Genomic DNA, 52801 nt, shown 5'->3' with positions numbered 1-52801 from the left:
TACGGCGAGCAGGAAATTCTCAAGGGTATTTCGCTGACCGCTCGCGACGGTGACGTGATCTCCATCCTGGGGTCGTCCGGCTCCGGCAAGTCCACCCTGCTGCGCTGCATCAACCTGCTCGAGAACCCGCACCAGGGCGAAATACTGGTGGCCGGCGAAGCCCTCAAGCTCAAGGCCGCCAAGAACGGCGACCTGATCGCAGCCGACAACCGCCAGATCAACCGCCTGCGCAGCGAAATCGGCTTTGTCTTCCAGAACTTCAACCTGTGGCCGCACATGTCGATCCTCGACAACATCATCGAGGCGCCACGCCGCGTGCTCGGCCAAAGCAAGGCCGAGGCCATCGAAGCCGCCGAAGCGCTGCTGAACAAGGTTGGCATCTACGACAAACGCCACAGCTACCCCGCCCAGCTTTCCGGTGGCCAGCAACAGCGCGCCGCCATTGCCCGTACCCTGGCCATGAAGCCCAAGGTCATCCTGTTCGACGAGCCAACCTCGGCACTCGATCCGGAAATGGTCCAGGAAGTGCTTAACGTTATCCGCGCACTGGCCGAAGAAGGCCGTACCATGCTGCTGGTAACGCACGAGATGAGCTTTGCCCGCCATGTGTCCAGTGAAGTCGTCTTCCTGCACCAGGGCCTGGTAGAAGAGCAGGGATCGCCGCAACAGGTCTTCGAAAACCCGACCTCGGCGCGTTGCAAGCAATTCATGTCCAGCCACCGCTAACGGAGCAATACATGCACACTTACAAGAAGTTCCTCCTGGCAGCTGCTGCCACGCTGGTGATGTCGGCAAACGCCATGGCCGCAGAAAAACTGCGCATGGGCATCGAAGCCGCCTACCCACCGTTCAACAACAAGGACGCCAGCGGTAACGTGGTCGGCTTCGACAAAGACATCGGCGACGCCCTGTGCGCCAAGATGAAAGTCGAGTGCTCGGTCGTCACCTCCGACTGGGACGGCATCATCCCGGCCCTGAACGCCAAGAAGTTCGACTTCCTGGTGTCGTCGCTGTCGATCACCGACGAGCGCAAACAGGCCGTCGACTTCACCGAGCCGTACTACTCCAACAAGCTGCAGTTCATTGCGCCGAAAAACGTCGACTTCAAGACTGACAAAGAGTCGTTGAAGGGCAAGGTCATCGGCACCCAGCGCGCCACCCTGGCCGGTACCTACTTGGAAGACAACTTCAAAGGCGTCGACATCAAACTGTACGACACCCAGGAAAACGCCTACCTGGACCTGGTGTCCGGTCGCATCGACGGCATCCTGGCCGACAAGTACGTGCAGTACGAGTGGCTGAAGAGCAAAGACGGCTCGAACTTCGAGTTCAAGGGCGAGCCGGTGATGGACAGCGACAAGATCGGCATTGCCGTGCGCAAAGGTGACACCAAGCTGCGCGACGACCTGAACAAAGCCCTGGCCGAAATCAAGGCCGACGGCACGTACAAGAAGATCAACGACAAGTACTTCCCGTTCAGCATCGAATGACCCGCCCTGACCGGCGCGCCCCGTGGCGCGCCAGTCCCTAATATGACCTGCCCATGAATATCGACCTGCACGGATTCGGTCCGGCCATGATGGCCGGCACCCTGATGACCGTAAAACTGGCGCTTTGCGCCTTGCTGCTGGGGCTGGTGCTGGGCCTGCTCGGCGCCCTGGCCAAAACCTCTTCGATCAAGCCGTTGCAATGGCTTGGCGGTTTCTACTCGACCCTGGTTCGCGGCGTGCCCGAACTGCTGTGGGTTCTGCTTATTTATTTCGGCACCGTCGGGTTGATGAACGCCCTCGGCGAGGCCCTGAACATGCCAGGCCTTGAGCTCAGTGCCTTTGCCGCAGGCGTGATCGCCCTGGGCCTGTGCTTCGGCGCCTACGCCACCGAAGTGTTCCGTGGTGCCATCCTGGCGATTCCCAAGGGCCACCGTGAAGCTGGCCTGGCACTGGGACTGTCCAAGGGCCGCATCCTGTCGCGGATCATCCTGCCGCAGATGTGGCGCATCGCCCTGCCGGGCCTTGGCAACCTGTTCATGATTTTGATGAAGGACACCGCGCTGGTGTCGGTGATCGGCCTGGAAGAAATCATGCGCCACGCGCAAATCGGCGTGACCGTGACCAAGGAGCCGTTCACCTTCTACATGGTCGCGGCCTGCATCTACCTGAGCCTGACCGTCATTGCCATGATCGGTATGCACTTCATGGAAAAACGCGCCGCTCGCGGCTTTGCGAGGGCTGAATAATGAATTGGGAAGTCATCTTCAAATGGCTGCCACGCCTGGCCGAGGGCGCGGTCCTGACCCTGGAGCTGGTGGCCATTGCGGTGGTTGCCGGGTTGATCCTGGCCATCCCGCTGGGCATCGCCCGCTCCTCGCGCCACTGGTACGTGCGCGCCGTGCCGTTCAGCTACATCTTCTTCTTCCGCGGCACGCCGCTGCTGGTGCAGCTGTTCCTGGTCTACTACGGCCTGGCGCAGTTCGATGCCGTGCGCTCCAGCTCGCTGTGGCCGTACCTGCGCGATCCGTTCTGGTGCACGGTGCTGACCATGACCCTGCACACCGCCGCCTACATCGCCGAGATCCTGCGCGGCGCGCTGCAATCGATCCCCAAAGGTGAGATCGAGGCGGCACGGGCGCTGGGCATGTCGCGTGGCAAGGCGCTGTTCTACATCATGCTGCCGCGTGCTGCGCGCATCGGTCTGCCGGCGTACAGCAACGAAGTGATCCTGATGCTCAAGGCCAGCGCCCTGGCCAGTACCGTGACCCTGCTGGAACTGACCGGCATGGCCCGCACCATCATTGCCCGTACTTACCTGCCGGTGGAGATCTTCTTTGCTGCGGGTGTGTTCTACCTGGTGATCTCGTTCCTGCTGGTGCAAGGCTTCAAGCTGCTGGAGCGCTGGTTGCGCGTGGATGCCTGCCAGGGTCGCTGAGACCTCACTGACTGCTTCGCGGGCAAGCCCGCTCCCATAGGTAAATCACTGGCCTTTCGAGCTGTGATATACCTGTGGGAGCGGGCTTGCCCGCGAAGAGGCCCTGAAAACCAACATACATCTACCCATGCCCAGCCACCTCCACAGCCACCACCTAAGCACCCGCTTCCAGGCCCTCGACGAGTTCCTGATCGAGCACCAGCAGCTGTGGAAACCCCGCCCCTTCACCACCCTAAGCCTGGACTGGGAAACCACCCACCCCGAGCTTGCCAACCACCTGCGCCACTGCTCACTGGCCGACGCCGAAACCGAATGCCCCGCTGACGCCTTGCCGGCCCCGTTCCCGCATCTGGCCCAACAAGCCCAACAGCTCGCCGCCCTCGGCCACCTCCCGGCAACCGACCTGCCCCCCGCCGCCCACCGCCTGGACGTCGCCGTCCCCGGCCGCAAATGGCAGCAGATCGAAGCCTTCGCCAGCCACCTGGCCTTCCACGACCAGCCCCGCCACTGGCTGGACTGGTGCTCCGGCAAAGGCCACCTCGGCCGCCGCCTGTTGCAACCCGGCCAGCAGCTGACCTGCCTGGAATACGATGCCGATCTGGTCGCAGCCGGCCAGGGCCTGAGCACCCATCATCACTTACCCGCACAGCACGTACATCAAGATGTGATGGCCAGCGACAGCGCCCGCCACCTGGCTGGCGACAAAAGCGTGGTTGCCCTGCACGCCTGTGGCGACCTGCATGTACGCCTGATGCAGCTGGCCAGCCAGCAAGGTTGCCGGCAATTGGCCGTAGCCCCCTGCTGCTACAACCGCATTGCAGTGCAGCAATACCAGCCGTTATCCACAGCCGCGCTAGCGTCCGGCCTGCAGCTGTCGCTGGACGATCTGGGCCTGCCCCTGAGCGAAACCGTTACTGCTGGCGCCCGGGTGCGACGCCAACGCGATACCTCGATGGCCCGGCGCCTGGGCTTCGACCTGCTGCAACGCCAGCAGCGCCAGCGCGATGACTACCTGCCAACACCGTCGCTGCCGGTAGCCTGGCTGGAAAAGCCCTTCGAGCAGTACTGCCGCGACTTGGCCGAACTCAAGCAGCTGCCATTGAATGGCAACCCGGACTGGGCCGCTCTGGAAGCCGCCGGCTGGCAACGCCTGGCCGAAGTACGCAACCTGGAGCGCGTGCGCAACCTGTTCCGTCGGCCATTGGAGTTGTGGCTGGTGCTCGATCGCGCCCTGTTCCTCGAAGAACAAGGCTTTGAGGTGCGCCTCGGCTTGTTCTGCGACTACCTGCTGACCCCGCGCAACCTGCTCATCCTTGCCGAACGCGACCGATAGCCGCAGCACAACCTGTGGATAACTCTGTGAACAAGCTTGTGATTACCTGTTGGATCCCAACGCTATTTCAAGCGCTCGGCTTATTCCTGCTTGTGCGTCAAGCCCAGTAAAAACAGGCGTTTGCGCAAAGACCGGCGGCGCAGCAATCCGGCATGCCTTTCGCGCAAGCTGTCAATGCCACTTGTGCATAAACATTTCTTGTGGTTTGCGCAAGAGGCGTCTGCGGGGTCATTTGTGGGAGCGGCCTTGCGTCGCGAAAGGGCCGCCAAGCGGCCCCGGCGATCTCACATTTTCAATGCGATTTATTCTTGGCAATCTCGATATCGTTCATCAGCGCTTTGGCCATATCGCACAAGTAATCAGCCGCCCCCAGGAATTTATGGTCATCCTCCATATCCCCCTCACGTACCAGGTGCTTGATGTAGCCCATCAGAATCGAAACATGCTCATAGGCCGCATCGACCGGGACGCCGGGCTCTACGCGTAGCAGGTTGAGGGAGGGGTTGCCGGCTGCGAGGAAGGTTTCCACGCCAGCAGTGGTGATTGGCTTGGGGCTGCCGGAATCAGTATCAATCATTTTCAATTTTCAAACTCCCTAGTTCAGAGGAGTTGCCGTGTTCATTCTTTCTCACGGAACAAAGGCGGCAACCGTGCACGAGGTGAGAAACCGAGTGAACATAGGAAGCCCGGCCAGACCATGGTCTGCCCGCGCACGGTCGCCATTACGCAGCCGATACGTTCAAAATCGGGTTCTCACACCCGGTCGCCAGGGCGACCCGAAAACGGTATCCGTGAGCCACTTCCCCGACAACAGCGATACTTCGGCGGCGCGCGTAGGATAGTTCCGAAGCAACCAAACCCTGAAGCCATTAGCTCCCAAGTTCAGAATTTTCGTACAGCTGATGGCCCTTTCGCGGGTTCACCCGAGGCAACAAAAAGCTAAAGCCCCTCCGCTGACCCCGCCCAACGGTGTATCATCCGCCCCCCAATCATTAGAAAGTGACGTCGCGCGCTGCCCGCCAGCCCCGCGACCTTCTGGCGTTGCGCCAGTACCGACAGTGGACCAACGGACCTGACCATCGTGACCCAAGCCAAACCTCTCGCCCTGCTGACCCTCGCCCTGGCCCTGACCGGCTGCGCCAGCGGCACCGCGCCCCACGCCAACAGCAACCTGGGCTGGAACCACCCCGGCATGCAACTGGGCGGCGACAACGGCCTGCCCCTGCGTACCGAAAGCCCTTGCCGCAAGCGCGGCTGCGACAACGACAAGCTGTTCTTCAACCCGGGCAAAAGCGAGCCAAGCGTTACCACGATCCACCGTGGCTGGTAGGAAAATTCTCCTTTTGGGCCGGTGACTTAGGTCTTTTGCGAACATTCGCAACGAAGTGGTTTACAGGCGCCAAACGATCGTTATAATGACGCCCCATTGCCGGTATAGCTCAGATGGTAGAGCAACTGACTTGTAATCAGTAGGTCCCGGGTTCGATTCCTGGTGCCGGCACCATATAAATCAAGGGCTTGCAGCAATGCAGGCCCTTTTTTTTTGCCACGCACGTACCAGTGCACGTACCAAGAGGTAGTTTGAAAATGCTTCAGCACGACCATCTACCCCTTGAGCGCTGCCCCCACTGCAACGTGGCAAAGCCGAATCTCCAACGTCGAAGCAGTCTCGACTCCAAAGCCAGCAATGGAAAAAACCCGAGAGTTTGGGTCTTTTATACGTGCAAAACCTGCGGTGGATGTGTGATGACCGCCGCAGTGTTTCATCCCGGCAAGGAGTACCACATCACTGAGATGTGGCCGTCATCGCAAGACGTTGACGAAGCAGTACCGTTGCGAGCACGACAATTCTTGCAGCAAGCGTTGAACTGCCTGCAGGCGCCAGCGGGTGCCGTGTTGTTAGCAGCGTCCTCAGTAGACGCGATGCTCAAAGAAATCGGCCTGACAGAAGGCACCCTGAACAAAAGAATCCTAGAAGCCCATAAGCAAAATTTGATCACGGCTGAGATGGCGGCCTGGGCGCACGAAGTGCGTCTGGATGCGAATGACCAGCGGCACGCCGATGAAGAAGCAGACATGCCTGATGAAGCAGACGCTCGCAGATCCATCGACTTTGTCCTGGCACTGGCGCAGTTCCTGTTTGTGCTTCCTAGCCGAGTAGCTGACGGCCGACGTAAGTAACGCGTACGCCCGCACCCACGTCTGGACCGGAACTTTTAAGGTACAGGGGGGTGTGGAAAAAAGAGTAACATCAGTAATCTTGACCGTTTTCTGCCTCGTAGGCCTTGAAGTACGCGGGTTCAGCGATTTTTCAAAAAGTGATTTTTTAGTAACCAATGAGTAATCAGGTTACCTATTATTGAAGTGATTTTTTGGATAGATAAAATCCTTTAAAAACAATCGCTTAGCGAAAAATTACCTTTTCAATTACCTTTCTATTACCTGTATCTGTAACCAGCTGAGCCCAGACAATACGCGGCCTCCAGCATGCCTCTTCCCGCCTAGTTACCTTGATTACTCTTTTTTCGCACCTACCCCCTATCCTTGGACAAAAAATCACCAACACCGCGCTGGGCAGCCCATCGTTGTCCTGTCGTGCCGCCGAATCCCCCTAGCAGTGCAGGGATCCGCAGGAAAACTCCCCACCCTTGACCGGCCCCGTCGGCCAGTGATAGCGCCAGTAAAGCCCTTGCGCAGGCGCGCAGAAATTCCGACACGTTTAGCCCGCAGGCGTGGCGGGGGGACGATTGCGCGCGCCGGGTTCAGCTCCACCGACCATCACCTGGGCTCGCCCGGCCGGCTCCCCACTGGTACTGTATGCACATACAGTATTCAGATGGACAGCACCATGGACATTGACACTGAAGGGTTTGAGCTCGGATCTCCCGGCATGGCAGAGATGATTGCGCACCAGGTGGTACTGCTCACCCATGAGGCGGAGCAAGCCTGGAGCGAGGTGACTAAGGCGAAAGCAGATGTGGAGAAATTGGTAGCCATTAATGCGGAGCTGAATAGCCAAGTCATGGCCTTGCAGCGCCAGGTATTCGAGTTGCGTCATCACCTGTGTATGGAGAGGAACATGCATGGGCGCATGTTCTCCACTTGGGGGGGCGAATCGGCGTCACTCATCAAGAGCAAGCAGGTTTCGATATACCCTCTGCTCTGACTGACTTTTTCAGGCCGAAAAAAAGCCGCCCATTTCGGGCGGCTCTTTGGCGCATCTTGCTACCAGTTGAAGTAGATCAGCTCGTTGGCCGCTTTGCCTCCCTGGCCACCCACGGTATGGCGGAAAGGCACGACCTTCAGCCGAAGATCAGCAAACACATCCCGGATCTGTGGATGGTCATTGATGGATATGACCATGCGGCCCTTTATGGTCCGGGCCAATTCGGCCATCGCTTCGTACTGCTCGAACGGGAACTGCCCCGGGCTATAGCCGGCGGTTTCCCAGTAGGGTGGGTCCAGGTAGAAGAGGGTGTGCTCACGGTCGTAGCGCCGGATGCACTCCTTCCAGTCCAGATGTTCGACTGTCGTCCTGGCCAAGCGCAGGTGCGCCTCGCTAAGTTTCTCTTCGATACGCAGCAGATTGAGTTTCGGCGGCGTCGTGGTGGCGGTACCGAACGTGCGGCTCGTAGGCTTGGCCCCGAAACACAGCTGCTGCAGATAGAAAAAGCGTGCGGCGCGCTGAATGTCCGTCAGCGTCTGCACCGCCTGCATATTTGCCCATTCGAACATCTTCCTGCTCACCAGCGACCACCGGAACTGACGCACCAGCTCCTCGAGGTGGTTGGCTACCACCCGGTAGAGGTTGACCACCTCACCGTCATAATCGTTGATCACCTCGACCCGACTTGGCTCTTTCATAAAGAAGATGGCAGCGCCTCCGCAGAATGGCTCTACATAGCATTCATGCTCTGGCAGTTCGGGGAGAATGTGCTTGGCCATACGACGTTTCCCGCCCATCCAAGGGAAAATTGGTTGCGACATTACGTGATCCTTGTCTCTTCAGTAGGTTTCGCTTAGGCTTCGCGTCCCCTGCGCAGAGGGGCGAGGCCTTGGTTGGATCACTCGCCTAGCTCGAGTGTTTCGACGTCGAGCTGGTGTTCCACCACCAGCTGGTCGCCTCGTTCACTGCGCAGGGGGTTTCACCCCCGCGCCGGTATCTCAAAGGGTGCGAATCGCACCACCTCCTCACCTAACCAGTCATTGATCTGGGCCAGACGTGTCTGGACCGGCTCAAGTTCGTTCATCGCCCAGATCTCCGTCGCTTCCTTGATCGACCCGAACCCGCCCGCGTTCTGGGGTACGATGCCCATCAGTTGCGGCGGAATACGCAAAGCCGCGAGCAGGTCGTCCCGGCTGATGTTCTTGATCGCCCCGAAGTCATCTTTGGCCGCCACCTCGCTGATCGGCAGCAGCTGAATGCCGTCCTTCTTTCCGTTCGGCGCGTACATGAACAAGTTGCGGAAGTTGCCCGGTCCTTTGCTGTTCTTCATGGCATCCCGCAGGTCGTCGACAAACTTCTCGCTGTGGGCGGGATCGGTCATGTAAAGGATGAAGCCGGCGTGACTACCGTTCTGGTAGTACCTGCGCCGGAACAGGGTGGCGCTCTCATTCAACAGGGCATTCTGCAGAGCTGGCAGCCACTCGGGCAGCCCGTATATCTCCTGGTTGATGTCGGCCTCGCGAAGGTGGCAGATGCTGCGGGTCTTGAAGGCGTGCTCATCCTTCCAGCCTCGCACCTGGTAGTAGGTCTCCAGGTCGGTCCCGCGGCGCATGTATTTGGCCAGGCAGGGCTGCAGCCCCATGGCCTGGCCAAGCATGTTGTCGCGTTTCTCCAGGTACAGGTTCCCGCACCACCCCCAGTCCATTACGATCTGCTCGAACGCCGGCCGGCTCAGCAGTCGGTGGGGGATAAAGCTGCGCATCAGCATGTTGCGCTTGAATGTCAGTCCCGACTGCAGGTACACGCTGGCCTTTGTCGATCTTGCAAGCCCGTCCAGATTGACCGGCGGTTCAAACCACCGGCCGTTGGACCAGCACTCCAGGTAATCGAGAATTTCGCGGCCATCCAGCACCGGAACCGGCTCGCCGAACGTAAACGCCATTGATTCCCCGCCGGCCCCTTTGACCAGCAACTCGCCCTCGCGGGCTGGCTGCTCCAGCGCGCCGCCGCGCTGGCGGCGCTTGTTCGGCTTGCTCATGAGTAGATCTCCATGAAGCCGGTGTTGGCCGTGGTCTGGCCCTCCAGCGGCTCGTTTTGCAGTGCGTGAAAGAGCGCCCACGCCAGGTCGGCATGGCCGGTGGTCTCGTTGCGGCCGGCGGTGTAGGTGAACTGCCGCCCGCCAGCGGTGATGGTCTTGCGGATAGCCATGAGCGACTGGGCGACGTCCGTCCAGCCGGCGTCGAACTCCAATCTGCCCTTGCTGATAACGTCCACGGCCTTCATCACCAGGCGAGTCTTGACCTCGGGGCTGTAGGAGAACGTCCGTAGGCCCGGGAAGAACTGGCGCACCAGCTGGGCCACGGCCGCGCCCATGCCTGTGGTATCGATGCCGATGTAGGTCACCCAGTAGCGCTGGGTCACCTTGCGGATGGTCTCGGCCTGGGCGTTGAAGTCCATCCCACGGAACTGGTGGCGTTCGAGGATGCGGAACTTGCCGCCCGGCACCAGCGGTGGCGCCACCACGACCAGGCCTGCGCTGTCGGTGGTCTCAGCCGGGTCGTACCCGACCCAGACCTGCCGGTCGGCGAACGGCCTGGCCGCAAAGGGCTTGTAGTCATCCCACACCGTCCAGCTGTCCACCATGCACGGCTGTAGCATGGCCAATGGGAAAATGCTCGCGCCGTCGTCGACGAACTCACACATCAACAGGTTCTGGAACGCCGCGGCGTCGTACTCGATGCGCAGGTCGTCCAGGTCGAACAGGTCACAGCCCCGCGCTTCAGCGTCGAGGATCGTCACGATCTGGCGCCAGATCTTGTCCTCGCACAGCCGCCCCTGCTGCAGCGTCTCATGGCTCACATCCAGCTTGACGTGCTGGGCGGTCGGTTTGCCCTTGTTCAGGCGTTCGCCCGTCCACCAGGTGTACGCCGGGTGCGCCATGCTGCTGGGCGTGGAAAAGTAGGTCTTGCGCCATTTCTTGTGCAGGGCCATGCCCGAGGCGACCTTGTTGATCTCCTTGAAGCCATGCACCCAGAAAAATTCGTCAAAGTAGAAGTTGCCGGAGCGCCCCTGCGCCGTGCGGAAGTTGGTCCCCAGGAAGTGCAGCTCGGCGTTGTTCCACAGCACGATTGGGTCACCGGTCAGCTTCACGCCCAGGACTTCGTTGAGGAAGGCCTGCATGTAGGTTTTGAACTGGTGCGCCTGGGCCTTGCTCGCCGACAAGAAGATCTGGTTGCGGCCGGTGGTGATCGCGTCGATCAGGGCCTCGCGGGCAAAGTAGAACGTCGCGCCGATCTGCCGGCTCTTGAGCACCATGCGGGTGCGCTGATTGCCGGCCCGGTACCAGTCCAGCTGGTAATCGAAGCAGCTGTCGCGGAACGCCTCGACCAGAGTCTCGATCTGCTGCTCATCCAGCTCGTTGCGCACCGCCTGTTTTTTCGGCCCCTCATTGCGCTTGGCGATGTTGGGGTTGAGGTCGGTTTCGGTGCCGCCGCCCTGGTACCGCTGAATCCGCGCTTGGCGCTCCAGTTGCCGGTGCAGCAGGTCGATCTCCTTGAAGTCCCCGCCGGTCTTGCCCTCCTTCAGGATCAGCTGCACCAAGCGCGCCTCCAGCGCACCGCCGATGCGCTCGACGTTGTCCGCCCGGTCCCACTCGTCGCGGGCCTTCCAGCTGTGGACGGTTTTCTCCTTCTCGCCGAGGAAATCGGCGATATCGGTGATGCGCCACCCGGTCCAGTACAGGAACTTGGCTTGGCGGCGTGCGTCGGTGGTTGGTTGGGCGATAGCGTTCATGGCGCAGATGCTGCCGATCGCGCGCGCGAACCCCTACTGGCATCGCCTGTAACCGCCGGGCTTACAACCCCAGTGCATTGCTGCCAACCGGCGCGCTGCGGACCATGCCCTCATCGCAAGGCACACCGCCACCGCAACGAGGATTCCCGGCATGGCCGAAAAGACCGACACCCCAGCAAAAAAACTTCGCTCCAAGTGGTTCCGGGTCGCCGTAGAAGGCGGCACCACCGATGGCCGGACCATTGAACGCTCATGGATCGAGGAGATGGCCGCGCAATACAGCCCGAACACCTATGGTGCGCGCATCAACTGCGAACACATCAAGTGGGCTTGGCCGGGCGGGGAATTCGGCGCTTATGGCGATGTGCTGGCCTGTAAGGCGGAAGAGGTCGAAATCAATGGCGAGACCAAACTGGCGCTGTTCGCTCAGTTGCAGCCCAACGATGCGTTACTCGCGCTGAACGCCAAGAACCAGAAAATCTACACGTCGGTCGAGATCGATCCCAAGTTCGCCAAGACCGGTAAGGCGTACCTGGTTGGCCTGGCGATCACTGATACCCCGGCCAGTCTGGGTACCCAGGCCCTGGAGTTCAGCGCGCAGCACGGCACCCTCACCAGTCGCAAGCAGAACAAAGACAACCTGTTCACCGCGGCCGAAGAGGTGCAACTCGAATTTGAGGAGGTGACGGACGGCCCCAGTATGTTCGCGGCACTGCGCGACAAGGTCGGTGGCCTCCTCAGCAAGAGCAAGGAAAAGGAAGGCAGGGATGCCACTAACTTCGCTGCCTTGGGCGAGCTGATCGAGCAGTTGGCTACCCACGGCGCCGAACAAGCCGAAGCGATGACCAAAAGCCAGGCCGCTTTCGCCGAGCTGGAAGTCAAGTTCGCCAAGCTCAGCAATGACCATGAAGCCCTGGTCACCCGCCTGGGTACCACCCAGGACCACACCCAGAAGGATCGCCCATCGGTTCCCGGTGGCAGCGGTCGCGACCTCACCGACTGCTGATCGAAAACGGATCAAGGACCCCCGGAGACCACCATGCGCAACGATACTCGCCTGCTTTTCAACGAATACCTGGCCCAGCTCGCCAAGCTCCACGGCGTGCCTGACGTCACCACCAAATTCGCCGCCAACCCGGCCGTGGCCCAAAAACTCGAAACCCGTATCCAGGAGTCCAGTCAGTTCTTGGGCATGATCAACAGCTACGGCGTCACCGAGCAGATGGGTGAAAAGATCGGCCTGGGCGTGACCGGCAACATCGCCGGCACCACCGACACGGACGTCAAAGCCCGCGAAACCCGCGACCCGACCGGCCTCGACGACCGCGGCTACGTCTGTACCCAGACCAACTACGACACCCACCTCAAGTACCAGAAGCTCGACGCCTGGGCCAAGTTCCCGGACTTCCAGGCCCGCATTCGTGACGCGATCATCAAGCTGATGGCGCTGAACCGCATCTGCATTGGCTGGAACGGCACCAGCCGCGCGGCCACCTCCAACCCCGCGACCAACCCGCTGCTGCAGGACGTGAACATCGGCTGGCTGGAGAAAATGCGCCGTGAGAACGCCGCGCGCGTGATGAAAGAGGTGGTTGATGGCAGCGGCAAGATCTCCATCGGCGCCGGTAAGGACTTCGAGAACATCGACGCCCTGGTGTTCGCCATGGTCAACGAGCTGATCGAGCCCTGGTACCAGGAGGACACCGAGCTGGTGGTCGTCTGCGGTCGCAAGATCCTCGCCGACAAGTACTTCCCGATCATCAACAAGGCCAATGCCCCGACCGAGATGCTCGCGGCCGACATCGTTACCAGCCAGAAGCGCATCGGCAACCTGCCGGCCGTGCGTGTACCGCACTTCCCGGCCAACGGCCTGTTCGTGACCCGCCTGGATAACCTGTCGTACTACTGGCAGGAAGGAAGCCGCCGCAAGACCGTCGTCGACAACGCTGCCCGAGACCGTATCGAGAACTTTGAATCGGTCAACGAGGCCTACGTCATCGAGGACCTGGGCTGCGCCGCGTTCGCCGAAAACATCGAGATCGCGTGAGGGGTATCGCCATGACCAATCCCTGCCGGCGCCACTTCCAGCGCGTCACCGCGGCCCAGGCCGCGGCGGCCACCGCACCTGAGCAGACCATGGAGGGAGCCACTCAGTACGAGCTGCAGCTCGCTCAGCTTCACCAGGACCGTCAGCGCCTGTCCGCCATCCAGTCGCGGGAAGGAAAAGGCAAGCTAAAGGCCGAGCTTCTGCCTGCCTACGAGCCCTATGTAGCGGGCGTGCTGGAGGCCGGCAAGGGTGCCCAAGACGAGGTGCTGACCACCGTAATGATCTGGCGCTTCGACGCCGGCGAATGGATCGGCGGCCTCGATGTGGCGGCCTACGTACTGCAGCATGGCCTGAAGATGCCCGACCGCTTCGAGCGTTCCACTGGCTGCATCGTGGCCGAAGAGATCGCCGAAGCCGCGCTCAAGGCCCAGAAAACCGGCGAAACCTTCCCTCTCGACATCCTGACCCGCACCGCCGAGCTGACCGCTGAAGAGGACATGCCTGATGAGGCCCGCGCGAAGCTGATGCTGGCCCTTGGAAAGGCCACCCTAACCGGACTGGACGACGCTAATCCCGGACAGCCAGGCCAGATTCAGGCTGGTGTTGACCTGCTGCGCCGCGCCATCGAGCTGCACGATAACTGCGGCGGCAAGAAAGACCTGGAGCGCGCCGAGCGCCTCCTCAAGAAACTCGCTGGCCCTGCCAGCTAACCGAGCGTCCCACGCAACCCGGCGGCTCGGGGCGGATCAGCGGCTTTCTCCTTGGCCCAGCTGTGAAGCCCCGACCACCGCCGACCTATTCAGAGCACCGCGATCATGAGTGGATTCATTCCTGGCGGCCTGGCGCCCAGTCCTTCCGTACCCGGCGTGCACATCAACAGCGAGGCCTTTTGGCCCTCGATCGATCTGGACAAGCTGCGCGAGACCCTGCGCATCGATTCCAGCGTCACCGCTGCCCGGCTTGAGACCGCCGTGATTGCCGCTGTCATCAGCGTAAATCGCGAGCTGTCGGCATGGCGTGAGGCCAAACAGGCGGCGGGCTACGCCTCGCTTGAGGCAGTCCCAAGCGAGAGGGTGAAGGACCAATCCCAGCTGGTTTACCTGTATCAACGTGCGGTCGAGTGCGCGGCCGGTGCCGAGGTTTGTGAGCGGTACCGCAGCTACGACACCACTCGCAGCGGTGCCGAAGAGGCCGACAGAACCGAGCCGACGATCGACGACTACCGCCGCGATCAGCGCTGGGCTATTCGAGACATCCTTGGGACCTCCCGCACCACCGTGGAGCTGCTGTGATGTCCACTCAACTCCGCACCCAGCAAAACGATACCGTCGACGCGCTGTGCTGGCGTCACTACGGCCGAACTGCGGGTGTCGTTGAGACTGTCCTCGACGCCAATCCTGGCCTGGCCGCCCTCGGCCCGGTGCTCAAGGCCGGCGTGCTGGTCGACCTACCCGATATCCAAACCTCTGCGCCTGAGCGCCAGATGGTGAACCTGTGGGAGTGACTGCCCATGACCAAACCAATCCGAAACCATGGAAGGACTCCCATGCCTGACCGTCCTGAAACCTGGGCCTTTCTCGCAACATGGCTCGAAAACAACTGGCCCGGGCTGTATGCCGGCCTGCTGGCGGCCCTGATTGCCGCCCTGCGGGTTGTCTATGGCGGCGGGAAACTCCGCCAACTGGTCATCGAGGCACCGCTGTGCGGATTCGTTGCCCTATCGGCCAGCCATGGGCTGTCGTTGATCGGCATCCCACTGACCGCCGCACCTTTCTTCGGGGGCCTGATCGGCCTGCTGGGCATCGAGTTCGTTCGGGCGGCAGCGAAGAAAACTTTCACTCGCAAGGAGGGGACACTATGACTCTTCGCCATGGCGACCGCTCCCAGGCGGTGCGTGACCTGCAGCGCAAGCTCATTGCCCGCGGCGCCAAGATAAGCGCCGATGGCGTGTATGGTGACGCCACCGAGGCCGCTGTCCGTGCCTACCAGCACCAGGCGGACCTGGTTGCGGACGGTATCGCCGGCCCTAAAACGCTGGCCAGCCTGCAGGGGGCCGACTGCGCTTACCTGCTGAAAAATGCCGACATGGTGCGAGCTGCCGACCGCCTGGGTGTACCTCTGGCGGCCGTGTACGCGCTCAACGAGGTCGAGTCCAAAGGGCGCGGCTTCCTGGATAACGGCAAACCGGTGATCCTTTACGAGCGACACATCATGTACGTCCGCTTGCAGAAGATCCGCCGGCCCGGCGACGACCAGGACGAGCTGGAGCAGCTGACGGATCAACTTCGCCAGCGTTCCGACGAGCTGGCCAAGCAGTTCCCGGCCCTGGTCAATCCGAAGTTCGGCGGCTATGTCGGCGGTACCGCAGAACACCAGCGCCTGGCCCAGGCCCGGATGATCGACGAGCAGGCCGCCCTGGAATCCTGCAGCTGGGGCGCCTTCCAGGTGATGGGCTTCCACTGGGAGCGACTGGGCTATCCCAGCGTCCAGGCCTTCGTCGATGCTATGAGCCGCAGCGAGTCGGACCAGCTGGAGGCCTTCGTCCGCTACATCGAGGCCGACCCTACCCTGCTCAAGGCCCTCAAGTCGCTCAAATGGGCCAAGGTGGCCGAGCTGTACAACGGCCCGGACTACAGGCGGAACCTGTACGACGTGAAGCTGCAACGCGCCTTTGAGCGGCACCAGGACTGCGGCTGCGGACAGGAGGCGGCCTGATGGACCTGCGCGACGGGGTGCTGGCCGGTGCTCTGTTCGCCGCGGTGTCGGCCGGGCTATGGGGTTGGGGTCAACAGCTCCTGCTCGGGACTGAGAAGGCCAAGACCAAGGGGCTGGAAGGCCAGCTCACAACCGCCCAGGCCGATGCCCGCCGCAACCTGGCCACCGCCACCGAGCTGAAATCCACCCTGGAGCGCGAGCGCGACGGCCAGGCCCAACTCCTGAAGACCCAGGGCGAACTGCGCCAGGGCTTGGCCACCCGCCAACGCACAATCGAGGCACTCAAGCATGAAAATGACCAACTCCGGGACTGGGCTCGCCAGCTTCTGCCTGATGCTGCTCGCCGGCTGCGGGAGCGTCCCGCCCTCACCGGCGCCGACGCTTACCGTCAATGGCTGTCCGGTGGTGGTCCCGTGCGTCCTGCCGGCGACGGCGCCGACGGCCAACGGGGACCTTCTCAATGACCAGGACATTGTTGAACAGGCCTGGGCCGAATGTGCCGCCCAAGTCGACCGTGTCTATCAGCACCAGGTGAACCCATGAACAAGCCCAATAGCCTCCGCGATCATCTGCTCGCGGCCGTCCCTGGCCTCAAGCCAAACCCCGATGCGCTGCTGATGTTCATCGACGCCGGTAAGGTCCGCTGCACTGCGGCTCCAACCCTGTCGTTCGAATACAGCTACACGCTGCAAATCATCCTGACCGACTTCGCGGGTCACCCCGACAGCGTGATGCTGCCGATTCTGGGCTGGCTCCGGGTCAACCAGTCGGAACTGTTGGTCAACCTCGAAAAGGCCGCCAACAGCGTCAAGTTCGAGGTCGACCTTATCGACCGGAGCAAGGTGGACATGAGCATTACCCTGCCGCTGACCGAACGTGTCGTGGTCAAGCGCCAGGCGGACGGGACCTATGACGTCACCCACCCCGGCGAACCGCAGTACGAGCCATACCAGGACTATGGCGAGGTGACCATCTTCGCGGATGGCCAGCCGCTGGCCTCTTGGCTGCCGCCGTCGGCGCCGGAAGGCATGGCGTTGTCGGTACCGCATCCAAGGCGACCAGACCATGGCTGAACTTGAAGCCCTGGAGGACTGGGTAAGTCCGCTCCTACAGCGCATCGAGCCGGCGGAGCGCTCCAAGCTGGCCCGCTCGATAGCCCAACAACTCAGGCGCAGCCAGCAGCGGCGCATCACAGCGCAACAGAACCCAGACGGCTCGGCGTATGTGCCCCGCAAACCACGACAACTGCGCGGCAAAAAAGGGCGAATCCGGGCCAAAGTGAAAATGTTCCAGAAGCTGCGCACCGCGACCTTCATGAAAGCCCGTGGTGACGGCAACGCGGCTACAGTGGGTTTCACCGGGAGGATCGCCAGGATTGCGCGGGTGCACCAGGAAGGCCTCCGGGATCGTGCAGCCCGCAATGCACCCGCAGTCCAATACGATCAGCGGGAACTCCTCGGCCTCACGGACACCGAACTCGACCAGGTTCGCGACACCTTGCTCGCTCACCTAACCCTGTAACAGCCCTATCTACAAGGCCCTGGTGATGCGCGCACGCGTAGGCGGCGCGACTATCACCAGCATGAACAGCCTCGCCGAACTTGCCCGCCTCATAGAAAACCTTGTCCGCTTTGGCACCATTGCCGAGGTGCAGCACAAGCCGCCTCGCGTGCGGGTGCGAACTGGCGAGTTGCTGACCACCTGGTTACCGTGGCTCGCCCTCCGCACCGGCGCCGACCGAGAGTGGGATCCACCCACCGTCAACGAGCAGGTCATCCTTCTTTCACCAAGCGGCCAACTCGCCAACGGCGTGGCAATCACCGGGCTCTTCAGCGATCTCATTCCAGCGAATGGTGACCGCCCAGGCCTGCACCGCCGCACCTATGCAGACGGCGCCGTCATCGAATACGACAGCGAAGCTCACCACCTGAGCGCTGCACTTCCGTCGGGTGGCACTACCGAGCTCATAAGTGACGGCGGAATTCGCATTGTCGGCGACATAGTCCATCAAGGGGACTACACCCAAAAAGGCAACCAGAACGTCACCGGTACGGTGATCGTCTCGGAAGACGTCGTGGCCCAGGAAGTCAGCCTAGTCAACCACCTGCACGGCGGCGTCATGAGCGGCCCAGGCAAAACAGGGGTCCCCGTGAGATGAACCGACACACCGGAGAAGCCATCGGGGAAGAAGACCACATCATTCAATCGATTGTGGACATCCTCACCACCCGCATCGGGACCAGAGTAATGCGCCGCGACTATGGCAGCCTGATCCCCGAACTGATCGACCAACCCCAGAATTCAGCAACTCGGCTGCGCCTTTACGCCGCCTCGGCCATGGCCATCATGCAGTGGGAGCCACGGATCACTCTCAGTAAGGTTCGCCTCGATGTCGATTCCATGACGGGCGCTGCCACCCTTGAAATCGAAGCCATACAGACCGACACCAATGCACCGCTGAGCATCCGCACGCCACTACAGCTGGGGGCAGCCCGATGAGCGCAACCCGCATGATCGATCTGAGCTTGCTGCCGGCGCCCGACATCATCGAGATGCTCGATTTCGAGACCATTCTCGACGCACGCAAGGCGCGTTTCGTCAGCCTTTATCCGATCGAGGAGCAGCCAGCCGTCGCGGCGCGGCTAGCGCTCGAGTCGGACCCCGTGGCCAAGATGCTGGAGGAGAACGCCTATCGTGAGCTCATCCTCCGCCAACGGGTCAACGACGCGGCCAAGGCAAGCTTGCTGGCCTATGCCAAAGGCGCCGACCTGGACAATCGTGCGGCCGATTACGGTGTGCAGCGGCTGACCATTCGGGCGGCTGATCCAGACGCGGTGCCGCCTGTGGCAGCAGTGATGGAAAGCGACGAGGCGCTGCGCTACCGCACGCGGCTATCGCTGGAAGCGTTGTCCGTCGCAGGCAGTAGCGGCGCATATGAGTATCACGCGATGAGTTCGTCGGCCGAGCTGGTGCATGTCTCGGTCGATTCGCCCCGGTTTTCCGGGGCGGCGGTGCCAGCTGCGGTGAAAGCGCAGCTACCGGCCGGGGCCATTGTTGTGGTCTGCGACTACGACGCAGGCTTGGCCAATCCGCTACCTGGCGACGTATCGCTGGCTGTCCTGCCCAGGCCAAACAGCACCGTGCCAGAGGTGCAGCTGGTGTCGACTGTCCTAAAGGCGCTGTCGGCAGAGGATGTGCGCCCGGTAACGGACCGGCCACGCGCGCAGGTTGGTATCCCGACCGACTTCAAGGTCGAGGCAGTGCTCTGGGTTGAGGACGGGCCAGATCCTGATGTTGTCCTCGCCGCCGCAAGGGCCAGCTTGGATGCCACCATTGCCGCCGCGCGCCGGCTGGAGGGGAAGTTGCCCGTATCGGCAATCTACGCAGCATTGCACGTAACAGGGATCAGCCGGGTTGACCTGGTCAAGCCGGTCGAAGGGGTGGTGTGTGACAAGCGGCATTACCCACGCGCCACCTCCATTGACCTGACCAGCAGGGTGGTCCCATGAGCCTGCTACCCCGCAACGCGACCCTGCTGGAGCGCTCGCTGGAGCGCGCCGGCGAGATGGGTGTAGACCCAGAAATCATTCGGGGCGTGGCCGACTCGGCGCGCTGCCCACCTAACTTCCTGCCCTGGTTGGGATGGGCGCTCAAGGTTGAAGGCTGGGAAGCGGCCTACACCGACGAGCAGCGCCGCGCACTGATTCGCGAAGCGATTCCGGTCCACAGGACCAAGGGCACCGTCGGAGCAGTCCGGCGAGTACTCAAGGCAGTGCGGGTCAACGCGGAGTTCAAGGAGTGGCACCAGATACCGAACGCCGCCCCCTACACATTCCAGGTCACGGCCTGGGCCAACGAAAACCGGGCGGGTGAGGGTTCGATTATCTCGCCCGAACTGGGCGCGCGTTTGCGTGCCCTGGTCGACGCGGCGAAGAACGAGCGCAGCCACTACGAGTTTCGGCTGGGCGCCCGCTTCGACGGCGGTCTGGTGCTCGGTAACGCCTTCCAGGCGCGGGCCGTGCAGCACCGCTCCATGGATGCGCAGGCGGTGCCGTTCGATCCCATGGCGCAGACGGTGCTGTTTGCCAATGCGCTCAACGCGTCCAGCGTATCCCGGCGATTTGCCGAGGCGCAGGGCGTACCCATTCAAGCAGAAGGTGCCCCGCTGGTGGCCAACGCGGCGCATGTGCGCACGGTCGTGCGGGGCTACATGGAGGCTGTTCTATGAGTACAGGCTTGCAACCTGTCATCACCAAGGCCGGCCTGGCGGCGATCCTGACGGCAACGAAAACCGGCCTCGCGGCCGAGATTGGCTATATCGCCCTGGGCAGCGTGGCCTACACCCCGACCGCCGATCAAAAGACCCTGCGCAACGAGATTGCGCGGTTTCCGATTTCCAGCGGCGAGAAGCTGAGCAGCACCCTGTTGCACCTGACCGCTGTCGCGGATGGCACGATCGGCTACTGGGTGCGCGAGATTGGCATTTTCCTCAAGGACGGCACCCTGTTGGCGGTCTGGTCGCACCTGACCGAGGCCTTGGCCTACAAGGCCCCCAACATCGACCTGCTGCTGGCTTACGACCTGTCACTGGCGGCGCTGCCAGCGGACAGCGTGACCATCACCAGCACGGCCGCCGGCCTCAACCTGACGCTAGCCGAACCCTTGGCCGTGCAGGCCACGGCGCTCATTGCCGAGCAGCTGCGCACCCTGCAGCAGAACGACCGGCTGGTTGCCCAGGAGCGCCTGCAGGCGATTTCTGAGGAACAAATCAGCGGTCTGTTGGCCCGCATGACTACCGCCGAGAAATCGGCCTCTGAAACGCGCGACGTTCTGTTGAGCGCGACGGTTGCCAGTGCCACCGGCCTGATGGCCCTTCAATACACCGTTCTTCAACACATCCACGGATCTTAACCATGAGCCTTGAAACTGAAATCGCCGCGCTGGTCGCGGCCAACAACAAGCTGATCGACTATTTCAGCGGCAAGAAGACCGCGATTGATGCCGCCGTGTCGGCCGCCATTGCTGCGGCGCCGTCCATGGTTCGCGCCTACTGGGTCGACCAGCAGCTGGGAGACGACGCCAACGGCCTCGGCACCGAGGCCAGTCCGTTCAAGACCCTGCAGCAGGCCATCAACGCCACCCCGGACGGTGGCCGAGTGCAGGCATGGCTGTCCAAGGACTATGTCCTGGACAAGCACATCAACCTGGCCGGCCGGCGCTTGGTCGTTGCCGGGGTGGCAGGTTCGGGTCGTCGCCTGACCATCAACGAATTCATGCCAGAAGGTGAAACCCTGCTGCGCATGGGGTCTTTCTGGGCATCGAACGATTCCACTGTGCAGCTGGTGAACGTGACGGTGAGTCTCCCGGCTTCCAGCGCCGGCGATCTGAGCGCGTATTACGGGCTGGTATTTGCCAGTGGCTCGTCGGCGCCGATCATGCTGCAGCTACGCATGTACAACTGTGCGTTTGAGCTGCGCGGCACGTTCCGGGGCAAGCTGTTCGGCCCTGGCTCGGTACTGTTCGCGCTGTCGATGATCGGCACCGCTGTGCCTTCGGCGCTCAACGGCTCGCTGATCCCTGGCGTTGCTGCTGGCACCCTTTCCAAAGACGTGGGCCACGTCATCACCAACCTGTCGAGCCTGTGAGGCGATCATGCAAAAGACTTTCTTGAACGTCGTCTATGGCGACAACACCTACAACGGCTTTGACTTCGACGCGCTGCCCATTGGGGCCGCGTTGCTGGTGGCCCAGCAGCAGATTGAGCAGGCAGCCGACCAGGCGCGTTCTGCGGTGCTGGGTGATCCGCTGCGTGCCATCGAGAACCAGCTGGCCGAGGACGAGGCCAAGGCCTTCAAGCAGGCCGGTTACGCCGGCGACGTGCCGCTGACTGTCCAGGCGCTGGTCGATGCCCAGGGCGTTGAGCCCATGGAGGCGGCCGAGGCGATCCTGCAGGAGGCACAAGCCTCGCATACGGCGGTGTGCTCGATCCGTGCGGCCCGCCTTAAAGGCAAGGTCGAGGTGCTCAAGGCAACCACCCATGCGCAGGCCGAGGCCTATGCCGACACGGCAATCAATGCCATTCGCGCTGCAGTCGGTAGCGTTTAAACACCTTGTAGCTACCTGGACTACAAGCCCTGTCAATCGCATCTCATCGTCGCGCGCGTCAGCCTGTGCAGTGTCTTCCAACCACTGCACAGGCACTCAACCATGGCCGACGAATACCATCACGGCGTCCGGGTCCTCGAAATCAGCGAGGGCACCCGCCCAATCCGAACCGTTTCTACCGCCGTCGTCGGCTTGGTCTGCACAGCAGACGACGCCGACGCCTCGGTTTTCCCGCTCAATACTCCCGTCCTGGTGACCAACGTCCAGACCGCGATCGGCAAAGCCGGCACCAAGGGTACGCTGGCCGCCAGCCTGCAGGCGATCGCAGACCAAACCAAGCCCGCGACCGTCGTCGTGCGGGTGGCAACCGGTGCGACCCCGGCGGAAACCACCAGCAACCTGATCGGCACCACCACCGCAACCGGCAAGTACACCGGCATGAAGGCGCTGCTGGCCGCCAAGACCCGCCTCAAGGTCACCCCGCGCATCCTGGGGGTGCCAGGCCTCGACTCCTTGCCAGTGGCCACCGCCCTGGTGTCTATCGCCCAGCAGCTACGCGCGTTCGCGTACGTCGCCGCCTCGGGCTGCAAGACCAAAGAAGAGGCCGTCGCCTACCGTGAGAACTTCGGTGCCCGTGAAGTCATGGTCATCTGGCCGGACTTCGAGCAGTGGAGCACGGCCAGCAATGGCAACGTCCCTGCACCAGCAGTAGCCCGAGCCTTAGGCCTGCGCGCCAAGATCGACCAGGAGATTGGCTGGCACAAGACCATCTCCAACATTCCAGTCAATGGCGTAACCGGCATCACCGCTGATGTGTTCTGGGACCTGCAGAACCCGGCAACCGATGCGAACTACCTCAACAGCAACGAGGTGACCACCCTTATCAACGAAGACGGCTTCCGCTTCTGGGGCTCGCGCACCTGCACCGAAGACCCGCTGTTCGCGTTCGAGAACTACACCCGCACCGCGCAAGTCCTGGCCGACACCATGGCCGAGGCGCACCTGTGGGCAGTCGACAAGCCAATGCACCCATCCCTGGTCCGGGACATGCTGGAAGGCATTAACGCCAAGTTCCGCGAGCTGATCGCCGGCGGTTACCTGATCGGCGGCAGTGCTTGGTACGACGAGCAGGTCAACACCGAGGCAACCCTCAAGGCCGGCAAGCTCGCCATCGATTACGACTACACGCCTGTGCCGCCGCTTGAGGACCTCTCGCTGCGCCAGCGCATTACCGACCGCTACCTGGCTGACTTCGCCAGCCGCGTCAACAGCTGACGGAGACCATATCCATGGCCATGCCACGCAAGCTCAAGAACCTCAACCTGTTCAACGATGGCGGCAGCTATCTCGGTGTTTGTAAGACCGTCACCCTGCCCCCGCTCAGCCGCAAAATGGAGGGCTACCGCGGCGGCGGTATGAACGGCCCGGTCAAGGCTGACCTCGGCTGGAGCGATGACGGCATCCAGCTGGAGTGGAAACTTGGCGGTTTCGATGACCAGGTCATTCGCCAGTTCGGCGCCATCAAGGCTGATGCCGTGCTGCTGCGTTATACCGGCGCCTATCAGCAAGACGATACCGGCGTGCACACCGCCGTCGAGATTGTTGTCCGCGGTCGTCACGAAACCATCGAGGCAGGCGAAGCCCAGCCCGGTGAGGACACCGAGAAGAGCATCACCACCACCTGCAGCTACTACAAGCTGACCATCGACGGCGAAGTCCTGGTCGAGGTCGACCTCCTCAACTTCATCGAGATCATCGACGGCGTCGACATGCTCGCTGAACAACGCAAAAACCTGGGCATTTGATCCCGCCCCCTGACAGAACACCGGAGCCACCATGGACACTATCGAAGCCACCACCGCCGCAGCCACTGCCGAAGCCAAACAACTGAACGACAACCAGGTCGAGCTGGACACCCCGATCCAGCGTGGCAAAACCGAAATTTCCGTCATCACGCTGCGCAAGCCCACCGCAGGCGAGCTGCGCGGTATCCACCTGTCCGAGTTGCTGCAGATGGATGTGGCGAGCCTGATCAAGCTGATCCCGCGCATCAGCGAGCTCAATGAGTACGAAGCCGGCCGCCTGGACCCTGCCGACCTGGTCGCTGTGGGCGTGAAAGTGTCCGGTTTTTTGCTGCAGAAGCGGATGAAGACGGACGCGTCCCTCGTTGCGTAGAAGATGCCATGGCCGATGTGGCCGTGGTTTTCCACTGGACGCCGAGCGACATGGACGGGCTCGGCGTGAAGGACCTGATGGACTGGCGCGAGCGGGCGCGGTTGAGGAGTAGCAACAATGGCCAATGACCTGCGCCTAGAAGTGGTGCTGAGCGCGATCAACAAAGCCACCGCACCGCTGCGCCAGATCAGCCAGGGCAGCCAAGAGACTGCCAAAGCCCTCAAGGCCGCCCGGGACAGCCTCAAGGAACTGAACGCCCAGCAGAAGGATGTGAGTGCTTGGCGTTCCCAGCTCACCGAAGCCCGCAAGACCGCCGATGCCCTGAACGCGACCAAGAGCCGCGTCCAGGAGCTGGCCGGCGCCCTGCGTGACCAGGAGCTTGCAGTCCAGCCGCTCCAGGCCAGCTATGACAAGCTCCAGGGCGAAACCTCTGCCCTGAACGATCACCACAAATCCCTCACCGCGCAGCTGAAGCAAACCCGCGAGCAGGCACGAGCGGCCAACCAGGTATGGCAAGAAAACCGCAAGCGCATCAGGGACTTGGGCGAGCAGATCGGCAGGACCAACCAGCCCACAGAGCAACTGCGCAACGAATATGCGGCCCTTGTTACCCAGCAGCAGGCTCAATTGACGCTAGTGCGTCAGCTCAGTGGTAGCCAGAAGGAACTACAGCAGCAACACCGTGCCAGCGCGGCAGAGGCCCGTGAGCATCGGGAGCGCCTGGCGGCGCTTGGCAACCAACTGCAGGAAGCCCGTGCACCGATGCAGGGGCTCAACCAGGAGTTCCGCACCGCCCTGCGCGAGGCGCGGGCCCTGAAATCCCAAAATGCCTCACAAGAGCAGGGCCTCCAGGCTCTGCGCGCCAAGCTATCGGCCGCGGGGATCAGTACCCGCGACCTGGCAAGCCATGAGCGCAAGCTGCGCGACCAGATCAGCGCCACCAACGAAGCCATCAGCGCCCAGACCAAGCGCATGGACCAGCTGGCGGCCAAGCAGGCGAAGTTGGCCAAGGCCCGCAGCGATCTGGAAAAAGCACAGCGCTTGGGGGCGAGCATGGCCGGTACCGGCGCGGCCGGCCTGGCCACCGGTTATGCCGCAGCACAGCCGGTGAAAGCCGCGATTCAAGCCTTTGCACCCAACGAGGATTCAGCCACACAGCTGAAGGTCTCTATGATGGGCAGCAACGCCCAAGTGGCCGAAGACTTCCAGAAGATCACCGACTTGGCCACGCGTCTGGGTGATCGCCTGCCTGGCACCACTGCCGACTTCCAGAACATGATGACCATGCTGCGCCGTCAGGGCCTGAGCGCGCAGAGCATCCTGGGCGGTACCGGCGAAGCGGCCGCCTACCTGGGCGTGCAGTTGAAGATGCCGGTGGAAGAATCGGCTGAGTTCGCGGCGAAGATGCAGGACGCTACCCGCACAGCCGAAAAGGACATGATGGCGTTGATGGACACCATTCAGCGCGGGTTCTATGCCGGCGTTGACCCGGGCAACATGCTGCAGGGGTTCAGCAAAATCGCGCCAGTGATGGACGTCATCAAGAAAACCGGCATCGAAGCGGCCAAAGAGCTCGGGCCTTTGCTGATCATGATGGATCAGGCCGGCATGGAGGGCGGTGCTGCCGGTAACGCCTATCGCAAGATCTTCCAGGCAGGCCTGGACAAGGGCGGGGTCGAGGACGTCAACGACTCTACCGCGTTGAAAAGCCGAGGAATCAAGCTCAACTTCACCAACGACGACGGCAACTTCGCGGGTCTGGAGAACCTTTACAAGCAGATCGAGAAGCTCAAGGTACTCAACGACGAGGATCGCACAGCAACGATCAAGTCATTGTTCGGCGACGACGCCGAGACCATGGCCGTCCTCAACACCATGATGAACAAGGGCTTGGCCGGGTATCAGGAGGTGCAGCAAAAGCTCCAGGACCAGGCCGATTTGCGGACTCGCGTCAACGAGCAACTCGGAACGCTGAGCAACGTCATGGAGGCGGCCGAGGGCAGCTTCACCAATGCCATGGCCGATTTTGGCGCGGCAGTCGCCCCGGAACTCAAGGGGCTGATCTCTACCCTGGGTGAAATGGCAGCCAGCGTCGGCGCCTGGGCCCGGGAGAACCCTCGGTTAGCTGGTGGTCTGGTGAAGGTTGTTGCGGCCGTCGCGGTGCTCGCCGCCGGCTTCGGGGTCTTGGCAATCACCATGGCCAGTCTGCTAGGCCCCTTCGCCATGGTGCGCTATGGCATGACGCTGTTCAGCTTGAAGGGCGCAAGTGTGTTGCCGGTGGTCGGGAAGCTGGCCAGTGTGCTCAGCGGTGGACTGTTGACAGCAATTCGGGCTGTCAGCATCGCCTTGTGGGGCTTGGCCATGAACCCTGTAGCGCTGGCCATTGCGGCTGTCGTCGCGGTGCTGGCCGGCGGTGCGTACCTGATCTATCAAAATTGGGAGCAGGTCAAAGCGTATTTCGCCAACTCCTGGACCGAAATTCGCGCGGGCTTCAGTGCTGGCATCGGCGGCATTCTCACCGTTCTGGCCAACTTCAGCCCGCTCGGACTGATCTACCAGGCCTTTGCGGGAGTGTTGAACTACTTGGGCATCGAACTGCCGACCCGTTTCACAGAGTTCGGCAGCATGATCGTCAACGGCCTGGTTAATGGGCTGCTGGCAGGCCTGGGACAGATCAAGAGCGCCATTGGTAATCTCGGCGATTCTGCAATTGGCTGGTTCAAGGAAAAGCTCGGCATCCACAGCCCGTCACGGGTATTTGCCGAGCTGGGTGGCTTCACCACGGAGGGACTGGCCGTCGGCGTCAATGCCGGTGCGAAAGCTCCGCTCGATGCCGTCGCTCGCATGGGGCAAGACCTGACTAAAGCCGGTCAGTTCGACCTGCAGGCCAATGCGCCAGAAGTCGTGGCGAGTAAGGACCTGGTTACGAGCGCAAGCAGCTTAGGCGCGCAGTTGGCCCAGGCCGGGGCGCGGGATAAAAACTTTGCGACACCAGGCATTGATCAGGCGATTCCCGCGAACATTGCCGAGCTGAATAGCCAGTTGGCCAAGGTCGGGCGCCTGGATATCCAAGAAGCGGTGCCACCGGCCGGATCGGGCCAGCAGCGCCCTGCCGAAGTGCTCAGCCTGAGCAAAAAATTGGCCAAGGCTGCACCGCAGGAGGTCCTGGCATCGGCTCCACAAGTCGACGCCGGCCGGCCGGCTGCTGAGGTCATCAGCTTGAGCAAGCAGTTGGCCAACATCGCAGCGCCTGACGTCCAGCCATTGGTGCCACAGGTCGACGCCGGCCGGCCGGCTGCCGAGGTCATCAGCCTGAGCAAGCAGCTGGCCAACATCGCAGTGCCTGACGTCCAGGCATTGGTGCCAAAGGCCGACGCCAGCCGACCAGCTGCCGAGGTCGTAAACCTGAGCAAGCAGCTGGCCAACGTCGCATCGCCTGACGTCCAGGCATTGGTGCCAAAGGCCGACGCCAGCCGACCATCTGCCGAGGTCGTCAACCTGAGCAAGCAGCTGGCCAACGTCGCATCGCCTGACGTCCAGGCATTGGTGCCAAAGGCCGACGCCAGCCGACCAGCTGCCGAAGTCGTCAGCCTGAGCAAGCAGTTGGCCAACATCGCATCGCCTGATCTCCGGGCATTGGTGCCACAGATCGACGCCAACCGACCAACTGCCGAGGTCATCAGCCTGGGCAAGCATTTGGCTAACTTGCGCCAACGGGATCTGCAGGGAGTTGCTCCCCAGCTTGGTACCGGCCAGTCCCTAGCGGCGAACGCAGCCCCAGGTATCACCCTGGACAGCCGGCCTCCTATTGCAGGCGCTGCGCCCAGCATCAGCGACAGCCACGACGTCATCACAATCAACATTCACCCGACACCGGGTATGGATCCACAAGCCATTGCGCGAGCCGTCAGCGCTGAGCTGGACCGCCGTAACCGCGAGAAATCCGCCCGCCAGCGCAGCCGCCTCTCTGACCAGGAGTAACCCGACATGATGCTCGCCCTGGGCATGTTCGTTTTCAGTCTGCACACCTTGGCCTATCAGGAAATGCAGCGACAAACCGATTGGCGTCACGCCGCGAACAACCGTGTAGGAACGCAGCCAGCACTGCAGTTCCTCGGCCGCGGTGAAGACGCCATTACGCTTCCAGGACTGCTGCTTCCCGAACTGGCGGGTACAACCGTCAGCCTTGATGCCCTGCGCCAGATGGCCGATACGGGCAAGGCCTGGCCGCTGGTTGAAGGTACGGGCCGATTGCTCGGGCTGTGGGTTATCGAAAGTCTGAGCGATAACAGAACAGTTTTCTTCCAGGACGGCGCTGCCCGGCGCATCGATTTCACCATCAAGCTCAAGCGCATCGATGACGGTCGCAGCGACTTGCTCGGCTCCGGTGTAAGCAGCGGCCTGAACATCCTGCGGGGGTTGCTGTGATCGATGCGGCCCTCTCGAAAGTTACCGGCTACCTACGCGATGCCATCGATGGCTTGCAACGCGACGCTGCCTATCCGGTACCGGCGTTTCGCATAACTGTGGACGGCAACGATGTCGCTATGCGGATCGCCCCCCGCCTTATGAGCCTGCAGCTGACGGACAACCGGGGGCTTGAAGCAGATCAGCTGAGCATCACGCTGAGCGATCACGACGGGCTGCTCACGATCCCGCCCCGGGGCGCCGTGATACGCCTGTGGCTCGGCTGGAGCGACACCGGCCTTGTCGACAAGGGGAGCTACATTGTCGATGAAACAGAGCACAGTGGCGCGCCGGATATCCTGAGCATTCGCGCCCGATCGGCGGATCTGCGCAAGGGGCTCAAGACCAAGCGCGAGCGCAGCTGGAGCACCACGACACTTGGGAAGGTCCTCCGCGACGTTGCCCAGGGCAACGGACTTACCGCGAAGATAGCCAGCACGTTGGACGGCCAAACAATCCACCAGCTGGACCAGGCCAACGAGTCCGACGCCAACCTGCTAACCCGCCTCGGCGAGGACTTCGATGCCGTGGCCACTGTGAAAGCTGGTTGCCTGGTGTGCATGCCGGCGGGCGGCGGCAAGACAGTCAGCGGCCAGGGCCTGCCGCACATCACCCTCACCCGCCATGACGGCGATCAGCACCGCTTCCTCCAGGCCGATCGCAACAGCTACGACGGTGTGCGCGCTTACTTCTACGACGTCAACAGCACGAAAAAGCAGGAAGCCATTGCCGGGGGCGGCGAAAACCTCAAAGACCTGCGACACACCTACAGTGACCGCCAGTCCGCGTTGCGGGCTGCCCGGGCCGAGCTGAACCGCCTGCAGCGAGGTAGCGCAACACTCAGCTACACGCTGGCCAAAGGCCGGCCAGACCTTATTCCCGAACTGACGTACACGCTCCAGGGTGTAAAGGCCGAAATTGACGAGATCATCTGGTACGGCGGCAACGTGCAACACAGCCTGACGGACAGCTCCGGCTATACCGTAAGCCTGGAGCTGGAAAGCAAACTGCCGGAAGACACCGTTGATGGGCTCCTCGAGGACGGGGTTAGAGGCAAAATCGAATACACCGGGATTGTCGCGTTCTATCGAGATCCGGCTACCGGTCAGGAGAAAAAGGTCACTGCCGGCAACCAAACCAGGCCAAGACGTCTCCGCCATGTCTACGTGAGCGAGAAGAATGCTCGTCGCGCCGTCGATCGTGAGTGGAAGCGCCTGCAGGCTGAAAAAGCTTGATTACGGGTGCAAAAAACCCGGCCTTATGCCGGGTTCATTCCTCCTACTGAGATGCGAGCAATACGTCCAGGAACCGGATAATGTCCTTTCGTCCCTGCTCGTCGAGCTGCCTGAACATCTGCAGGACAATCCGTTCGCACTGACTCAGCTCGGATTGTTCAGGCGCCTTGCTCTGGTTGCTTTGCACCTCTTTCTTCACCAACATGTTTCACTCCACTCCACACGTTCGGATGCCCGGTGCCAACATCGGCACCGACCAAAGCACCCGGGGAATGAGCGATTGTCAGCACAGAGAAGCGTGCCACCAGCCCCCAGCGGTAAGTTTTTATGTTGGTATCAGGAATCGCAAAGAGCCTGGGCGCGTTGCACGAAGGCGCTGTAGTCCATCTTGATCGATGGCACCGACGGACTCGGCTTGGTGATGTCATAGCCGTCGGCCCAGCCGCGGTCTTTCGCGTTTGAACGGGCGCTGCCACTAAGCGCGTAAATCACACCATCTGGCGTCCTGGCCAATGCTTTCGGAGATGGGCCATCGCAAAGCAGATCAACCTGTTCTACTGTGAAGGGCCAAGCTTCGCCGAACTCCTTTCTTGAAACTGTTTCTGTCTTGTCATCCGCGCCACAGCCCGCGATAGCGGCGACTACTACCGAAACCGCCCCTATCAAAATCCCTTTGAACATGCCTACTCCTGTTTGACGCTGAAAGCCCGAAGCAGACGTCGGACCGCCTCTTTATCTTCGGCCCCGAGAGCCCGGACGTGTTGCACCATTTCCAGCTCTTCCGCGGACAAGGTCTTCTCAACGACCGGCAAATGCTGCCCAGTGACGACGTACAGAACATCGACCCCGACCGTAGCAGCAAGATTCAGCAGCAACGACCCGGCTTCCCGAGATCCACTCTCGTAGCTCGCCAGCGTGCGTTTTGATACGCCGACAATATTCGCCAATTGTTCTTGATTGAGATTCAGACGCTTGCGTTCGGACTGGAGGCGCGCACCTATTTCTTCGGAAAGATGCACAAACGTTCCCTCTGCCTATTTACAAATGAACAAACGTGCATCATCCTTCGCATACCACTACACGAAATTGCACGATTACGAACTATGCACGCCACCTGCGTACCCGAGCAAGCCTGCAGAGACGCCCGCAAACGCCTTGAAGAACAAGGTATTTCGGTGAAGGCCTTTGCGCTTCAACACAGCCTGCACCCAAGCACTGTTTACGCCGTGCTCACCGGTCAGAAAAAGTGCCTCCGAGGCGAGGCGCACCGTGCAGCCGTGCTGCTCGGCATCAAACCCACACCAGAAAAATAAGCCCACTGGCTCAAGGAGGAAACCAGAACATGAAGCGTCCCGTTCTAGAAACCCTGCGCCAGGTGGTAAGCGCCGTCGTTTGTGCTTATCCGGGCGGCCGTGAGTGCGCTGCAGCTCGCCTCGGCTACGAGTTGAAGCAGTTCGATAACCGCGTTTATGAAAACGCCGGTAGCCGTCCACTTACTTACGACCAGATCCACCTGCTGGAAACCGATGCCGGTACCACGCATCTGCCTGAGTTCGTCGCCAAGATGTACGGCGGCATGTTCGTACCACTGGTGAAGACAGAGGACCTGGACAACGTCGAGCTCTACCAGCGCTCTGTGCGAGCCGCCGCCAAGCGTGGCGTGGTCGACCAGATCATCGCCAAGTCACTCGAAGACGGCGTCATCGAGGAAGACGAAGCCAAATTCATCATGGATGCGCATCACCAGTACCTCTCCGCACGTACAGCCGAGGTCACGGCGACGATCCAGCTGCACACAAAAGGGGAAATGAATTGAGCACCTACAAGCTCGTTTGCCCCCACTGTTCCAGTCGCATGCGCATCCGCACCAGCGAAGGCAAACACATCTTCCTGCGGATCGCTTACCTGCAATGCGCGAACGAGGGTTGTGGCTGGTCCGTACGGGCGCAGTTCGAAATGACCCACGAAATGAGCCCGAGCGGTATGCCGAACCCCACGGTTCGTCTGCCAGTCGCCCCGGTGGCCATGCGTCGCCAAGCGATGCAATCCGCTGCTACTGACGATCAACCGACCTGCTGGACCAGTTGGACATGGAGGAAGCAACCGCATGAACGCCATCGCCCTGACCACCAACCCCGAAACCGATTACCGCGCTGCCATGCAGCAGGCCGCAGTGGCCTTTCTGTTCCGCCGGGAGGGCCTTCACCTTGCCGGCGACCACCAGGTGCTGGAGAACTGCCGCCGCTTCCTGGAGCAGTCGCTGGAAGTGCCTGCGCACCTGGTGCAGCGCATCGCTGAACTGGCCGTCGCCGAATTCGAGAGCAAGACGACGGGACGCTTGAAGCTGCTGGGCGTGTGCCCGACCAGCGGGATTTTCCGGGCACAGTTGATCCTGCTGGATACCACAACCCAGCAACGGCATCTGGTGCCGGCGCGCTACCTGCCGCGGCGCATGCGGCAGACCTGCAACACCTCGAAGTAACCCGAACAACCCCCTTCCCAGTGCCCCGTTCTGCGTGGGTAAGGGGAAACTGCACTCCATTGGTGGCGATATGAGCAAGATCACCCTTCACATTGAGCTGGACACACAGCAGGCGAAGCACTACCTGCAGTGGCTTGAAAACCAGTTCAACCTCACCATGGCCGATGTCTGGTATTCCGACCGGTACCGCGACGTACCGACCGGAAAACGTGGCCCGAAGGTTCTCGCAGACGTTCCTCACCTGTCAGGCATCTGTCGCACGCGCAAGGCCCTTGAGCAACAGCTTGCTGCCACAGCTACGGAGCGTGCGCAGTGACTACGGCTTATCCCATGGAACACAAGCTGCTGACAGAAGTCCGTCAGCGTCTGCAGCGTGACTACGGGCTGAGAGACATGCCCGGTACCAAGTACATGCGCAAAGGAAAGTGCCCAGCTCCCAAGTGCGGACAAAACAAGCTCTACACCTATCAGGACTCGCCGTGGGTCCTGATCTGTGGTCGTCCGGAGAAGTGTGGCCACCGTGTGCACGTCAAGGACATCTACGACGACCTGTTCAACGACTGGAGCGAGCTGGCCCCATCGACGGCCAGCGATCCTGCCGCAACGGCCCGCGCCTACTTGGAATTCAACCGCGGCTTCCGTGAGGAGCTGATCAAAGGTTGGTACACCCAGGATAATTACTGGGACCCCAAGCTTAGGATTGGCAGCGCAACGGTGCGCTTCCCTCTGGAGAAAGGCGGCTACTGGGAGCGTCTGATCGATCGGCCGAGCCGCTTCGGCAAGATGAAAGCCAGGTTCCAGCCTACTGGTGAAAACCTGGAAGGCTACAGCGGCGTTTGGTGGTGCCCACCAAGCCTGGATCTGCTCCAGGTCGACGAGCTGTGGATCGTAGAGGGCATTTTCGACGCAATCGCTCTGATGCATAACGGCATCGCCGCGGTATCAATGATGTCGAGCGCGCCATTCCCAGCCCAGTCCCTCAAGGATCTACAGCGGCGCTGCCAGGCCGCCGACAAGCGACTGCCGAAGCTGGTATGGGCTCTGGACAATGAGCCAGTGGCCAAGGCCAACACGCGGTGCTGGGCCAAGAACGCCAAGGACATGGGCTGGAAATGCGAGGCGGCTCTTATTCCGCAACCAGACGGCCGCAAGGTTGACTGGAATGACCTGCACCTGCGTTGGAAGTACCTGGAGGACGATCAGCGCGATGACCAAGTCCACCGCGACCTGAAACAGGCGCGCCATGAGGGCGCTTTGCTTCTGGCCCAGTCGCCAGAAGAGAAAGGCCTGCTGATGTACGACTGGCAGCCCCGGAGCGAATTTTCCTTCTCCTTCAAGAACCGGCTCTATTGGTTCCGGTTTGACTTGGAGAAGTTCGACCGCCGGATGCGGGAGCTGGAAAGCTCCGAGACTCAAGAGGACCAACTGCTCAATGATCGCCAACGCCGCGAGAAGGCCATGCGCGAATGCGGTGCGGTGGTGCGCATTGCGAACTGCTATTTCCAAGCGCTGTACAACATGCGCAACGAGCAGACCGACGAGGCGTGGTACTACTTCCGCATCGAGCGGCCCGGCATGCCGGCGACCAAAAGCACCTTCACGGCCGCGCAGCTGTCCTCAGCGCCCGAATTCAAGAAACGGCTGCTCAACGTCTCCAACGGCGGAATGTTCACCGGTACCGCGCTCCAGCTGGAGCGCATGCTGGAGCCCCAGCTCGACTGCCTGAAACGGGTCAACACCATCGACTGGATCGGTTACACGAAAGAGCACGGCGTTTACGTGTTCAACGAGCTGGCCGTCGCCAATGGCAAGGTCTACAGCCTCAACGACGAGGATTTTTTCGACGTTGGCGAGTTGAGCATCAAGTCGCAAAGCCAATCGCCGCACCTGACTATTAATCCTGATCTCAATGCCTACCAGGAAAGGTGGTTCGAGATCTTCTGGAAGTGCTTCGGCGTGCGCGGCACCGTGGTCTTGGTCTGGTGGCTGGGCGCGCTGCATGCCGAGCAGATCCGCCAGCTGCAAAAGTCCTATTGCTTCTTCGAACTGGTGGGCGAGGCCGGTGCAGGTAAGTCGACGCTGGTGGAGTTCCTGTGGAAATTGGTCGGCCGGACCGACTACGAAGGCTTCGACCCATCCAAGGGCACCGCTGTCGGCCGGGCGCGGAACTTCGCCCAAGTGGCCAACTTGCCCGTCGTCCTGATCGAGTCCGAGCGTGAGCAGAAGGACGGCGCGCCGGTGAAGCACTTCGAGTGGGACGAGATCAAGACCGCCTATAACGGGCGTTCGGTGCGCTCAACTGGCGTGAAGAACAACAGCAACGAAACCAGGGAGCCGCCATTCCGGGCCGCGGTGCTGATCGCACAGAACAACGCGGTCAACGCCTCCGAACCGATCCTGCAGCGTATCGCCCACGCCATGCTCACCCGAGAGCACCAGACGCCGGAAACCAAGTTGCTGGCTGAAGAGCTGGAACGAATGCCGATGGAAAAGGTGAGCGGATTCCTCATCAAGGCGCTGCAGAAAGAGGCGGACATCATGCGCCTCCTCGAGGAGAAGACCGGCACCTACGAGCAGGAGCTGCTCGCCCTGCCCTCCATTCGAACCGTGCGGATCGCAAAGAACCACGCCCAGCTACGCAGCCTGGTCGATGGCCTGGCCCTAGTGGTGCCGCTTGGTGAAGAGCGCAAGGCCTTGGTTCACAAAGAAATCTGCCGGATGGCCGAGGAGCGGCAGCAGGCTATCAACGCGGATCACCCGACAGTGCGTGAATTCTGGGACCTGTACGACTTCCTCAACGGTGATGACAACGACCTCAACCACTCCCGGAACAAAGGCCTGATCGCGGTGAACCTCAACGAGTTCGTGGAAAAAGCCGTGAACAAGCGGCAGCAGGTACCCCAGCTCAGCGAGCTCAAGCGCCTGCTCAAGACGAGCAAGTCACCGAAGTTCATCGAGTCCAACAAGCCGGTCAACTCCGGTCGGCAGACCGACGCTTTCAACACCAGCCGCACCGTACGTTGCTGGGTCTTCCAGCCCTGAACAACCCGCCCAGGCGCTGCAACGCCGGGCACAAAACCCAAAGGAGAAACGACATGCAACCCTTAGATCGCAACGTTCTTTTCGATGCCCTGGTGCAGTACCAGGAAGAGCGCCCAGCCATCCGTGAGGCTGGAGTTCGTGCACTCGCCCGCCTGGTTCCAGTAGCTGTGCGCGATACAGGCCAAAGCCGGGTCATCGGCCGCTTCCTGCTCGGTCTGTACGACTCCACCGCATACCCCTTCCTTCTCGTCGACCTTCGCAGCCTCGATGTCGGCTTGTTCGAGGATTGCCTTGCCGTTCTCCGACTGGATAACACCCCGGAGAAGGAGATCCACGAATACCTACCAAAGGGCCAAATGATTTTCCACCAGCTGCGCGAATACTGGGGGTGAAGTGGCAAGCGAAACGCAACCAGGACGGGCAGATCATCCCGCGTTGCTGGGTAAGCGACAGCGGCTACACCGTGGCCGAATGCCGGCTGCCGCATTCGCGGTACCCGGTGACCCGTCCCGGGGATTCGCTGCCATTCGCCTACGCCGATAGCCGCGAAGAGGTTGTCCAGGTCATCACCACAGACATGCAGGCCAGAGCGGCCAGCTAGTAAACAGAACGCCGGCCAGCTGCAACTGGTCGGCGGATCCCAAGGAGAAACGACATGCACCACTACTACAAATCCGAGGCTTCCGACGTGGTGGCCACAGTCCAGGAGTTCTATCAGGCGAAAGAACAGCTGAATGAGCGCCTGGCCGAGTTGGGCAAAATATTCGGCGGCGCTATCGCGCCGATGCACGACGTTACCTCGCACTTCGCCGGTGGCGTGAAGCTCTCCGCCAGTCCTGAACTGGACGTCCACTGGCGCCGCCCTGACGAGTATGGCTACCGGAGCCTGCGACATAAGGCTGTACCGCCAAAGGGCATCACAAAGGAGCAGCGCGCTGCGATTCGGGGCGAGCACGATCGTCTGTGCGAGCAATGGAAAGCGAATTGCCCGCCTCCTCTAGACCGCCTTGATTACTGGGACCGACTCAGCGTGAACACCGGCAACCTCTTGCTCTGCGGCGGCGCCTTCTTTGTGCACCAGGACATCGCCTATTTCGCCCTTGGCTTCGAGATCAACAAGGCCGACCACGAAGAAAAGGTTGCTGCGGGCAAACCCACATCTGGCTGGATCGATGGGGCCGTCGAGATCCTGCCCAGCGAGTATGAAGCAGCCCGCCTGGCAAAAGTTGGAGGCACCGCATGAGCAGCTGGGATCTTGACTCCCTGAACATGGCTCTGGGCTTTCAAGTCTGGGCTGAAGAGCGCGGCTTCGACATCCAAGCCAACCCCGACGGGACCTTCGTCAACCTCGAAACCCGCGCCGCCTGGCTCGGCTTTGAAGCGGCACATGGCCCTGCCGGCTGCGGCCCTACGGGTCAGCAGCTCCATGCGCGAATCAAGAAAACCAGCGAATACGCGCACCAGACCGACGAGCTGTTCCCAGTGCACGTGGGTAAATCGACTCCTGTGGACTACGTGGTTCACGGTGGCCCGGGTGGCGTGTATCGCATGAAGGACGTTGAGCTTTACATCATCGATGACGGCAAGCAGTACCGCCTCAAGTAATCAGAAGGTGGCGCCGAGGAGCTGCAACTCCTCGGCGCCGACCAACCCCAAGGAGAAACGACATGCACGTAGAAACCCCCGAAGTCGGCATCGAACAGGCTACCACACCCACTTTCAAGCCTGGCGACAAGGTGACCTTCACTGAGGTCCGGCGCGGCGCGAAGTCCATTCGCTTCACGTCCAAGGAGGCAACCGTGGTTCGCGTCCTGGGCAGCACCGCAATCGTCAAGTACCGCAACGGCCACAACGTCGCTATTCCGGTTTCCGAGCTGACGCCTGCCGGCGAGCGTAACGCGCTGACGCGCGCCTTGCTTGGGGAGGCATCGGCATGAGCCTGCAAGCACGCCCGCGCCTGGCCAGCCACTCTCTGGACCTGCCAAATCACTGTGACATCTGCAACAAGGCCCGCTCTCACGGCAACCACCAGCGCTGCAGCAAGATCCGGCAGGCGCGCCAGTCCGCCTACTGGGAGGCCTACATGGCCAACGTCGAGGCCAAGCGCGACCAGAGAACCCGCCGCCATGCTTGAGATCATCGTAAAACCGACACTCGGCAGCTATATGGCCCGGGCCAAGGGGCATAACGTCACGGCCAGCCGATCGGAGGGGCAACTCCAGGCCGCGGCCGCATTGTTGCGCAAGCTTGGACTCACAGACGGCCAGCTCCAGGAGCAGGACGGCAGCCATCTGCCTCAAGGCCACTCACTTTTCCATTTCCGCACGCACGACGAGGCAAGCCAATGACGCAGACAATCGACCAGAAGGTGCAGGACAAGCTGCGCAAATTGCAGGCCTTGGCAGAGCGTGGGGTTGGCGGCGAGAAGGTCAATGCACAGCGTATGCTGGAAAAACTCCTCGAGCGTCATGGTCTGAGACTGGATGATTTAGCAGACGAGCGCCGCGAGATCCGCTGGTTCCCTGCTTCGACCAAGTTCGATAGCCGGCTCGCTGCTCAGATCATGGCGAAGATCTGTAACACCAATGACCCGGGCGTCTACAGCAGCAGGAACCGCCCCAAGCAGGTAGGTGTAGAGGTCACCCCAGCCGAAGCCATCGAGTTCGAGCTGCACTATGACACCTTGCGCAAGGCGCTGACCGAACACTTCAAGGACGCTTTCTCAGCCTTTACTCAAGCCAACCGTCTCTTCTCGAGCTTGCCTAGCGACGACCGCATCCCAGCCATGACCGAGCGCGACCTCCGCATAATGTCCATGGCCGAAGCCACCCAGGCAACTCCGATCAATCCCCGGCTCATGTACAGCAAGGAGGTTGCTCATGGCTGACCTTTTCTACCTGCAGCACAGTTGCGGAGCGGGGAATGCGCCATGATCACTCGCCACCAGAAACATGGTGAGTCGATTCTAGTCGTGGCGGAAGGAGAACCCGCCGTATGATCGACCACCAGCTGCCCAGTAAGGTCCTGACGTTCCAGGACCTGCAGCGCCTCACGGGATACACCCGTCGGTCGGGAGTCGAACAAGCCCTGCGAAAGCAGGGCATTCGCTGGTTCTGGGGCCGACACGGCCCCTGGACCACCATCGACCTGGTCAACCAGGCCGGCGGAAAGACGCCGGCCACCGAGAAATATGACAGCGAGATACTATGAGGCGGACCCGTAAACACAACCCGCACATCCCCGCTCACATTGATCAGGCCGCCATCCCGGCGGCCGTTTTTTTTGACCATCGCTGGGAGGGTGTCTGGTACACCTCTTGGCGAGACGAGGCGGGCAACCGCAAGCGGATGAACATTGCCGGCCGCACCGCAACGCTGGGTGACTTGCATCGAATCATGGAGGAAAGGAACGGCATCGATCGTGAAAGCCTCAACCACCTGTGCAAAGAGTTCCACGCCAGCGCGCAGTTCAAGCGGCTCGCGAAGAAAACGCGCGATGACTACGAGTACTCCCGCAACGTGCTGCTGGCCATCCCGACCAAGCTGCAGAAGCCACTCGGCGAGCTTTCAGTGCGAAAGTTCACATCGGCCTTAGTACAGCGCCTGGTCGACCGCATCGCCGACGAGGGGACCCCGTCGAAGGCCGCCCACGTTCTTCGATACGTGCGAAGGGTAATGCAGTGGGGCCGGAACCGCGGATACCTGGAAATCAATGTTGCCCTGGGAATCGAAGCACCGGCTGAGCGCAAGCAGCGCCGCCTGCCGAACCCAAAGGTCATGGGCGAATTAATCGCACGGGCACATGCCATGGGACAGCTCACCCGGGGGCAGCCAGGCGCCTGCCCGGCCTACTTGGGCTACGTGATGGAGCTGGCCTATCTGTGCCGCCTGCGCGGTATCGAGGCCGTCACCCTCACTGATGCGAACGAGCTGGAGGACGGAGTCCAGACAAATAGGCGCAAAGGTAGCCGCGACAATGTGGTTCGCTGGACGCCCAGGCTGCGGGCTGCCTGGGAAGGTGCCAAAGCGTATAGGTGCCGCGTGTGGGCCACCCAAGCCCACCCTATCCCAGCCACAGCAGAGCGCCGCTTCATCATCGTGGCCGCCCACGGCGGGCAGTTACAGAAAAGCAGCCTGGACAGCACCTGGCAGCGCTTCATCACCAGGGCTATCAAGGACGGCATCATCACCGAGGAGCAGCGCTTTGCGTTGCACGACCTCAAACGTCGGGGCATCACCGACACACCGGGCGACCGAAAGCAAAAGCAGGACGCCAGCGGCCACCGCGACGAAGCTATGCTAGACATCTACGACTTCAGCCTCCCCCGAGTGTCACCCTCAGCCGAGTAGTTGGGGCTTGCTGCTGGAACTTGTTTGGGAAACTGGCTCGCCGCCATGCTTAAGCTAATATGGTGGCGATACACTATGAAAACCGGCTCACTATTTAAAGGACAGTTATATGCCTAAAGGCAACCCGACAGCGGCTCAGCTATGGGAAGGCGATGTCTCTTTTTTCTCTCTTGATACGAGCCTAATACAATCAGCAGGCTACAATTTCAACGCTGGCGCTTTAAAGCTCTTGCCTATGCAGCTCCCTGACACCATGTCTTTGCACTTGTCAGAAGTCGTAGCTCAAGAAATTGTCTCACATCAAATGGATAACATCAGAAAGGCAGCAGAACAATTTAAGCGCGCCTCGGGCGACCTGAAGCGTTTAGCATCAATAGAGATGTCGGACATCGACGCAAATTTTGGAAAGCTGTCTGTAGAAGAATCCGCCTCAAAGCATTACTACAAACAAATTGCAGACTACGCAGACACCTGCCAGGGCACCATTTTACCAATAGCAGGAGAGAATCTAACAGCCCGACTATTTCACCTCTATTTTGAATCACGCCCACCATTTGCAGAGCGCAAAGCAAAAAAATCCGAGTTTCCTGATGCGACGTCGTTGCTCATTCTGGAGGACTTTGCGAGAGACAACCGTACGATGGGCGTGGTGGCATCAGCCGATGAAGGCTGGTGCAAGTTCGCAGATGGCTCCGATTATTTGTACTGTGTTAGATCCATCGATGAATTAGCTGCTCTATTTGCAGCCACAAGCGAATATGCGAAAGAAGTTGAGAAACGCGTTTCCGAGGCTGTCCAAGACGATAAATCACCCCTCCGCGAAAAGCTTCACGACGCACTTGTTGAACACATCGAAAGGTCTGAGTGGGGCGCTAGTGATGTGACAAGCGGAACGGTGGCGCGAGTTGAGGCAACCGTATACAGCCAGAAGTTAGACTCCTATGATATTAACCACACTGAGGTGTGGGAAGGAGACGATAAGAAAAGCTGGGTAATCGAGCTCAACATTACCGTACACGTGGAGCTTTACCTTGATGTGGAGTTCTACGCCTGGGACTCCATCGATCGGGAAGAAATCTCGCTCGGATCAGATTTCGTAACCTCGGCCACTTCCGTTGATGTAGAAGTATTTTTCACATGTTCAGGTGTGGAAAAAGGCACCGAGCCGGAGGACTGGAAGATTGAAATAGAAATTGCTAAAGGATTCTACGAGTGCGACCCGGTTGATTTAGAGCCAGATTTCTACGATTGAACCCACCTCTTCCTTGCTACAGCCGGCACGACAAAAAAAGATCCGATCGTCTCGCTTGGGCCGGCTGCCCATCCCCTCCTGGCTCAGTTTCCCACGTACCAGCGCCATATGGCACCAGTCCTGACGCGGCTTGTAACGCCGCGAGCACGTACCAGGACCTTACGTAACCTATTGATTTCAAAGCAAAGCATAGCTTCCTTGTAATCAGTAGGTCCCGGGTTCGACTCCTGGTGCCCGCACCATACGCAGTACTCAAAAGGCTCACCGAAAGGTGGGCCTTTTTTGTTTTCGGTGTCACAAATCCTTGAAGGCGACGCGATCGGTGTAGGAGCTGGCTTGCCTGCGATGGGCTGCGCAGCGGCCCCGGCAATCTCAAGAGAGCACATTTTCTAGGCAACAACGCAGCTCAAAAAACAGACACGCCTTCGTCGCCAGGCAAATCGGGGCACATGCTATCTACCCTCAAGACCCCGATGAACCCCGCCGGAACCCTTGCGAATGCCTTATACATCACAGAAGCTCTCACACAACACACCCGCCATGCCTAGACTGCTCCGGCAGTTATGCACAAATTGAGCGGGTTTTTTATGCCTGGTCGCTTTGTGTGAGGCCATTCACCACGCCTGCAATCGGCATCTCTACGCAGCTTGCGCTGCCAAGCAACAAGGCAAAGGCGCAAACCTGACCACACATTCTGTGGAACTGGTCTGCGAAGGTTCGGACAGTCGCAAAGTGATGAAACTAACCACCACATGACAGACGGTCTTTTTATGGTCCATATTCGGTCTAAAATGGCTTCCACTGAACATGGAGCCAGTCCAATGCGAGTAGAAACGATCAGCTACCTGAAACGCCATGCTGCTGACCTGGACCTGGAAGAACCCATGGTCGTGACACAGAACGGTGTGCCTGCCTATGTGGTCGAGTCCTACGCGGATCGCAAGCAACGGGATGAAGCCATAGCCTTGGTGAAACTGCTCGCCATCGGTTCCCGTGAGTATGCTCAGGGCAAACACAGCTCGGCCGAAGACCTCAAGACTCGCCTTCTCAAGAAATTTTCTGAGGAGTAATGGGTAGCGCATGAGTAATGCCGACCATACGCTTCACCCATTCCGCCTCTCAGAGCATCGAAGATCAAGTCCACCATCTGGCCGTCTATCACGGTACCGCAGCGGCACTTGAGAAAATCACCACACTGGTCGACACCATTGAGCACCGGCTGGCTGCCGCGCCCGTGGGTTACCCGGTCAGCCCACAAGCGAGCGGGCTGGGTGTCATGCAGTATCGTGAGCTGAATGTCGACGGGTACAGGGTGTTCTACGAAGTGATCGAAACCGACAATGCCATTGCCGTGGGGTTGGTTCTCAGGCAAAAGCAGAGTGTTGAACAGGCATTGATTCGGTATTGCCTGATTTACCCATTACCTTGATGAATTGGGGCTGCAAGGCAGCCCCAGGCGGTGTTGATCAGAACGCCGTACTAACGGTCAGCGAAAGGTTACGCGGGTCACCATAAATCGCCCCCGCATAGAACCCGTACTGGGTGTAGTAGTGCTTGTCGAACAGGTTGTTGGCATTAACGCTGACACTGGTGTCGTCAGTCAGCTGGTACTTGGCCATGGCATTCCAGATGGCATAACCCGACCAGTTCACGTCGGCGGTACCGTTGCTCACGCCATTGGTGGGCTGCCCTGCCGGGCTGGAGATGGCGCGGATGTTGGTTTGCGCGGTCACACCGGCACCCAGGGTCAGGCGGTCGAGCGGGCCGCTGAGGCGGTAGGTGGTCGAGGCCTTGAACAGGTGCGACGGGTCGCTGCGGCCGTCACTGTCAACGCGGCGGAAGTGCAGGTAGGTGTAGCCGGCATACACGTTCCAGTTCGGGGTCAGGGCGCCCGCGACTTCCAGGTCGATACCGTCGGTTTCCTGGCCGGAGCCGGCCTTGTAGGCGTTGCCACCGGTCGGGGTGGTCAGGTCGCCGTCCAGCACCGCTTTGTTTTCCTGCTTGGTGCGGAAGTACGCCGCCGAGGCGTTCAGGCGGCCGTCGAACCACTCACCCTTGATACCGGTTTCGTAGCTTTGACCACGAATCGGCTCCACCTTACTGCCGCTGCTGGTTTCAGACGTCTGCGGCGTGAAGATGTCGGTGTAGCTGGCGTACAGCGAGTAGTTGTCGTTCAGGTCGTATACCGCCCCCAGGTAGGGGGTGACGATGCCGTTTTCTTCCTGGCTACTGCGTGCACCGGCCACGCTGCGGGTGACAGAGGAGTAGTTGCTGGTGCGCACGCCGACGATCACCGACAACGGGTCAGTGATGCTCAGGCGGGTGGCGGCGTACATGCCCTGCAAGCGGGTGGTGGTTTTGCTGTGGCGGCCGGTGCGTGAGGCGATGATGTCGTAGTCGTCGTCCACGCCGTTACGCCAGTCGGTCAGCGGGAAGCCGTTGTTGGCGCGGAACTGGCAACCCAATGCAGGCGCGCTGGCCATGCCGTCGCCAACCATGGTGCAGGTGTACTCCGGCGACCAGCCCACGGTGCGGCTGTCGTTGTAGCCGACCATCGCCTGGTGGGTGCGGCCGAACAGCTGGAACGGGCCGGACAGGTCGATCTGGGCCGACTGTTGGGTGGTGTCGCTGGAGCTGTGCAGGCCGTTGAGCACAGCGCCGCTGCCGTCCTGGTCCCAGTAGCCGCCATAGGTGCCGCGCCCGGCCGAGTTGACCTTGGCCAGGCCACGGTGGTTCAGGGCTTCGGTAGTGGCCTGGGCGGCTTTCAGGTCCAGCGTCCAGTCGTTGTCGAAGCGGTGTTCCAGCGAGCCGAACGCGGTGCGCGTGGTGTACTCGCCAAAGCTCCAGCTGGGTACCACGTTAGTGCTGCGTGGCAGGTCGGTCTTGCTGCCGTCGCGGTACCAGATCGGGATGTTCGCGCCCCAGCCGCCGCCCACCACCTTGTTGTACTCGTACTGGTAGCCGGCACCGAGGGTGGTGGCGTCGTCCAGGTCGAATTCGAAGTTGGCCAGCGCGGCGCGGGAACGCTCGGACTGGTTGTCGCGGAACGAATTGGCGTCCTGCTGGGTCATGACAAAGCGCGAACGCAGGCGGCCATCCTCGGACAGCGGCAGGTTCAGGTCGGCGCCCAGGCGGCGTTTGTCCCAACTGCCGTAGGTGGCGTAGGCGCTGCCGCCGAAAGTTTTGGTGGGGGCCTTGCGGATCAGGTTGACGGTGGCCGAAGGGTCGCCGGTGCCGCCCAGCAGGCCGTTGGCGCCGCGCACGATGTCGATGCGCTCGTACAGGTCCATGTTCAGCGCGTTGCCGCTGCCGCTGAAGTCGGAGCCGCCCTGGGTCTGCAGGCCATCCACCTTCCAGTTGCTGATCGAGTAACCACGGGCACGGTAGTCGGTACGCCCACCCACTTCGGACTTGTTGGCCGTTACACCCGGCGTGGTTTCCAGCGCTTGCTCGATGGTGTGGATGTCGCGGTCATCCATCTGCTGGCGGGTGATGGTGGTGACCGACTGCGGCGTCTGCCGTGGCGTCAGCGCCAGGCCGGTAGAGCTGCGGGTGCTTTCGACCGTGTAGCCCAACTGGCCGGCATCGTCGGCGGGCAGCAGGGCGCTGTCTTCGATCTGCGTGGCGTCCAGTTCCAGGGGTTTACTGTCGGCCGCCATGGCACCACCGCTAATGGCGACGGCGACGAAGAAGGCCAGCGGCTTGATGCGGTTGCCGCTTCGGCTGATAGGGGTGAAGGATTGCGGGATGCTCATGGGATTCATTTGGGAAGGCTTCGTATTTGCAGATGATTTTTTGTTAGGATTCTAGGGATCGGCCCTCCGGGCTCCAGACCCGACATGTACGGGGATGTAATTGAACGTAACGAGCGCCACCGGCCCTCACCAAACAGGTGTTTTTCCGCATGAGCACGACCCTGCTGGTTGTCGACGATGACGACGAGATCCGCGAACTTCTTTGTGACTACCTGACAGATGCCGGCTACAACGTGCTGGCCGCTGCCGACGGCCAGCAAATGCGCGACCAGCTGGCCCGGCACAAGGTGGAGCTGGTGGTGCTCGACTTGATGCTGCCGGGCGAAGATGGCCTCAGCCTGTGCCGCCAACTGCAAGCGACGCCGGGGCTGGCAGTCATCATGCTGTCGGCCAAGGGCAGCACGCTGGACCGCATCATCGGCCTGGAAGTAGGCGCCGACGACTACCTGGCCAAGCCTTTCGAGCCCCGTGAGTTGATCGCCCGGATCAAGGCCGTGCTGCGGCGCCCGCAACGGCTGGAGCCCTCTGTCGAAGAGCCTGCCGTGGTGGATGCCCAAGTGTTCGCGGGCTTCCGCCTGGAACATGTGAAGCGCCTGCTCACCCGCCCCGATGGCGAAACCCTGACCCTGCCGCGTTCCGACTACCGCGTGCTGCGCGAACTGCTGGAAGCCAACAACCGGGTCGTTTCGCGCGATCAGCTGACCCGCAGTGCGTTCGGCCGCGACCACCTGCCCGATGACCGTTCGGTGGACATGTGCGTCAGCCGCCTGCGCCAGCACCTGCGCCGCGCGCCGGCAGGTGCCGCGCAAATACTCACCATCCGCAATGAAGGCTACCTGCTGAGCATCGCCAGTAACGTGGCGGATGCCTGAGATGCGCTGGCTTCGCCGCCTGTGGCCACGTACCTTGTTTGGCCAACTGCTGCTGATCATGGTCAGCGGCACGTTGGTGATCCAGTTGATGTCGAGCAGCATCTGGTTCGATGTGCGTTTCGCGCAGGTACTCGAAGCCCCCATTCGGCTGATCGCTGCACGCAGTGCACCGCTCATCGCCCAGGCCGACTGCCACGCTGGCCCGTTGCAGGTACCCGCCCACTACCACCTGCGTTGCGCCGAAACCTTGCCCACACCAGCGCATGACGAACGTCGCGGGCGCAGGCGTGTCGAGCTGTTGCTGCATCAGGCCCTCAAATACGAACTGGGGCATGCCCAGGACGTGCGCCTGATAAAGGTGCAGCTAACCGATGAGCTGGGCCAGCCAATCGTCTGGCGCAGCCTGTTCGGGCTGCGCACGGCCCAGGCGCATATCCAGTTCGCGGTGCCGTTGGCCGATGGCCATTGGCTGACCATCGACGGCCAGGAACTGCAAGGCTGGAGCGGCGAGTCGGCCTGGGTGTTGATCAGCGATTACCTGTTGCGGGTGTATGCACTGCGCATCGTCGCGGTGCTGCTGGTGTGCCTGATAGCCGTACGCCTGTGCTTGCGCCCCTTGCGGCGCTTGGCCGATGCCGCACGTGGCCTGGGTAGCAACCTTGAGCAAGCTCCTTTGGCACTGGATGGCCCGGAGGAAGTGCGCCAGGCTGCCCAGGCCTTCAATGCCATGCAGCAACGCCTGATTGCCATGGTCAACGACAAGGCCTACTTCCTGGCCGCCGTGTCTCACGACCTGCGTACCCCGCTGACCCGCATGCGCCTGCGCCTGGAGCGCCTGCCTGACGATGAGCACCGACAGCGTCTGCGGCAGAACATTACGCAGATGGACGACATGATCGGCCAGGTGCTCGACTACCTGCGCGCAGGTGAGCAGTTGAACCGGCAGCAAGTGGACCTGGACCGGCTGGTGGCACGCCAGTGCGCTGAACTGGCTACCCCTGAAGAACCGCTACCGGTGCATGGCCAAGCGGGTCATTCACAGCTCGATGCCCTGCTGCTGCAGCGCTGCCTGCAAAACCTGCTGGTGAATGCGTTGCGATACGCCAAGGACGTTTCGGTCACACTGGAACGGGCTACCACGGGGGTGTTCATCCATATCGATGACCGTGGGCCAGGGATAGCGCCAGCGCTGCTAGCGACCATCACCGACCCGTTCGTGCGCGGTGAAGGGTCGCGTAACCAGGCTTCCGGTGGGTATGGGTTGGGGTTGAGCATCGCTCAACGGATTGCCAGCAGCCATGGGGGGGAGCTGATGCTGGCAAATCGTGAAGGCGGTGGGTTGCGGGTCAGCATACTGCTGCCCATCTGAAGGCAGACGCGGTCCTACAGGGGACCGCGAGCGCTCTGGAATACGCAATCAGGTAACAGTCTTTTACCGATTACCCAGGTTTTCCCCTGCCCGCCTTTGCCTATCCTATGCCCGGTCATCCTGCCTGCGATGGACCCATGAAACACTCTCTGCCCAGCCGCTACGCCTGCCTTGCCATCTGCCTGTTGTTCAGCTTCGCCAGCCTGCCACTGCTGTCCCAGCATGCCTGGCTCTGGCCACTAACGCTGATCACCGCCCTGCTCAGCCTGGTCGGTCTGAACGACCTGCGCCAAAGCCACCACGCCGTGCGCCGCAACTACCCGATTCTGGGCAACATCCGTTACCTGATCGAAACCATCCGCCCGGAAATCCGCCAGTACCTGATCGAGGGTGACGACGACAAGCTGCCGTTCTCCCGTTCGCAACGCTCGCTGGTGTACGCCCGCGCCAAGAACGAAAGCGCCGAGAAAACCTTCGGCACGCTCAACGACGCCTACAAGCCCGGCTTCGAGTTCATCAGCCATTCCATGCTGCCAGTGGCTACGCCAGACCCGGCATCGTTCCGCATCGCCATTGGCGGGCCGCAATGCCGCCTGCCTTACTCGGCCTCGATCTTCAACATCTCGGCCATGAGCTTCGGCGCACTCAGCGCCAACGCCATCGCCGCCCTGAACCGGGGTGCGCGCATGGGCCGTTTTGCCCATGACACCGGCGAAGGCAGCATCAGCCCGTACCACCGCGAACATGGCGGTGACCTGATCTGGGAGGTCGGCAGCGGCTACTTCGGTTGCCGCACCGAGGACGGCCGCTTCGACCCTCGACGCTTCGCCGAGCAGGCCCGCTCGCCGCAGGTGAAGATGATCGAGATCAAGCTCAGCCAAGGTGCCAAACCGGGCCACGGCGGCATTTTGCCAGGGCACAAGGTCAGCCCCGAAATTGCCGAAACCCGTGGTGTGCGCGTAGGCGAGGACTGCATCTCGCCGGCAGCGCACAGCGCCTTCCGCACACCAGTGGAATTGCTGCAGTTCGTTGCCAGCCTGCGTGAGCTGTCGGGTGGCAAACCCGTTGGCTTCAAGTTTTGCCTGGGCCACCCGTGGGAATTCATGGGTATCGCCAAGGCCATGCTGGCCACCGGTATCACCCCGGACTTCATCGTCGTGGATGGCAAGGAAGGCGGTACCGGCGCGGCACCCCGCGAGTTCAGTGACAACATCGGCGTGCCCATGCGTGAAGGCCTGATGTTCGTGCACAACACCTTGGTCGGCCTGAACCTGCGCTCCAGCATTCGCATTGGTGCGGCGGGCAAGATCGTCAGTGCCTTCGATATCGCCAGCGTGCTAGCCATCGGCGCGGACTGGGTCAATTCGGCACGCGGCTTCATGTTCGCCATTGGTTGCATCCAGTCGCAGAGCTGCCACACCAACAAATGCCCGACCGGTGTAGCCACGCAAGACCCGCTGCGCCAGCGTGCCCTGGTGGTGCCAGACAAGGCCGAGCGGGTAGCCAGCTTCCACCGCAACACACTGCATGCACTGGCCGAAATGCTGGCGGCGGCGGGCCTGGAACACCCCTCGGAGCTCAAGCCCAAGCATCTGGCGCGGCGCATCAGCCCCAGCGAAATCGGGTTGTTTTCGGACCTGCACACCTTCCTCAAGCCGGGTGAACTGCTCAGCGGCTCGATTGAAAGCGAGTTTTATGCGCGGATGTGGCGAATGGCACGCAGCGACAGCTTTGCACCGGAAAGTGGAGATGTGATGGCCGTTGCGGCAAAAGCCGTGCGCCGAAAAGAAACAGCCCCGGCATAAGCCAGGGCTGCTGATACCTCAGACCAGGATCAGAAAATGCTGATCGGGTACTCGACGAATACGCGGACTTCGTTGCCGTCGTCGTTGTAAGTACCGTTCTGCTGCACAGCGTTGTTGGTACGCAGGAACGAGCTACGCAGCTTGATGGACAGGTCCTTGGCCGGGCCGTCCTGCACCACGTAACGGATCTGGTTGAAGATCTCGCGCTCTTTACCTTCGCCGAAGCCCTGTGGGTCTTTAACGCTACGGGTGTTGATGTTGTCACCCACCACGTAGGCCAGCTTGTAGGTCAGGCCCGGGATGCCGTAGGCACCGAAGTCCAGGCCGTAGCCCAGCTGCCAGGAGCGCTCGTCTTCGGCGTTGAAGTCGGACCAGTACGAGTTGGCCAGGTAGATGGTCGAACCACCGTCACCCACGCCACCAGCGTTCTGGTAGAAGCCGTAGTTGTAACCGGTGCTGCCGGTGCTGCGCTGGTGGGCGAGGGTGAACGAGTGCGCACCGTACGCGTAAGTCGCAGCCAGGCTCCAGATGGTGTTGGAGTCGCCGTTCAGGCCAGCAGCCTGGACGTATTGCTTGTCGATGTCCGACTTGTAGCCGTTGAAGTCCAGGGTCAGGGACTGGTCGCTGGCAATCGGGAAGACGTAGTTCAAGCCCAGGTAGTGCTTCTTCATCACGTCTTCGGTGTCGGCGGTGTACAGCGAAGCGGTGAAGTTGTCGGTGAACTTGTAGCTACCACCGAAGACGTTGATCGACTTCAGACCGCCACTATCGCGGCCCTCAGCACTCTTGCGCGCTTCCTGGGTGAAGCGACCGGCGTTCAGTTCCAGGCCCTGGATCTCTTTGGAAGTGATCAGGGTACCGGTGTAGCTTTCTGGCAGCAGACGCGCATCGTCGTATTGCAGCACTGGCAGTGCTGGCATCTGGTCACCGTACTTCAGCACGGTGTTGGAGATGCGGAACTTCACTGCTGCACCGGCGCGGGCCAGGTTGTGCGGCGAGCTGGCGTTGCCTTCGGCGTTGGTGGTTTCGTGCGGCTTGAAGAAGTCGACGCCGCCGCCACCGTTGTGGCCTTTGCCGCCATCAAGGCGAACAGCGTACAGGCCGAATGCATCGACGCCCACCCCAACGGTGCCTTGGGTGAAACCGGAGTTGAAGGTGCCGATGAACGCCTGGCCCCATTCGATCTGGTCGTCGGTGCCGTGCTTCTTGTCACGGTTGATGTAGGCGTTGCGCAGAAGGACGTTGGCGTGGCTGTCCTCGATGAAGCCCTTGCTGTCGGCCTGGTCATTGGCCTGTGCCTGGGTCGCGGCGATCATTGCCAGGGCGACCAGGCTGATCCTGGTTTTCAACATGTTGTTTTCCTTATTTCTTAATCAAAAACGCTCTGCACTATGACGCCAGGAACCAACGCCCCTTCGTAGGTTCGACGCTATGCGGATCCAGCCTGGTGGGCCTGCCGGTACGTACACGGCGGCCCTGGGCAGCAGCTTGGCCAAGATCATGGCCAGCAGGCGTTGGCCGAATCCTAGCCGTGTGCGATTACAAATGTCAAAAAGTCGTGAAATGCAGGTTGATATAACCAAAATGACCGGTAGGTCTGGTGCATTTTCACGCCTGCTTGCGCTATCAGTGGGCAATTTATCTTGTGCCGGAAATTGCCTTTTGATCGATCGGACAAATTCCCGCAAGCCGCAAATCGCATGGCGGCGAAGCCTGTTACAAACAGACACATATGTAAAGACAAGCCTTTACAAATACCCAAGCAAGAGCAAATAGCAAGCATTACCATTCGCACCTCTTTTTCACCTGCCCGGTCCGGATGTGCCCATGCTTGTACCCTGCCGCCTTTCCCCCCTCACGCTTGGCCTGTCGCTGCTGTTCAGCGCCAGCCTGGCCAGTGCCGCCACCACCACGCTGCCGGAGTCGTCGGTTACCGCCGACAGCGAGCGCGAGAAGGACAACCCGCGTGTCAAAGAGGTGAGCACCGCCACCCGCACCTCCACGCCCGTGCGTTACGTGCCTCAGGCGATCGACACGGTGAAAACCGCCAACGTGCTGGACTACGGCAGCAACACCCTGGGCAAGGCGCTGGAAGGCATCCCCAACGTCAGCAGTGGCGCCGACACCCGTTTCGACAGCGTGCGCATTCGTGGCTTCGAAGCCAGCAACGACTTCTACCTGGATGGCATTCGCGACGACAGCCAGTACATCCGCGACCTGCACAACATCGAGCGAGTCGAGGTTCTGAAAGGGCCAGCGGCAGTGCTATATGGCCGTGGCAGCCAAGGGGGCATCGTCAACCGGGTCAGCAAGGCACCGGAACCAGGCCGCCGCTCGACCATCGAGGCACAAGCTGGCAGCGAAGACCTGCGCAGCCTGTATGCCGACCTCAGCGCCGACCCCAGCGACACCGTCAGCCTGCGCCTGAACATGGGCAACCAGGACAACAACAGCTTCCGAGACGGGATCGACGGCAGCCGCCAGTTGTTCGCACCGTCGATCAGCTGGCAGATCAACCCCGACCTGAACTGGCTGGTGCAGTATGAATACAGCCGCTACAACCGCACCCCGGACCGCGGGATCCCCGGGGTCAACGGTCGCCCGGCCGACGTCAGCCGTGGTACCACCTACGGCGACCAGCGCGACTACATCGATGACCGCGCCCAGTCCCTGCGCTCACGCCTGAACTACCAGCTGAACGAAACCTGGCAGCTGCGCCATACCTTGGGCCTGTTCAAGCTCGACAGTGAGTTCGACAACACCTATGTCACGGGCTACAACGCCGGCACCAATGTCCTGACCCGCCAGCGCTGGCAGCAGGACCTGAACACCCGCAACCTGTTCAACAACCTGGAGGCTGAGGGCGATTTCGATACGTTGGGCCTGGAGCACAAGCTGCTGCTGGGCCTGGAGATCGGTAACCAGAAGCGTGACCCGGTGCTGTATACCGCCGGCAGTCAGTCGCTTCCGGGCTTGGGCAAACCCAGCAGCAACCAGCAGCACAATGGCAAGCTGTTGCTGTCGAGTGACAACCACACTGTGGTCGACAGCCGCGGCCTTTACCTGCAAGACCAGATCCGCCTGAGCGATCAATGGCAAATCCTGGCTGGCGTGCGCTTCGACCAGTTCGACGTGAAAACCACCAACAAGGACGGCATAAGCGAACCGCAGGACAGCAACGGTACCAGCCCGCGCCTGGGCGTGGTCTACACGCCATGGCGTGACCATTCGTTCTACGCTTCGTGGAGCAAAACCTTCTCGCCAGTGGGCGGCGGCCTGATCGGCATCACCCCGGATGCGCCGGGCAACGGCAACGACGCCAAGCCGGAAGAGACTCGCCAGAAAGAAATCGGGGTGAAAAGCGACTGGCTCGACCAACGCCTGACCACCACCCTGGCCGTCTACGAACTGGAACTGTACAACCGCCGCACCCGTGATCCGGAAAACCCTAACAACATCCTGCTCAGCGGCTTGCAGCGTTCACGCGGCATCGAGCTGACTGCCACCGGCAACATCGTCGGCAACTGGTATGTACGCGGCGGCATCGGCCTGCAGGACGCCATCATTGTCAAGGACAACAACGGCCAGGAAGGCAACCGCATCAACGATGTGGCCAAGCGCAATGGCAGCCTGTTCATCACCTGGAAACCGGAGCTGGGCTGGTATGCCGAAACCGGCCTGACGCTGGTGGGCGAGCGTTACGCGGACAACCAGAACACCACGGTGTTGCCGGGGTATGGCCGCTGGGATGCACTGGCGGGGTACCGCACCCATGACTGGGATGTGCGGGCGGCGTTGAGCAACATTGCCGATAAGACTTACTACAGTTCGGCGACCAGTGCTGCGCAGATCATGGTGGGAGATCCTCGCAGCCTGGTGGTGACGGGTAGCTACAGCTTCTGATCTCTATTGCCT

The 52801-nt window shown here is 61.2% G+C and carries 63 protein-coding genes, 1 tRNA gene and 2 pseudogenes (1 of these 66 cut by a window edge); 57 read left to right on the top strand and 9 right to left on the bottom strand.

Translation table 11 applies throughout. The features are described 5' to 3' along the window. The 5 genes from ACF8MI_RS05585 to ACF8MI_RS05565 form a co-directional block, all read left to right on the top strand. On the top strand, window positions 1-726 hold the 3' portion of the coding sequence (locus tag ACF8MI_RS05585; protein WP_003255746.1) for an ABC transporter ATP-binding protein. 48 nt of this gene lie to the left of the window's left edge; the window shows 726 of its 774 coding nt (coding positions 49-774); its start codon lies beyond the left edge, outside the window; it ends in the stop codon at window positions 724-726. Window positions 727-737: 11 nt separating this feature from the next. Then, window positions 738-1490 carry an ABC transporter substrate-binding protein gene (locus ACF8MI_RS05580; RefSeq protein ID WP_011953233.1) on the top strand — a complete coding sequence of 251 codons (753 nt, stop codon included), beginning with the start codon at window positions 738-740 and terminating at the stop codon, window positions 1488-1490. Window positions 1491-1543: 53 nt separating this feature from the next. After that, entirely contained in the window at window positions 1544-2236 is a 693-nt protein-coding gene (locus ACF8MI_RS05575) for an ABC transporter permease (protein ID WP_060499162.1), read from the top strand. Next, complete coding sequence (locus ACF8MI_RS05570) at window positions 2236-2925, top strand: ABC transporter permease (protein ID WP_016497592.1); 690 nt, start codon at window positions 2236-2238, stop codon at window positions 2923-2925. Before ACF8MI_RS05575 ends, ACF8MI_RS05570 begins: the two co-directional genes overlap by 1 nt. Window positions 2926-3052: 127 nt before the next feature. Beyond that, on the top strand, window positions 3053-4258 hold the full coding sequence (locus tag ACF8MI_RS05565) for a methyltransferase (RefSeq protein ID WP_060499163.1): 1206 nt from the start codon (window positions 3053-3055) through the stop codon (window positions 4256-4258). Between the two features lie 292 nt (window positions 4259-4550). On the opposite strand, the gene ACF8MI_RS05560 is transcribed toward ACF8MI_RS05565, so the two are convergent. Continuing rightward, on the bottom strand, window positions 4551-4841 hold the full coding sequence (locus ACF8MI_RS05560) for a DUF3077 domain-containing protein (RefSeq protein WP_060499164.1): 291 nt from the start codon (window positions 4839-4841) through the stop codon (window positions 4551-4553). A gap of 498 nt (window positions 4842-5339) precedes the next feature. On the opposite strand from ACF8MI_RS05560, the gene ACF8MI_RS05555 reads away from it, so the two are divergent. The 4 genes from ACF8MI_RS05555 to ACF8MI_RS05540 all read left to right on the top strand — a co-directional run bounded on the left by ACF8MI_RS05555 (window position 5340) and on the right by ACF8MI_RS05540 (window position 7424). Then, the gene (locus tag ACF8MI_RS05555) at window positions 5340-5588 is read left to right on the top strand and encodes a hypothetical protein (protein ID WP_016714488.1); all 249 of its coding nucleotides are present in this window, start codon (window positions 5340-5342) and stop codon (window positions 5586-5588) included. A gap of 98 nt (window positions 5589-5686) precedes the next feature. Beyond that, window positions 5687-5762 (top strand) — tRNA-Thr (locus ACF8MI_RS05550). Between the two features lie 242 nt (window positions 5763-6004). Further along, window positions 6005-6439 (top strand): DUF4145 domain-containing protein, encoded by a 435-nt coding sequence (locus tag ACF8MI_RS05545; RefSeq protein WP_392517431.1) that lies wholly within the window; start codon window positions 6005-6007, stop codon window positions 6437-6439. 667 nt (window positions 6440-7106) lie between these two features. Next, on the top strand, window positions 7107-7424 hold the full coding sequence (locus ACF8MI_RS05540; protein ID WP_392517430.1) for a hypothetical protein: 318 nt from the start codon (window positions 7107-7109) through the stop codon (window positions 7422-7424). 59 nt (window positions 7425-7483) lie between these two features. Here the strand turns inward: ACF8MI_RS05540 and ACF8MI_RS05535 are convergent, their stop codons facing one another. From ACF8MI_RS05535 to ACF8MI_RS05525, 3 genes are all read right to left on the bottom strand, one after another. Then, window positions 7484-8245, bottom strand: a complete 762-nt coding sequence (locus ACF8MI_RS05535; protein ID WP_161751500.1) for a DNA adenine methylase — start codon at window positions 8243-8245, stop codon at window positions 7484-7486. Between the two features lie 158 nt (window positions 8246-8403). Continuing rightward, on the bottom strand, window positions 8404-9462 hold the full coding sequence (locus ACF8MI_RS05530; RefSeq protein WP_392517429.1) for a phage portal protein: 1059 nt from the start codon (window positions 9460-9462) through the stop codon (window positions 8404-8406). Further along, window positions 9459-11216 carry a terminase ATPase subunit family protein gene (locus tag ACF8MI_RS05525; RefSeq protein WP_392517428.1) on the bottom strand — a complete coding sequence of 586 codons (1758 nt, stop codon included), beginning with the start codon at window positions 11214-11216 and terminating at the stop codon, window positions 9459-9461. The genes ACF8MI_RS05530 and ACF8MI_RS05525 overlap by 4 nt, the downstream gene beginning before the upstream one ends. A 151-nt stretch (window positions 11217-11367) precedes the next feature. On the opposite strand from ACF8MI_RS05525, the gene ACF8MI_RS05520 reads away from it, so the two are divergent. From ACF8MI_RS05520 to ACF8MI_RS05400, 25 genes and pseudogenes are all read left to right on the top strand, one after another. Further along, complete coding sequence (locus ACF8MI_RS05520) at window positions 11368-12222, top strand: GPO family capsid scaffolding protein (protein ID WP_161751502.1); 855 nt, start codon at window positions 11368-11370, stop codon at window positions 12220-12222. Between the two features lie 33 nt (window positions 12223-12255). Continuing rightward, window positions 12256-13263: a phage major capsid protein, P2 family gene (locus ACF8MI_RS05515; RefSeq protein WP_392517427.1), complete on the top strand. Its 1008-nt coding sequence runs from the start codon at window positions 12256-12258 to the stop codon at window positions 13261-13263. Window positions 13264-13274: 11 nt separating this feature from the next. Next, window positions 13275-13973 (top strand): terminase endonuclease subunit, encoded by a 699-nt coding sequence (locus ACF8MI_RS05510; protein WP_392517426.1) that lies wholly within the window; start codon window positions 13275-13277, stop codon window positions 13971-13973. Window positions 13974-14078: 105 nt separating this feature from the next. Beyond that, a complete protein-coding gene (locus tag ACF8MI_RS05505; RefSeq protein WP_033696794.1) occupies window positions 14079-14555 on the top strand; it encodes a head completion/stabilization protein in 477 nt (158 codons plus the stop codon). Further along, on the top strand, window positions 14555-14767 hold the full coding sequence (locus ACF8MI_RS05500) for a tail protein X (protein WP_025339727.1): 213 nt from the start codon (window positions 14555-14557) through the stop codon (window positions 14765-14767). Before ACF8MI_RS05505 ends, ACF8MI_RS05500 begins: the two co-directional genes overlap by 1 nt. A gap of 42 nt (window positions 14768-14809) precedes the next feature. Beyond that, the gene (locus tag ACF8MI_RS05495; protein WP_025339728.1) at window positions 14810-15124 is read left to right on the top strand and encodes a phage holin, lambda family; all 315 of its coding nucleotides are present in this window, start codon (window positions 14810-14812) and stop codon (window positions 15122-15124) included. Then, a complete protein-coding gene (locus tag ACF8MI_RS05490) occupies window positions 15121-15978 on the top strand; it encodes an N-acetylmuramidase domain-containing protein (RefSeq protein WP_392517425.1) in 858 nt (285 codons plus the stop codon). The genes ACF8MI_RS05495 and ACF8MI_RS05490 overlap by 4 nt, the downstream gene beginning before the upstream one ends. Then, window positions 15978-16346: pseudogene (locus ACF8MI_RS05485) on the top strand (LysB family phage lysis regulatory protein); the annotation flags it as partial. The gene ACF8MI_RS05490 and the pseudogene ACF8MI_RS05485, both read left to right, overlap by 1 nt. After that, window positions 16267-16521: an Rz1-like lysis system protein LysC gene (lysC, locus tag ACF8MI_RS05480; protein ID WP_237616600.1), complete on the top strand. Its 255-nt coding sequence runs from the start codon at window positions 16267-16269 to the stop codon at window positions 16519-16521. The pseudogene ACF8MI_RS05485 and the gene lysC, both read left to right, overlap by 80 nt. Further along, entirely contained in the window at window positions 16518-17051 is a 534-nt protein-coding gene (locus tag ACF8MI_RS05475; RefSeq protein ID WP_232859827.1) for a phage tail protein, read from the top strand. Before lysC ends, ACF8MI_RS05475 begins: the two co-directional genes overlap by 4 nt. Continuing rightward, window positions 17044-17499, top strand: a complete 456-nt coding sequence (locus ACF8MI_RS05470) for a phage virion morphogenesis protein (RefSeq protein WP_392517424.1) — start codon at window positions 17044-17046, stop codon at window positions 17497-17499. Before ACF8MI_RS05475 ends, ACF8MI_RS05470 begins: the two co-directional genes overlap by 8 nt. Before the next feature lie 61 nt (window positions 17500-17560). After that, window positions 17561-18136 (top strand): phage baseplate assembly protein V, encoded by a 576-nt coding sequence (locus ACF8MI_RS05465; RefSeq protein ID WP_392517423.1) that lies wholly within the window; start codon window positions 17561-17563, stop codon window positions 18134-18136. Beyond that, window positions 18133-18477, top strand: a complete 345-nt coding sequence (locus ACF8MI_RS05460; RefSeq protein WP_392517422.1) for a GPW/gp25 family protein — start codon at window positions 18133-18135, stop codon at window positions 18475-18477. Before ACF8MI_RS05465 ends, ACF8MI_RS05460 begins: the two co-directional genes overlap by 4 nt. Further along, the gene (locus ACF8MI_RS05455) at window positions 18474-19487 is read left to right on the top strand and encodes a baseplate J/gp47 family protein (RefSeq protein WP_392517421.1); all 1014 of its coding nucleotides are present in this window, start codon (window positions 18474-18476) and stop codon (window positions 19485-19487) included. The genes ACF8MI_RS05460 and ACF8MI_RS05455 overlap by 4 nt, the downstream gene beginning before the upstream one ends. After that, on the top strand, window positions 19484-20206 hold the full coding sequence (locus tag ACF8MI_RS05450) for a phage tail protein I (protein ID WP_392517420.1): 723 nt from the start codon (window positions 19484-19486) through the stop codon (window positions 20204-20206). Before ACF8MI_RS05455 ends, ACF8MI_RS05450 begins: the two co-directional genes overlap by 4 nt. Beyond that, on the top strand, window positions 20203-20889 hold the full coding sequence (locus tag ACF8MI_RS05445; RefSeq protein WP_392517419.1) for a phage tail protein: 687 nt from the start codon (window positions 20203-20205) through the stop codon (window positions 20887-20889). The genes ACF8MI_RS05450 and ACF8MI_RS05445 overlap by 4 nt, the downstream gene beginning before the upstream one ends. Window positions 20890-20891: 2 nt before the next feature. Further along, window positions 20892-21623, top strand: coding sequence for a hypothetical protein (locus ACF8MI_RS05440; protein ID WP_392517418.1), 732 nt, complete (start codon window positions 20892-20894; stop codon window positions 21621-21623). A gap of 7 nt (window positions 21624-21630) precedes the next feature. Then, the gene (locus ACF8MI_RS05435; RefSeq protein WP_392517417.1) at window positions 21631-22083 is read left to right on the top strand and encodes a hypothetical protein; all 453 of its coding nucleotides are present in this window, start codon (window positions 21631-21633) and stop codon (window positions 22081-22083) included. Window positions 22084-22185: 102 nt separating this feature from the next. Then, complete coding sequence (locus ACF8MI_RS05430; RefSeq protein ID WP_392517416.1) at window positions 22186-23358, top strand: phage tail sheath protein; 1173 nt, start codon at window positions 22186-22188, stop codon at window positions 23356-23358. A 14-nt stretch (window positions 23359-23372) separates the two neighbouring features. Continuing rightward, window positions 23373-23888 (top strand): phage major tail tube protein, encoded by a 516-nt coding sequence (locus ACF8MI_RS05425; protein ID WP_392517414.1) that lies wholly within the window; start codon window positions 23373-23375, stop codon window positions 23886-23888. Window positions 23889-23919: 31 nt separating this feature from the next. Then, window positions 23920-24258, top strand: a complete 339-nt coding sequence (locus tag ACF8MI_RS05420; RefSeq protein WP_392517413.1) for a phage tail assembly protein — start codon at window positions 23920-23922, stop codon at window positions 24256-24258. A gap of 8 nt (window positions 24259-24266) precedes the next feature. Continuing rightward, window positions 24267-24386, top strand: coding sequence for a GpE family phage tail protein (locus ACF8MI_RS05415; protein WP_137109047.1), 120 nt, complete (start codon window positions 24267-24269; stop codon window positions 24384-24386). After that, complete coding sequence (locus ACF8MI_RS05410) at window positions 24376-28239, top strand: phage tail tape measure protein (RefSeq protein ID WP_392517412.1); 3864 nt, start codon at window positions 24376-24378, stop codon at window positions 28237-28239. The genes ACF8MI_RS05415 and ACF8MI_RS05410 overlap by 11 nt, the downstream gene beginning before the upstream one ends. 6 nt (window positions 28240-28245) lie before the next feature. After that, window positions 28246-28686 carry a phage tail protein gene (locus ACF8MI_RS05405; RefSeq protein ID WP_392517411.1) on the top strand — a complete coding sequence of 147 codons (441 nt, stop codon included), beginning with the start codon at window positions 28246-28248 and terminating at the stop codon, window positions 28684-28686. Beyond that, window positions 28683-29960: a phage late control D family protein gene (locus tag ACF8MI_RS05400; RefSeq protein ID WP_392517410.1), complete on the top strand. Its 1278-nt coding sequence runs from the start codon at window positions 28683-28685 to the stop codon at window positions 29958-29960. Before ACF8MI_RS05405 ends, ACF8MI_RS05400 begins: the two co-directional genes overlap by 4 nt. Window positions 29961-30003: 43 nt before the next feature. On the opposite strand, the gene ACF8MI_RS05395 is transcribed toward ACF8MI_RS05400, so the two are convergent. The 3 genes from ACF8MI_RS05395 to ACF8MI_RS05385 all read right to left on the bottom strand — a co-directional run bounded on the left by ACF8MI_RS05395 (window position 30004) and on the right by ACF8MI_RS05385 (window position 30979). Next, complete coding sequence (locus tag ACF8MI_RS05395; protein ID WP_161751520.1) at window positions 30004-30165, bottom strand: hypothetical protein; 162 nt, start codon at window positions 30163-30165, stop codon at window positions 30004-30006. A 131-nt stretch (window positions 30166-30296) separates the two neighbouring features. After that, the gene (locus ACF8MI_RS05390; RefSeq protein WP_161751521.1) at window positions 30297-30641 is read right to left on the bottom strand and encodes a DUF2511 domain-containing protein; all 345 of its coding nucleotides are present in this window, start codon (window positions 30639-30641) and stop codon (window positions 30297-30299) included. A gap of 2 nt (window positions 30642-30643) precedes the next feature. Beyond that, entirely contained in the window at window positions 30644-30979 is a 336-nt protein-coding gene (locus ACF8MI_RS05385) for a helix-turn-helix transcriptional regulator (RefSeq protein ID WP_337247218.1), read from the bottom strand. A gap of 84 nt (window positions 30980-31063) precedes the next feature. Between ACF8MI_RS05385 and ACF8MI_RS05380 the strand changes: the two genes are divergently transcribed. The 19 genes and pseudogenes from ACF8MI_RS05380 (at window position 31064) to ACF8MI_RS05290 (ending at window position 42514) form a co-directional block, all read left to right on the top strand. Then, window positions 31064-31273 carry a DNA-binding protein gene (locus ACF8MI_RS05380; RefSeq protein ID WP_161751522.1) on the top strand — a complete coding sequence of 70 codons (210 nt, stop codon included), beginning with the start codon at window positions 31064-31066 and terminating at the stop codon, window positions 31271-31273. 29 nt (window positions 31274-31302) lie between these two features. Next, window positions 31303-31776: a YmfL family putative regulatory protein gene (locus tag ACF8MI_RS05375; protein WP_392517409.1), complete on the top strand. Its 474-nt coding sequence runs from the start codon at window positions 31303-31305 to the stop codon at window positions 31774-31776. Further along, a pseudogene (locus ACF8MI_RS05370) lies at window positions 31773-32071 on the top strand (ogr/Delta-like zinc finger family protein). The gene ACF8MI_RS05375 and the pseudogene ACF8MI_RS05370 overlap by 4 nt, the downstream one beginning before the upstream one ends. Next, the gene (locus tag ACF8MI_RS05365; RefSeq protein WP_161751525.1) at window positions 32068-32442 is read left to right on the top strand and encodes a hypothetical protein; all 375 of its coding nucleotides are present in this window, start codon (window positions 32068-32070) and stop codon (window positions 32440-32442) included. Before ACF8MI_RS05370 ends, ACF8MI_RS05365 begins: the two are co-directional and overlap by 4 nt. Window positions 32443-32512: 70 nt before the next feature. Then, window positions 32513-32758: a hypothetical protein gene (locus ACF8MI_RS05360; RefSeq protein ID WP_161751526.1), complete on the top strand. Its 246-nt coding sequence runs from the start codon at window positions 32513-32515 to the stop codon at window positions 32756-32758. Between the two features lie 14 nt (window positions 32759-32772). Next, complete coding sequence (locus ACF8MI_RS05355; RefSeq protein WP_392517408.1) at window positions 32773-35484, top strand: toprim domain-containing protein; 2712 nt, start codon at window positions 32773-32775, stop codon at window positions 35482-35484. Window positions 35485-35537: 53 nt separating this feature from the next. Next, window positions 35538-35876: a hypothetical protein gene (locus ACF8MI_RS05350; RefSeq protein WP_161751528.1), complete on the top strand. Its 339-nt coding sequence runs from the start codon at window positions 35538-35540 to the stop codon at window positions 35874-35876. After that, window positions 35873-36085 carry a hypothetical protein gene (locus ACF8MI_RS05345; RefSeq protein ID WP_392517407.1) on the top strand — a complete coding sequence of 71 codons (213 nt, stop codon included), beginning with the start codon at window positions 35873-35875 and terminating at the stop codon, window positions 36083-36085. Before ACF8MI_RS05350 ends, ACF8MI_RS05345 begins: the two co-directional genes overlap by 4 nt. Window positions 36086-36139: 54 nt before the next feature. Next, window positions 36140-36727, top strand: a complete 588-nt coding sequence (locus ACF8MI_RS05340) for a hypothetical protein (RefSeq protein ID WP_161751530.1) — start codon at window positions 36140-36142, stop codon at window positions 36725-36727. Next, window positions 36724-37089: a hypothetical protein gene (locus tag ACF8MI_RS05335; protein WP_392517406.1), complete on the top strand. Its 366-nt coding sequence runs from the start codon at window positions 36724-36726 to the stop codon at window positions 37087-37089. The genes ACF8MI_RS05340 and ACF8MI_RS05335 overlap by 4 nt, the downstream gene beginning before the upstream one ends. A 62-nt stretch (window positions 37090-37151) precedes the next feature. After that, window positions 37152-37421, top strand: a complete 270-nt coding sequence (locus ACF8MI_RS05330; RefSeq protein ID WP_392517405.1) for a hypothetical protein — start codon at window positions 37152-37154, stop codon at window positions 37419-37421. Beyond that, the gene (locus ACF8MI_RS05325; RefSeq protein WP_392517404.1) at window positions 37418-37618 is read left to right on the top strand and encodes a hypothetical protein; all 201 of its coding nucleotides are present in this window, start codon (window positions 37418-37420) and stop codon (window positions 37616-37618) included. The genes ACF8MI_RS05330 and ACF8MI_RS05325 overlap by 4 nt, the downstream gene beginning before the upstream one ends. Beyond that, window positions 37611-37832, top strand: coding sequence for a hypothetical protein (locus tag ACF8MI_RS05320; RefSeq protein WP_392517403.1), 222 nt, complete (start codon window positions 37611-37613; stop codon window positions 37830-37832). The genes ACF8MI_RS05325 and ACF8MI_RS05320 overlap by 8 nt, the downstream gene beginning before the upstream one ends. Then, entirely contained in the window at window positions 37829-38371 is a 543-nt protein-coding gene (locus ACF8MI_RS05315) for a hypothetical protein (protein ID WP_392517402.1), read from the top strand. The genes ACF8MI_RS05320 and ACF8MI_RS05315 overlap by 4 nt, the downstream gene beginning before the upstream one ends. 107 nt (window positions 38372-38478) lie before the next feature. Continuing rightward, window positions 38479-38694 (top strand): DUF4224 domain-containing protein, encoded by a 216-nt coding sequence (locus tag ACF8MI_RS05310; RefSeq protein WP_392517401.1) that lies wholly within the window; start codon window positions 38479-38481, stop codon window positions 38692-38694. Beyond that, window positions 38691-39833, top strand: a complete 1143-nt coding sequence (gene xerC / locus ACF8MI_RS05305) for a tyrosine recombinase XerC (RefSeq protein WP_392517400.1) — start codon at window positions 38691-38693, stop codon at window positions 39831-39833. The genes ACF8MI_RS05310 and xerC overlap by 4 nt, the downstream gene beginning before the upstream one ends. Before the next feature lie 109 nt (window positions 39834-39942). Continuing rightward, window positions 39943-41085 (top strand): PIN domain-containing protein, encoded by a 1143-nt coding sequence (locus ACF8MI_RS05300; RefSeq protein ID WP_392517399.1) that lies wholly within the window; start codon window positions 39943-39945, stop codon window positions 41083-41085. An 821-nt stretch (window positions 41086-41906) separates the two neighbouring features. Continuing rightward, on the top strand, window positions 41907-42155 hold the full coding sequence (locus ACF8MI_RS05295; protein ID WP_025754068.1) for a type II toxin-antitoxin system Phd/YefM family antitoxin: 249 nt from the start codon (window positions 41907-41909) through the stop codon (window positions 42153-42155). A gap of 17 nt (window positions 42156-42172) precedes the next feature. Further along, on the top strand, window positions 42173-42514 hold the full coding sequence (locus tag ACF8MI_RS05290; RefSeq protein WP_200928952.1) for a type II toxin-antitoxin system RelE/ParE family toxin: 342 nt from the start codon (window positions 42173-42175) through the stop codon (window positions 42512-42514). A 37-nt stretch (window positions 42515-42551) separates the two neighbouring features. On the opposite strand, the gene ACF8MI_RS05285 is transcribed toward ACF8MI_RS05290, so the two are convergent. After that, window positions 42552-44849 carry a TonB-dependent siderophore receptor gene (locus tag ACF8MI_RS05285; protein WP_104833620.1) on the bottom strand — a complete coding sequence of 766 codons (2298 nt, stop codon included), beginning with the start codon at window positions 44847-44849 and terminating at the stop codon, window positions 42552-42554. 140 nt (window positions 44850-44989) lie between these two features. Between ACF8MI_RS05285 and ACF8MI_RS05280 the strand changes: the two genes are divergently transcribed. The 3 genes from ACF8MI_RS05280 (at window position 44990) to ACF8MI_RS05270 (ending at window position 48886) form a co-directional block, all read left to right on the top strand. Beyond that, a complete protein-coding gene (locus tag ACF8MI_RS05280) occupies window positions 44990-45712 on the top strand; it encodes a response regulator (RefSeq protein WP_060501217.1) in 723 nt (240 codons plus the stop codon). Between the two features lies 1 nt (window position 45713). After that, complete coding sequence (locus ACF8MI_RS05275) at window positions 45714-47081, top strand: ATP-binding protein (protein WP_164524045.1); 1368 nt, start codon at window positions 45714-45716, stop codon at window positions 47079-47081. Window positions 47082-47218: 137 nt separating this feature from the next. Next, window positions 47219-48886 carry an FMN-binding glutamate synthase family protein gene (locus ACF8MI_RS05270; RefSeq protein WP_392517398.1) on the top strand — a complete coding sequence of 556 codons (1668 nt, stop codon included), beginning with the start codon at window positions 47219-47221 and terminating at the stop codon, window positions 48884-48886. A 29-nt stretch (window positions 48887-48915) separates the two neighbouring features. On the opposite strand, the gene ACF8MI_RS05265 is transcribed toward ACF8MI_RS05270, so the two are convergent. Then, window positions 48916-50238, bottom strand: coding sequence for an OprD family porin (locus ACF8MI_RS05265; protein ID WP_156867775.1), 1323 nt, complete (start codon window positions 50236-50238; stop codon window positions 48916-48918). A 475-nt stretch (window positions 50239-50713) separates the two neighbouring features. On the opposite strand from ACF8MI_RS05265, the gene ACF8MI_RS05260 reads away from it, so the two are divergent. Then, complete coding sequence (locus tag ACF8MI_RS05260; protein ID WP_060501225.1) at window positions 50714-52789, top strand: TonB-dependent siderophore receptor; 2076 nt, start codon at window positions 50714-50716, stop codon at window positions 52787-52789. Window positions 52790-52801: the final 12 nt, after the last annotated feature.

Origin of the sequence: Pseudomonas sp. yb_9, from assembly GCF_043103635.1 — a bacterium.
Classification (GTDB): domain Bacteria; phylum Pseudomonadota; class Gammaproteobacteria; order Pseudomonadales; family Pseudomonadaceae; genus Aquipseudomonas; species Aquipseudomonas monteilii.
This window is presented reverse-complemented; position numbering and strand designations above follow the sequence as displayed.

Excerpts from the sequence above, each read along its gene's own strand:
- ACF8MI_RS05500 (WP_025339727.1), top strand. The coding sequence starts at position 14,555 with ATGTCCACTCAACTCCGCACCCAGCAAAACGATACCGTCGACGCGCTG.
- ACF8MI_RS05430 (WP_392517416.1), top strand. The coding sequence starts at position 22,186 with ATGGCCGACGAATACCATCACGGCGTCCGGGTCCTCGAAATCAGCGAG.
- ACF8MI_RS05395 (WP_161751520.1), bottom strand. The coding sequence starts at position 30,165 with ATGTTGGTGAAGAAAGAGGTGCAAAGCAACCAGAGCAAGGCGCCTGAA.
- ACF8MI_RS05580 (WP_011953233.1), top strand. The coding sequence starts at position 738 with ATGCACACTTACAAGAAGTTCCTCCTGGCAGCTGCTGCCACGCTGGTG.
- ACF8MI_RS05575 (WP_060499162.1), top strand. The coding sequence starts at position 1,544 with ATGAATATCGACCTGCACGGATTCGGTCCGGCCATGATGGCCGGCACC.
- ACF8MI_RS05465 (WP_392517423.1), top strand. The coding sequence starts at position 17,561 with ATGAACAGCCTCGCCGAACTTGCCCGCCTCATAGAAAACCTTGTCCGC.
- ACF8MI_RS05545 (WP_392517431.1), top strand. The coding sequence starts at position 6,005 with ATGACCGCCGCAGTGTTTCATCCCGGCAAGGAGTACCACATCACTGAG.
- ACF8MI_RS05415 (WP_137109047.1), top strand. The coding sequence starts at position 24,267 with ATGGCCGATGTGGCCGTGGTTTTCCACTGGACGCCGAGCGACATGGAC.
- ACF8MI_RS05340 (WP_161751530.1), top strand. The coding sequence starts at position 36,140 with ATGCACCACTACTACAAATCCGAGGCTTCCGACGTGGTGGCCACAGTC.
- ACF8MI_RS05280 (WP_060501217.1), top strand. The coding sequence starts at position 44,990 with ATGAGCACGACCCTGCTGGTTGTCGACGATGACGACGAGATCCGCGAA.
- ACF8MI_RS05505 (WP_033696794.1), top strand. The coding sequence starts at position 14,079 with ATGAGTGGATTCATTCCTGGCGGCCTGGCGCCCAGTCCTTCCGTACCC.
- ACF8MI_RS05525 (WP_392517428.1), bottom strand. The coding sequence starts at position 11,216 with ATGAACGCTATCGCCCAACCAACCACCGACGCACGCCGCCAAGCCAAG.
- ACF8MI_RS05460 (WP_392517422.1), top strand. The coding sequence starts at position 18,133 with ATGAACCGACACACCGGAGAAGCCATCGGGGAAGAAGACCACATCATT.
- ACF8MI_RS05450 (WP_392517420.1), top strand. The coding sequence starts at position 19,484 with ATGAGCCTGCTACCCCGCAACGCGACCCTGCTGGAGCGCTCGCTGGAG.
- ACF8MI_RS05300 (WP_392517399.1), top strand. The coding sequence starts at position 39,943 with ATGCCTAAAGGCAACCCGACAGCGGCTCAGCTATGGGAAGGCGATGTC.
- ACF8MI_RS05380 (WP_161751522.1), top strand. The coding sequence starts at position 31,064 with ATGCACGCCACCTGCGTACCCGAGCAAGCCTGCAGAGACGCCCGCAAA.
- ACF8MI_RS05530 (WP_392517429.1), bottom strand. The coding sequence starts at position 9,462 with ATGAGCAAGCCGAACAAGCGCCGCCAGCGCGGCGGCGCGCTGGAGCAG.
- lysC (WP_237616600.1), top strand. The coding sequence starts at position 16,267 with ATGAAAATGACCAACTCCGGGACTGGGCTCGCCAGCTTCTGCCTGATG.
- xerC (WP_392517400.1), top strand. The coding sequence starts at position 38,691 with ATGAGGCGGACCCGTAAACACAACCCGCACATCCCCGCTCACATTGAT.
- ACF8MI_RS05350 (WP_161751528.1), top strand. The coding sequence starts at position 35,538 with ATGCAACCCTTAGATCGCAACGTTCTTTTCGATGCCCTGGTGCAGTAC.
- ACF8MI_RS05310 (WP_392517401.1), top strand. The coding sequence starts at position 38,479 with ATGATCGACCACCAGCTGCCCAGTAAGGTCCTGACGTTCCAGGACCTG.
- ACF8MI_RS05325 (WP_392517404.1), top strand. The coding sequence starts at position 37,418 with ATGAGCCTGCAAGCACGCCCGCGCCTGGCCAGCCACTCTCTGGACCTG.
- ACF8MI_RS05410 (WP_392517412.1), top strand. The coding sequence starts at position 24,376 with ATGGCCAATGACCTGCGCCTAGAAGTGGTGCTGAGCGCGATCAACAAA.
- ACF8MI_RS05270 (WP_392517398.1), top strand. The coding sequence starts at position 47,219 with ATGAAACACTCTCTGCCCAGCCGCTACGCCTGCCTTGCCATCTGCCTG.
- ACF8MI_RS05355 (WP_392517408.1), top strand. The coding sequence starts at position 32,773 with ATGGAACACAAGCTGCTGACAGAAGTCCGTCAGCGTCTGCAGCGTGAC.
- ACF8MI_RS05260 (WP_060501225.1), top strand. The coding sequence starts at position 50,714 with ATGCTTGTACCCTGCCGCCTTTCCCCCCTCACGCTTGGCCTGTCGCTG.
- ACF8MI_RS05435 (WP_392517417.1), top strand. The coding sequence starts at position 21,631 with ATGCAAAAGACTTTCTTGAACGTCGTCTATGGCGACAACACCTACAAC.
- ACF8MI_RS05440 (WP_392517418.1), top strand. The coding sequence starts at position 20,892 with ATGAGCCTTGAAACTGAAATCGCCGCGCTGGTCGCGGCCAACAACAAG.
- ACF8MI_RS05455 (WP_392517421.1), top strand. The coding sequence starts at position 18,474 with ATGAGCGCAACCCGCATGATCGATCTGAGCTTGCTGCCGGCGCCCGAC.
- ACF8MI_RS05330 (WP_392517405.1), top strand. The coding sequence starts at position 37,152 with ATGCACGTAGAAACCCCCGAAGTCGGCATCGAACAGGCTACCACACCC.
- ACF8MI_RS05515 (WP_392517427.1), top strand. The coding sequence starts at position 12,256 with ATGCGCAACGATACTCGCCTGCTTTTCAACGAATACCTGGCCCAGCTC.
- ACF8MI_RS05275 (WP_164524045.1), top strand. The coding sequence starts at position 45,714 with ATGCGCTGGCTTCGCCGCCTGTGGCCACGTACCTTGTTTGGCCAACTG.
- ACF8MI_RS05290 (WP_200928952.1), top strand. The coding sequence starts at position 42,173 with ATGCCGACCATACGCTTCACCCATTCCGCCTCTCAGAGCATCGAAGAT.
- ACF8MI_RS05390 (WP_161751521.1), bottom strand. The coding sequence starts at position 30,641 with ATGTTCAAAGGGATTTTGATAGGGGCGGTTTCGGTAGTAGTCGCCGCT.
- ACF8MI_RS05495 (WP_025339728.1), top strand. The coding sequence starts at position 14,810 with ATGCCTGACCGTCCTGAAACCTGGGCCTTTCTCGCAACATGGCTCGAA.
- ACF8MI_RS05535 (WP_161751500.1), bottom strand. The coding sequence starts at position 8,245 with ATGTCGCAACCAATTTTCCCTTGGATGGGCGGGAAACGTCGTATGGCC.
- ACF8MI_RS05405 (WP_392517411.1), top strand. The coding sequence starts at position 28,246 with ATGATGCTCGCCCTGGGCATGTTCGTTTTCAGTCTGCACACCTTGGCC.
- ACF8MI_RS05470 (WP_392517424.1), top strand. The coding sequence starts at position 17,044 with ATGGCTGAACTTGAAGCCCTGGAGGACTGGGTAAGTCCGCTCCTACAG.
- ACF8MI_RS05365 (WP_161751525.1), top strand. The coding sequence starts at position 32,068 with ATGAACGCCATCGCCCTGACCACCAACCCCGAAACCGATTACCGCGCT.
- ACF8MI_RS05420 (WP_392517413.1), top strand. The coding sequence starts at position 23,920 with ATGGACACTATCGAAGCCACCACCGCCGCAGCCACTGCCGAAGCCAAA.
- ACF8MI_RS05315 (WP_392517402.1), top strand. The coding sequence starts at position 37,829 with ATGACGCAGACAATCGACCAGAAGGTGCAGGACAAGCTGCGCAAATTG.
- ACF8MI_RS05510 (WP_392517426.1), top strand. The coding sequence starts at position 13,275 with ATGACCAATCCCTGCCGGCGCCACTTCCAGCGCGTCACCGCGGCCCAG.
- ACF8MI_RS05285 (WP_104833620.1), bottom strand. The coding sequence starts at position 44,849 with ATGAATCCCATGAGCATCCCGCAATCCTTCACCCCTATCAGCCGAAGC.
- ACF8MI_RS05540 (WP_392517430.1), top strand. The coding sequence starts at position 7,107 with ATGGACATTGACACTGAAGGGTTTGAGCTCGGATCTCCCGGCATGGCA.
- ACF8MI_RS05375 (WP_392517409.1), top strand. The coding sequence starts at position 31,303 with ATGAAGCGTCCCGTTCTAGAAACCCTGCGCCAGGTGGTAAGCGCCGTC.
- ACF8MI_RS05360 (WP_161751526.1), top strand. The coding sequence starts at position 32,513 with ATGAGCAAGATCACCCTTCACATTGAGCTGGACACACAGCAGGCGAAG.
- ACF8MI_RS05490 (WP_392517425.1), top strand. The coding sequence starts at position 15,121 with ATGACTCTTCGCCATGGCGACCGCTCCCAGGCGGTGCGTGACCTGCAG.
- ACF8MI_RS05520 (WP_161751502.1), top strand. The coding sequence starts at position 11,368 with ATGGCCGAAAAGACCGACACCCCAGCAAAAAAACTTCGCTCCAAGTGG.
- ACF8MI_RS05295 (WP_025754068.1), top strand. The coding sequence starts at position 41,907 with ATGCGAGTAGAAACGATCAGCTACCTGAAACGCCATGCTGCTGACCTG.
- ACF8MI_RS05570 (WP_016497592.1), top strand. The coding sequence starts at position 2,236 with ATGAATTGGGAAGTCATCTTCAAATGGCTGCCACGCCTGGCCGAGGGC.
- ACF8MI_RS05475 (WP_232859827.1), top strand. The coding sequence starts at position 16,518 with ATGAACAAGCCCAATAGCCTCCGCGATCATCTGCTCGCGGCCGTCCCT.
- ACF8MI_RS05335 (WP_392517406.1), top strand. The coding sequence starts at position 36,724 with ATGAGCAGCTGGGATCTTGACTCCCTGAACATGGCTCTGGGCTTTCAA.
- ACF8MI_RS05425 (WP_392517414.1), top strand. The coding sequence starts at position 23,373 with ATGGCCATGCCACGCAAGCTCAAGAACCTCAACCTGTTCAACGATGGC.
- ACF8MI_RS05565 (WP_060499163.1), top strand. The coding sequence starts at position 3,053 with ATGCCCAGCCACCTCCACAGCCACCACCTAAGCACCCGCTTCCAGGCC.
- ACF8MI_RS05445 (WP_392517419.1), top strand. The coding sequence starts at position 20,203 with ATGAGTACAGGCTTGCAACCTGTCATCACCAAGGCCGGCCTGGCGGCG.
- ACF8MI_RS05265 (WP_156867775.1), bottom strand. The coding sequence starts at position 50,238 with ATGTTGAAAACCAGGATCAGCCTGGTCGCCCTGGCAATGATCGCCGCG.
- ACF8MI_RS05320 (WP_392517403.1), top strand. The coding sequence starts at position 37,611 with ATGCTTGAGATCATCGTAAAACCGACACTCGGCAGCTATATGGCCCGG.